This is a genomic window from Rhizobium sp. SL86 (genome assembly GCF_026672545.1).
In the GTDB taxonomy this organism is placed as follows: Bacteria; Pseudomonadota; Alphaproteobacteria; order Rhizobiales; family Rhizobiaceae; genus Neorhizobium.
In genome coordinates this window covers 1,011,675-1,067,794 of record NZ_JAPPRJ010000001.1, presented here as the reverse complement: position 1 = coordinate 1,067,794, position 56,120 = coordinate 1,011,675, and the positions used below count along the sequence as shown (strand labels likewise).

55 protein-coding genes and 1 pseudogene (2 of these 56 cut by a window edge) are annotated in these 56,120 nt (G+C 62.0%); 36 read left to right on the top strand and 20 right to left on the bottom strand.

Annotation, left to right across the window (positions count from 1 at the left end):
• On the top strand, positions 1-875 hold the 3' portion of the coding sequence (locus OU993_RS05380; protein WP_268155219.1) for a hybrid sensor histidine kinase/response regulator. Its footprint begins 1,270 nt before the window's first position; the window shows 875 of its 2,145 coding nt (coding positions 1,271-2,145); its start codon lies off the left edge, out of view; the stop codon is at positions 873-875.
• A 107-nt stretch (positions 876-982) separates the two neighbouring features.
• On the top strand, positions 983-1,855 hold the full coding sequence (locus OU993_RS05375) for a GNAT family N-acetyltransferase (RefSeq protein ID WP_268155217.1): 873 nt from the start codon (positions 983-985) through the stop codon (positions 1,853-1,855).
• A 13-nt stretch (positions 1,856-1,868) separates the two neighbouring features.
• Here the strand turns inward: OU993_RS05375 and OU993_RS05370 are convergent, their stop codons facing one another.
• The 3 genes from OU993_RS05370 to OU993_RS05360 form a co-directional block, all read right to left on the bottom strand.
• A complete protein-coding gene (locus OU993_RS05370; RefSeq protein ID WP_268155216.1) occupies positions 1,869-2,255 on the bottom strand; it encodes a type II toxin-antitoxin system VapC family toxin in 387 nt (128 codons plus the stop codon).
• The gene (locus tag OU993_RS05365; protein ID WP_268155215.1) at positions 2,252-2,503 is read right to left on the bottom strand and encodes a type II toxin-antitoxin system Phd/YefM family antitoxin; all 252 of its coding nucleotides are present in this window, start codon (positions 2,501-2,503) and stop codon (positions 2,252-2,254) included. Before OU993_RS05365 ends, OU993_RS05370 begins: the two co-directional genes overlap by 4 nt.
• A 63-nt stretch (positions 2,504-2,566) precedes the next feature.
• Complete coding sequence (locus OU993_RS05360; protein ID WP_268155213.1) at positions 2,567-4,864, bottom strand: NADP-dependent malic enzyme; 2,298 nt, start codon at positions 4,862-4,864, stop codon at positions 2,567-2,569.
• A 194-nt stretch (positions 4,865-5,058) separates the two neighbouring features.
• Here OU993_RS05360 and mutS point away from each other — a divergent pair, with 194 nt between their 5' ends.
• The 4 genes from mutS (at position 5,059) to murJ (ending at position 13,428) form a co-directional block, all read left to right on the top strand.
• Entirely contained in the window at positions 5,059-7,701 is a 2,643-nt protein-coding gene (gene mutS / locus OU993_RS05355; RefSeq protein WP_442792931.1) for a DNA mismatch repair protein MutS, read from the top strand.
• A gap of 124 nt (positions 7,702-7,825) precedes the next feature.
• On the top strand, positions 7,826-8,821 hold the full coding sequence (locus OU993_RS05350; RefSeq protein WP_268155211.1) for a helix-turn-helix domain-containing protein: 996 nt from the start codon (positions 7,826-7,828) through the stop codon (positions 8,819-8,821).
• Between the two features lie 201 nt (positions 8,822-9,022).
• Positions 9,023-11,863 (top strand): [protein-PII] uridylyltransferase, encoded by a 2,841-nt coding sequence (locus tag OU993_RS05345; protein ID WP_268155210.1) that lies wholly within the window; start codon positions 9,023-9,025, stop codon positions 11,861-11,863.
• Positions 11,860-13,428, top strand: coding sequence for a murein biosynthesis integral membrane protein MurJ (gene murJ / locus OU993_RS05340; protein ID WP_268155209.1), 1,569 nt, complete (start codon positions 11,860-11,862; stop codon positions 13,426-13,428). The genes OU993_RS05345 and murJ overlap by 4 nt, the downstream gene beginning before the upstream one ends.
• Positions 13,429-13,435: 7 nt before the next feature.
• On the opposite strand, the gene OU993_RS05335 is transcribed toward murJ, so the two are convergent.
• Positions 13,436-13,858, bottom strand: a complete 423-nt coding sequence (locus tag OU993_RS05335; RefSeq protein ID WP_268155208.1) for a YcbK family protein — start codon at positions 13,856-13,858, stop codon at positions 13,436-13,438.
• A gap of 354 nt (positions 13,859-14,212) precedes the next feature.
• Here OU993_RS05335 and OU993_RS05330 point away from each other — a divergent pair, with 354 nt between their 5' ends.
• The 20 genes from OU993_RS05330 to trmB all read left to right on the top strand — a co-directional run bounded on the left by OU993_RS05330 (position 14,213) and on the right by trmB (position 34,138).
• Positions 14,213-15,811, top strand: coding sequence for a peptide ABC transporter substrate-binding protein (locus OU993_RS05330; RefSeq protein ID WP_268155206.1), 1,599 nt, complete (start codon positions 14,213-14,215; stop codon positions 15,809-15,811).
• A gap of 66 nt (positions 15,812-15,877) precedes the next feature.
• Positions 15,878-16,801 carry an oligopeptide ABC transporter permease OppB gene (gene oppB / locus OU993_RS05325; RefSeq protein ID WP_268155205.1) on the top strand — a complete coding sequence of 308 codons (924 nt, stop codon included), beginning with the start codon at positions 15,878-15,880 and terminating at the stop codon, positions 16,799-16,801.
• Complete coding sequence (locus OU993_RS05320; protein ID WP_268155203.1) at positions 16,794-17,915, top strand: ABC transporter permease; 1,122 nt, start codon at positions 16,794-16,796, stop codon at positions 17,913-17,915. Before oppB ends, OU993_RS05320 begins: the two co-directional genes overlap by 8 nt.
• A 2-nt stretch (positions 17,916-17,917) precedes the next feature.
• A complete protein-coding gene (locus tag OU993_RS05315; RefSeq protein ID WP_268155202.1) occupies positions 17,918-19,525 on the top strand; it encodes an ABC transporter ATP-binding protein in 1,608 nt (535 codons plus the stop codon).
• A gap of 59 nt (positions 19,526-19,584) precedes the next feature.
• Positions 19,585-19,986, top strand: a complete 402-nt coding sequence (locus OU993_RS05310) for a VOC family protein (protein WP_268155200.1) — start codon at positions 19,585-19,587, stop codon at positions 19,984-19,986.
• Positions 19,987-20,419: 433 nt separating this feature from the next.
• On the top strand, positions 20,420-21,484 hold the full coding sequence (trpS, locus tag OU993_RS05305) for a tryptophan--tRNA ligase (RefSeq protein WP_268155199.1): 1,065 nt from the start codon (positions 20,420-20,422) through the stop codon (positions 21,482-21,484).
• Positions 21,485-21,595: 111 nt separating this feature from the next.
• Positions 21,596-22,087 (top strand): universal stress protein, encoded by a 492-nt coding sequence (locus OU993_RS05300; RefSeq protein WP_268155198.1) that lies wholly within the window; start codon positions 21,596-21,598, stop codon positions 22,085-22,087.
• 113 nt (positions 22,088-22,200) lie between these two features.
• Positions 22,201-22,767: a NifU family protein gene (locus tag OU993_RS05295; protein WP_268155197.1), complete on the top strand. Its 567-nt coding sequence runs from the start codon at positions 22,201-22,203 to the stop codon at positions 22,765-22,767.
• Positions 22,768-22,774: 7 nt separating this feature from the next.
• A complete protein-coding gene (tsaB, locus tag OU993_RS05290) occupies positions 22,775-23,434 on the top strand; it encodes a tRNA (adenosine(37)-N6)-threonylcarbamoyltransferase complex dimerization subunit type 1 TsaB (protein WP_268155195.1) in 660 nt (219 codons plus the stop codon).
• A 10-nt stretch (positions 23,435-23,444) separates the two neighbouring features.
• Positions 23,445-23,939, top strand: coding sequence for a GNAT family N-acetyltransferase (locus OU993_RS05285; RefSeq protein WP_268155193.1), 495 nt, complete (start codon positions 23,445-23,447; stop codon positions 23,937-23,939).
• Between the two features lie 40 nt (positions 23,940-23,979).
• The gene (locus OU993_RS05280) at positions 23,980-24,408 is read left to right on the top strand and encodes a Fur family transcriptional regulator (protein WP_268155192.1); all 429 of its coding nucleotides are present in this window, start codon (positions 23,980-23,982) and stop codon (positions 24,406-24,408) included.
• Positions 24,405-25,199 (top strand): lysophospholipid acyltransferase family protein, encoded by a 795-nt coding sequence (locus OU993_RS05275; RefSeq protein WP_268155191.1) that lies wholly within the window; start codon positions 24,405-24,407, stop codon positions 25,197-25,199. Before OU993_RS05280 ends, OU993_RS05275 begins: the two co-directional genes overlap by 4 nt.
• Before the next feature lie 44 nt (positions 25,200-25,243).
• Positions 25,244-26,671, top strand: coding sequence for a tRNA (N6-isopentenyl adenosine(37)-C2)-methylthiotransferase MiaB (miaB, locus tag OU993_RS05270; RefSeq protein ID WP_268155190.1), 1,428 nt, complete (start codon positions 25,244-25,246; stop codon positions 26,669-26,671).
• A 33-nt stretch (positions 26,672-26,704) separates the two neighbouring features.
• Positions 26,705-27,763, top strand: coding sequence for a PhoH family protein (locus tag OU993_RS05265; protein ID WP_268155189.1), 1,059 nt, complete (start codon positions 26,705-26,707; stop codon positions 27,761-27,763).
• Between the two features lie 12 nt (positions 27,764-27,775).
• The gene (ybeY, locus tag OU993_RS05260) at positions 27,776-28,285 is read left to right on the top strand and encodes an rRNA maturation RNase YbeY (protein WP_268155188.1); all 510 of its coding nucleotides are present in this window, start codon (positions 27,776-27,778) and stop codon (positions 28,283-28,285) included.
• Positions 28,286-28,294: 9 nt separating this feature from the next.
• Entirely contained in the window at positions 28,295-29,461 is a 1,167-nt protein-coding gene (locus OU993_RS05255) for a transporter associated domain-containing protein (protein WP_268155187.1), read from the top strand.
• Between the two features lie 222 nt (positions 29,462-29,683).
• Complete coding sequence (gene lnt / locus OU993_RS05250) at positions 29,684-31,282, top strand: apolipoprotein N-acyltransferase (RefSeq protein ID WP_268155186.1); 1,599 nt, start codon at positions 29,684-29,686, stop codon at positions 31,280-31,282.
• Between the two features lie 148 nt (positions 31,283-31,430).
• Positions 31,431-31,850 (top strand): helix-turn-helix domain-containing protein, encoded by a 420-nt coding sequence (locus tag OU993_RS05245; RefSeq protein WP_268155185.1) that lies wholly within the window; start codon positions 31,431-31,433, stop codon positions 31,848-31,850.
• 336 nt (positions 31,851-32,186) lie between these two features.
• Positions 32,187-33,428, top strand: a complete 1,242-nt coding sequence (gene metK, locus OU993_RS05240) for a methionine adenosyltransferase (protein WP_268155184.1) — start codon at positions 32,187-32,189, stop codon at positions 33,426-33,428.
• 2 nt (positions 33,429-33,430) lie between these two features.
• Complete coding sequence (gene trmB / locus OU993_RS05235; RefSeq protein ID WP_268155183.1) at positions 33,431-34,138, top strand: tRNA (guanosine(46)-N7)-methyltransferase TrmB; 708 nt, start codon at positions 33,431-33,433, stop codon at positions 34,136-34,138.
• A gap of 39 nt (positions 34,139-34,177) precedes the next feature.
• On the opposite strand, the gene OU993_RS05230 is transcribed toward trmB, so the two are convergent.
• The 4 genes from OU993_RS05230 to OU993_RS05215 all read right to left on the bottom strand — a co-directional run bounded on the left by OU993_RS05230 (position 34,178) and on the right by OU993_RS05215 (position 37,191).
• Entirely contained in the window at positions 34,178-34,435 is a 258-nt protein-coding gene (locus tag OU993_RS05230; protein WP_165215861.1) for a DUF1150 family protein, read from the bottom strand.
• Positions 34,436-34,478: 43 nt separating this feature from the next.
• Positions 34,479-34,907: an Hsp20 family protein gene (locus OU993_RS05225; protein WP_268155182.1), complete on the bottom strand. Its 429-nt coding sequence runs from the start codon at positions 34,905-34,907 to the stop codon at positions 34,479-34,481.
• A 153-nt stretch (positions 34,908-35,060) separates the two neighbouring features.
• Positions 35,061-35,960: a ribokinase gene (locus OU993_RS05220; protein WP_268155181.1), complete on the bottom strand. Its 900-nt coding sequence runs from the start codon at positions 35,958-35,960 to the stop codon at positions 35,061-35,063.
• 52 nt (positions 35,961-36,012) lie between these two features.
• Entirely contained in the window at positions 36,013-37,191 is a 1,179-nt protein-coding gene (locus OU993_RS05215; RefSeq protein WP_268155179.1) for a DNA recombination protein RmuC, read from the bottom strand.
• 124 nt (positions 37,192-37,315) lie between these two features.
• Here OU993_RS05215 and def point away from each other — a divergent pair, with 124 nt between their 5' ends.
• From def to truA, 5 genes and pseudogenes are all read left to right on the top strand, one after another.
• On the top strand, positions 37,316-37,831 hold the full coding sequence (gene def / locus OU993_RS05210) for a peptide deformylase (RefSeq protein ID WP_268155177.1): 516 nt from the start codon (positions 37,316-37,318) through the stop codon (positions 37,829-37,831).
• Between the two features lie 60 nt (positions 37,832-37,891).
• A complete protein-coding gene (locus OU993_RS05205; protein WP_268155175.1) occupies positions 37,892-38,164 on the top strand; it encodes a FitA-like ribbon-helix-helix domain-containing protein in 273 nt (90 codons plus the stop codon).
• A 38-nt stretch (positions 38,165-38,202) separates the two neighbouring features.
• Positions 38,203-38,322: pseudogene (locus OU993_RS05200) on the top strand (type II toxin-antitoxin system VapC family toxin); the annotation flags it as partial.
• 22 nt (positions 38,323-38,344) lie between these two features.
• The gene (gene fmt / locus OU993_RS05195; RefSeq protein WP_268155174.1) at positions 38,345-39,304 is read left to right on the top strand and encodes a methionyl-tRNA formyltransferase; all 960 of its coding nucleotides are present in this window, start codon (positions 38,345-38,347) and stop codon (positions 39,302-39,304) included.
• Positions 39,304-40,113 carry a tRNA pseudouridine(38-40) synthase TruA gene (gene truA / locus OU993_RS05190; RefSeq protein ID WP_268155173.1) on the top strand — a complete coding sequence of 270 codons (810 nt, stop codon included), beginning with the start codon at positions 39,304-39,306 and terminating at the stop codon, positions 40,111-40,113. The genes fmt and truA overlap by 1 nt, the downstream gene beginning before the upstream one ends.
• Here the strand turns inward: truA and OU993_RS05185 are convergent.
• The 4 genes from OU993_RS05185 to dapD are packed head-to-tail and all read right to left on the bottom strand — an operon-like array spanning position 40,060 to position 43,367.
• Positions 40,060-40,656: a hypothetical protein gene (locus tag OU993_RS05185; RefSeq protein WP_268155172.1), complete on the bottom strand. Its 597-nt coding sequence runs from the start codon at positions 40,654-40,656 to the stop codon at positions 40,060-40,062. The two genes, truA and OU993_RS05185, sit on opposite strands and share 54 nt — an antisense overlap.
• A gap of 29 nt (positions 40,657-40,685) precedes the next feature.
• Positions 40,686-41,303 carry a hypothetical protein gene (locus tag OU993_RS05180; RefSeq protein ID WP_268155171.1) on the bottom strand — a complete coding sequence of 206 codons (618 nt, stop codon included), beginning with the start codon at positions 41,301-41,303 and terminating at the stop codon, positions 40,686-40,688.
• A complete protein-coding gene (gene dapE / locus OU993_RS05175; RefSeq protein WP_268155169.1) occupies positions 41,290-42,483 on the bottom strand; it encodes a succinyl-diaminopimelate desuccinylase in 1,194 nt (397 codons plus the stop codon). Before dapE ends, OU993_RS05180 begins: the two co-directional genes overlap by 14 nt.
• 14 nt (positions 42,484-42,497) lie before the next feature.
• On the bottom strand, positions 42,498-43,367 hold the full coding sequence (dapD, locus tag OU993_RS05170) for a 2,3,4,5-tetrahydropyridine-2,6-dicarboxylate N-succinyltransferase (protein WP_268155168.1): 870 nt from the start codon (positions 43,365-43,367) through the stop codon (positions 42,498-42,500).
• A gap of 145 nt (positions 43,368-43,512) precedes the next feature.
• On the opposite strand from dapD, the gene OU993_RS05165 reads away from it, so the two are divergent.
• The gene (locus OU993_RS05165) at positions 43,513-44,388 is read left to right on the top strand and encodes an LOG family protein (protein ID WP_268155167.1); all 876 of its coding nucleotides are present in this window, start codon (positions 43,513-43,515) and stop codon (positions 44,386-44,388) included.
• A gap of 45 nt (positions 44,389-44,433) precedes the next feature.
• Here OU993_RS05165 and OU993_RS05160 read toward each other — a convergent pair whose 3' ends face one another.
• Entirely contained in the window at positions 44,434-45,135 is a 702-nt protein-coding gene (locus tag OU993_RS05160) for a hypothetical protein (RefSeq protein WP_268155166.1), read from the bottom strand.
• 105 nt (positions 45,136-45,240) lie between these two features.
• Positions 45,241-45,951, bottom strand: coding sequence for a pyrimidine 5'-nucleotidase (locus tag OU993_RS05155; RefSeq protein ID WP_268155165.1), 711 nt, complete (start codon positions 45,949-45,951; stop codon positions 45,241-45,243).
• Between the two features lie 100 nt (positions 45,952-46,051).
• Here OU993_RS05155 and OU993_RS05150 point away from each other — a divergent pair, with 100 nt between their 5' ends.
• On the top strand, positions 46,052-46,957 hold the full coding sequence (locus tag OU993_RS05150) for an EamA family transporter (protein WP_268155164.1): 906 nt from the start codon (positions 46,052-46,054) through the stop codon (positions 46,955-46,957).
• Between the two features lie 114 nt (positions 46,958-47,071).
• Positions 47,072-47,890, top strand: coding sequence for a sterol desaturase family protein (locus tag OU993_RS05145; protein WP_268155163.1), 819 nt, complete (start codon positions 47,072-47,074; stop codon positions 47,888-47,890).
• Positions 47,891-47,918: 28 nt separating this feature from the next.
• Here OU993_RS05145 and argB read toward each other — a convergent pair whose 3' ends face one another.
• Positions 47,919-48,806, bottom strand: coding sequence for an acetylglutamate kinase (gene argB, locus OU993_RS05140; RefSeq protein WP_268155161.1), 888 nt, complete (start codon positions 48,804-48,806; stop codon positions 47,919-47,921).
• Between the two features lie 274 nt (positions 48,807-49,080).
• Here argB and OU993_RS05135 point away from each other — a divergent pair, with 274 nt between their 5' ends.
• Positions 49,081-49,797, top strand: coding sequence for an anti-sigma factor (locus tag OU993_RS05135; RefSeq protein ID WP_268155160.1), 717 nt, complete (start codon positions 49,081-49,083; stop codon positions 49,795-49,797).
• A 46-nt stretch (positions 49,798-49,843) separates the two neighbouring features.
• Here the strand turns inward: OU993_RS05135 and yihA are convergent, their stop codons facing one another.
• From yihA to rpmH, 5 genes are read right to left on the bottom strand one after another with little or no spacing between them, the layout of a single operon-like run.
• Positions 49,844-50,503, bottom strand: coding sequence for a ribosome biogenesis GTP-binding protein YihA/YsxC (yihA, locus tag OU993_RS05130; RefSeq protein ID WP_268155159.1), 660 nt, complete (start codon positions 50,501-50,503; stop codon positions 49,844-49,846).
• A 48-nt stretch (positions 50,504-50,551) separates the two neighbouring features.
• Positions 50,552-51,475, bottom strand: a complete 924-nt coding sequence (locus OU993_RS05125) for a DMT family transporter (protein ID WP_268155158.1) — start codon at positions 51,473-51,475, stop codon at positions 50,552-50,554.
• Between the two features lie 58 nt (positions 51,476-51,533).
• On the bottom strand, positions 51,534-53,342 hold the full coding sequence (gene yidC / locus OU993_RS05120; protein WP_268155157.1) for a membrane protein insertase YidC: 1,809 nt from the start codon (positions 53,340-53,342) through the stop codon (positions 51,534-51,536).
• Positions 53,342-53,734, bottom strand: coding sequence for a ribonuclease P protein component (gene rnpA / locus OU993_RS05115; RefSeq protein WP_268155156.1), 393 nt, complete (start codon positions 53,732-53,734; stop codon positions 53,342-53,344). Before rnpA ends, yidC begins: the two co-directional genes overlap by 1 nt.
• A gap of 30 nt (positions 53,735-53,764) precedes the next feature.
• The gene (gene rpmH / locus OU993_RS05110; RefSeq protein WP_117195397.1) at positions 53,765-53,899 is read right to left on the bottom strand and encodes a 50S ribosomal protein L34; all 135 of its coding nucleotides are present in this window, start codon (positions 53,897-53,899) and stop codon (positions 53,765-53,767) included.
• A 336-nt stretch (positions 53,900-54,235) separates the two neighbouring features.
• Here rpmH and OU993_RS05105 point away from each other — a divergent pair, with 336 nt between their 5' ends.
• On the top strand, positions 54,236-56,120 hold the 5' portion of the coding sequence (locus OU993_RS05105) for a methyl-accepting chemotaxis protein (protein ID WP_268155155.1). It continues 179 nt past the right edge of the window; 1,885 of the gene's 2,064 nt are visible here — the first part of the coding sequence; the start codon lies at positions 54,236-54,238; the stop codon falls past the right edge of the window.

The window sequence follows — 56,120 nt, the reverse complement described above, 5'->3', positions numbered from 1 at the left end:
GCTTCCCGGCGCTTTCGGCCGAGGCCGGCAACGAAGGCAGCGATCGTATGCTGCTGCTTCGTTCCTCCCGCGTCCTGCTGCTTGCCCCGGCCGGCCCCGTGGCAACGGCCACGATCTCCACCATCGAAACGCTGGGCGGGCGTTGCCGCCATGTGCGCACGGTGGACGAGGCGAACCGGGCGATCGAACAGCTGTCGCGGCAGGGGATCACCTTCACCGACATGGTGGTCGATCATCGGGTGGACGGTCTGGAGCAGATCACCACGGAGGCAACGCTGTTGCGGCGTATCCTGCTGGTGAGCCCGGAAGACCGCAGCACCCAGCCCTGGGACGCCTATGACGCCTGGCTGATCCGTCCGCTGAGAGAACAATCGCTGGTCGATGTTCTGCGCGGAAGGCTCGGAGGATCGGCAAGCCAGGCCATGAGCCGCATTGCAGCCACCACGCCGCAGGAGCCGCTCGAGCGCCGCGGCGGCGGTCTCTCCGTGCTTCTGGCGGAAGACGATCCGGTCAGCGCCATGATGGTGGGCGCAATCCTGCGCAAGGCGGGTTGCACCGTTCATCATGTCTCGGATCTTGCTGCCCTGCAGCGTGCGGCAACCGCCGACGGTCATCCCGACCTGATCATTTCCGACATCCACATGCCGGACGGCGATCTCGCCGATGTTCTGCCGCTGATCTCGATGGCCGATGGCGGTGTCGACAGCCCCGGCGCACCACTGCTGGTGCTCAGCGGCGAGACCGATGTGACCGTGAGGGACCGTGTGCTGGCGGGCGGTGCCCGGCGTGTGTTGCAAAAGCCGGTCGATCCGCAGCAATTGCTCGAGGAAGTGCGCTCTCTTGTTGCCGCCGCGCGCGACCGGCAGGCGTCATAATCCTTGTCATAAAAGCTCCGCAGCACCTCTTCTCGTCTTCGGTTTGTCACTTTCCTGTCGCAGATTGGTGTTCTATGGGGTTGACTACTGGAGACGGGCGACTCGCCATGACAATCGATTTTCTGGAACGCGATCCCACTCTTGAGGTCGAAAAGGCTCAAGGTCTGCGCCCGCCGCAGACTGATGTTTTTGGCCGGATCGGCAGCCTGGAGACGCGTCTCGCGCGCAACGAACGCGAGGTCGATGCGGCCCAGGCCCTGCGTTACCGGGTCTTCGTTGAGGAAATGCATGCGCAACTGCCTCCGGACGCGATGCGCCGGAAGCGCGACGTGGACATGTTCGACGAGATCTGTGACCACCTTCTCGTTGTCGATACGGCACTCGAAGGCGATGCGGAAGACCAGATCGTCGGCACCTACCGGCTGCTGCGCCAGGATGTTGCCATGGCGCATGGCGGGTTCTATTCCGCCTGCGAATTCGACATCGCGCCGCTTCTGGCCCGTCATCCGGACAAGCGTTTTATGGAACTCGGCCGGTCCTGCGTTCTGCCGCATTACCGCACCAAGCGCACCGTTGAACTCTTGTGGCAGGGCAACTGGGCCTATGCGCTGAAACACAACATGCATGCCATGTTCGGCTGCGCGTCCTTCCCGGGCGTTCATCCGGAAGAACATGCGCTGGCGCTCTCCTTCCTGCACAAGTCCGCTCTCGCCAAGGCAGATTGGGCCGTGTCGGCGAAGCCGGATCTCTTCCGCGACATGGACCTGATGCCGGAGGAAGCCATCAACCCGAAACGGGCCCTGATGGCGCTTCCGCCGCTCATCAAGGGATATCTGCGGCTCGGCGCCATGGTCGGCAGCGGCGCCGTGGTGGATCAGGCCTTCAATACGACGGACGTTTTGATCGTGCTGCCGATCGAGTCGATCTCCGGCCGCTACATCAACTATTACGGCGCGGATGCCGGTCGTTTCGCAAGCTGACAGCTTCGCCGCATCAGACAAGCCGGATCGGACCATCATATCTGGCGATTGTTGCGTCCGAGGTCAGTAGAAGCATGTCTTCGCTGGTCGCTTGAGCAATCAGGATCCGGTCGAAGGGATCCTTGTGGATTGGCGGCAGGGTTTCCAGAACGAACGTGTGCTGACTTGTCAGCGGAAGCTCATAAAAATCCTGCTCCTGAAGCGCTTGGTAAAGGATACGCGGATGAACGGGTATGTCCCCTTTGCCAAGTGCGTGCTTTACCGAAAGTTCCCATAGACTGGCTGAGCTGAAGAAAAGGACGTTGTCCGGATCCTCAAGGAAGGCGCGGGTCTGTGCAGAAAGCTTGTTTGTCTGTGCTGCTGACCAGACAAGGATATGCGAATCAAGCAGAACCTTCATTTCGGCTCGCCGTAGAACATCTCCTCGATCTCCCTGGCAAACATGCGATCGAAATCGTCAGGTACCGGGAAACGCCCTTCAAGGAAGCCAAGCCGCCGCTTGGACTTAGAAACGGGTTTCTCCTCAACGGGAACCACCTTCACCACCGGCTTCCCGTCCTTTTCGATGACAAAAGCTTTGCCATTTGCCGCCTCGTCCACCAGGCGAGGCAGGTCTGAACGGGCTTCCTGCAGGCTGACCGTCTTCATGGCGTTCCCCATGTGGGCTTTGGAGAAAATCCTAGCCCACATGGGGTCAGTCAGCAAGAACGCTCACATGGAGGCATTATAGGCGGCAATCGCCGCCATGTTCAGGATGTCGCTGTCCTTCGCCCCCATTGAGGTGATCTGCACCGACTTGTCGAGGCCGACGAGCAGCGGGCCGATCAGCGTCGAGCCACCCAGCTCTTCCAGCATGCGGGTCGAAATCGCCGCCGAATGGATTGCCGGCATCACCAGCACATTGGCGGTGTTGGACAAGCGGCAGAACGGATACTGCTCCATCCGGGCAGCGCTCAGCGCGATATCGGCGCCCATTTCCCCGTCATATTCGAAATCCAGGCGGCGCTGGTCGAGGATCTTGACGGCCTCGCGGACGCGCTCCGAGCGTTCGCCGCGCGGCTGGCCGAAGGTGGAATAGGCAAGCAGTGCCACCCGCGGCTCGTAGCCCATGCGCCGCGCCATGCGTGCGGCCTCGCAGGCAATGTCCGCCAGATCTTCGGCGCTTGGCATGTCGTGCACGGCGGTATCCGTCACGAAGACCGTCCGTCCGCGCGAGACGACGATGGACACGCCGATCACCTTGTGGCCGGGCTTGGCATCGATGCAGCGGCGGACATCGGACAGTGCCGTTGCATAATTGCGGGTCGTGCCGGTCACCATGGCATCCGCATCACCCAAGGCCACCATGCAGGCGGCAAAGTGGTTACGGTCGTTGTGGATCAGGCGCTGCACGTCGCGTTGCAGGTAACCTTCCCGCTGAAGGCGGGCATAGAGGTAATCGATATAGGCCTCCACGCGGGTCGACAGGCGGGCATTGACGATCTCGATGCCGGGGCGATCGAGTTCGATGCCGGCGCGTTCCGCCGTGGTGCGGATCACGTCGTCGCGGCCGAGCAGGATGGCCGTGCCGAGCCCCTGCGTGATGAAGGAAACGGCGGCGCGCATAACCTGCTCTTCTTCCGCCTCGGCAAATACGACACGCTTCGGCCGGCGGCGCACCTGCTCGTAGATGCCTTGCGTGGTGGCGGCGATCGGATCGCGGCGGGCGGACAGCTCACGGCCATAGGCGCCGAGATCCTCGATCACCCGTCGCGCGACGCCGCTTTCGATGGCGGCCTTCGCGACGGCCACCGGAATGGCCGAAATGAGACGCGGGTCGAAGGGCACCGGAATGATGTATTGCGGTCCGAAGCGCGGGCGCACGCCCTGATAGGCGGCGGCCACATCGTCCGGCACGTCCTCGCGCGCAAGGTTCGCCAGCGCCTCGGCCGCCGCGATCTTCATCGCATCATTGATCTGCCGCGCCCGTACGTCGAGCGCGCCGCGGAAGATGTAGGGAAAACCGAGGACGTTGTTGACCTGATTCGGATAGTCCGACCGGCCGGTCGCCATGATCGCGTCGTCGCGGATGCGCGCCACTTCCTCCGGCGTGATTTCCGGATCCGGATTGGCCATGGCGAAGATGATCGGCCGGTCCGCCATGGAGCGGATCATCTCTTCCGAGAAGGCGCCCTTCTGCGACAGGCCGAACACCACGTCGGCACCTTTCATCGCCTCTTCGAGCGTGCGCCGGTCGGTCTTTACCGCATGTGCGCTCTTCCACTGGTTCATGCCTTCGGTGCGGCCCTGGTAGATCACGCCCTTGGTATCGCAGAGAATGATGTTCTCCGGGTTGAAACCCATCGCCTTGATGAGCTCGATACAGGCGATGGCGGCGGCACCCGCGCCGTTGCAAACGAGCTTCGTCGTCTTCAGGTCGCGACCCGTCAGTTCCAGCGCGTTGATGAGGCCTGCGGCGGCGATGATCGCGGTGCCGTGCTGGTCGTCATGAAAGACCGGGATGTCCATCAGCTGGCGCAGGCGGCTTTCGATGATGAAGCATTCCGGCGCCTTGATGTCTTCGAGATTAATGCCGCCGAAGGAGGGGCCGAGATAGCGCACGCAGTTGATGAACTCGTCGACATTTTCCGTGTCGACCTCGAGATCGATGGAATCGACGTCAGCGAAGCGCTTGAAGAGGACGGATTTGCCCTCCATCACCGGCTTGGAAGCGAGCGCGCCCAAATTGCCGAGGCCGAGAATAGCGGTGCCGTTGGAGATCACGGCCACCATGTTGCCGCGCGTCGTGTAGTCATAGGCGGTCGCCGGATCGGCGGCGATGGCCTTCACCGGGACGGCCACGCCCGGCGAATAGGCGAGCGACAGGTCGCGCTGCGTCGCCATCGGTTTCGTCGGCATGATTTCGAGTTTGCCGGGGCGGCCGGTGCTGTGGAAATCAAGCGCCTCCTGCTCCGTCACCGATGCACGCTTGCGCGTTGCCCCCTCGGGGGTGCGGCTGTCCTTCACCATGTCTCCTCCAGCATGTTGTGGGCATCCGGCCAAGGGCGGACACGCTCTGTTGTATTGTCGGGGGAATAATCGATAGAGTCGCCGACCTGACCGTGCAACAGAAAATGGCCGGAACGCTCTTGGAACGCCTTACATCAGAAGCCTTGAATACGGCAGAACTCATCTCGCCGGAGAGCCGCGCGACGGCGACCCCGATGATGGAGCAGTATATCGAGATCAAGGCGAACAATCCGGATTCGCTGCTCTTTTATCGCATGGGCGATTTCTACGAGCTCTTCTTCGAAGATGCCGTGGAGGCCGCCCGTGCGCTCGGCATCACGCTCACCAAGCGCGGCCAGCATATGGGCTTCGATATCCCCATGTGCGGCGTGCCGATCCATGCGGCGGACGATTATCTGCAGAAGCTGATTTCGCTCGGCTTCCGGGTCGCCGTCTGCGAGCAGGTGGAAGATCCGGCTGAGGCGAAGAAGCGCGGTTCGAAATCCGTCGTCAAGCGCGATGTCGTGCGGCTCGTCACGCCTGGCACGCTGACGGAAGAAAAGCTGCTGTCACCGTCTGAATCCAACTATCTCATGGCGCTCGCCCGCATTCGCGGCGGCGCCGAGGCACAGATGGCGCTGGCCTGGATCGACATTTCCACCGGCGTCTTCCGGCTGGCGGAAACGACGCCGCTGCGTCTCCTGGCCGATATCCTGCGCATCGAACCGCGCGAACTGATCGTGCCGGACACCGTTTTTCACGATCCCGACCTGAAGGCGACCTTCGACATTCTCGGCCGTATCGCCGTGCCGCAGCCGGGCGTGCTGTTTGACAGTGCGACAGCCGAAAGCCGGATCACCCGCTATTTCGGTGTCGGAACGCTCGATGGCTTCGGCACGTTTTCTCGCGCGGAACTTGCGGCCGCGGCGGCCGCCGTCGCCTATGTGGAAAAGACGCAGATCGCCGAGCGCCCGCCGCTCAGCGCCCCGGAGCGTGAAAGCGGTGCTTCCACCCTCTTCATCGATCCGGCGACACGCGCCAATCTGGAGCTCACCCGCACGCTGTCGGGGGATCGTGACGGTTCGCTGCTGAAGGCGATCGACCGCACCGTCACCGGCGGTGGGGCGCGCCTGCTCTCCGAGCGGCTGATGTCGCCGCTCACCGATCCGGACAACATCAACCGCCGTCTCGACAGCGTCGCCTTCCTGATCGACGAGCCTTCGCTGTGCGGCGACCTGCGCGCAGCCCTGAAGCATGTGCCCGACATGCCGCGGGCTCTGTCGCGTCTCGCGCTCGACCGGGGCGGTCCGCGCGATCTCGATTGCATCCGCCAGGGGTTGTCTGCCGCCCGACGGGTTTCGGACCTTCTGGCGCCGGCGCTGCTGCCGGAGGAACTGGCGGCGGCGCTGACCGATCTTCGGGCACTGCCGCTGTCAGTGGAGCAGTTACTGGCCGAAACACTGTCGGACGAGATGCCGCTTCTGAAGCGCGATGGCGGTTTCGTGCGCGACGGCGCCTTCCCGGAACTCGATGAGGTGCGGGCGCTGCGCGACCAGTCACGCCGGGTGATTGCCGGCCTGCAGCTGCAATATGCCGACGAGACGGGCATCAAGTCGCTGAAGATCAAGCACAACAATGTGCTGGGTTATTTCATCGAGGTGACGGCCGGCAATGCCGGGCCGATGACCGACACGCCGGACGCCAAGGCGCGCTTCATCCATCGCCAGACCATGGCGAATGCCATGCGGTTTACCACGACGGAGCTGGCCGATCTCGAAAGCCGCATTGCCAATGCCGCCGACCAGGCGCTGACCATCGAACTCGATGCCTTCGACAAGATGACGCAAGCCGTGCTGGCCGCTGCCGATGCGATCAAGGCCGGCGCCCGGGCGCTTGCGGTGATCGATGTCGCGGCGGGCCTCGCCCTTCTCGCCGAGGAATGGAACTACTGCCGACCGGATGTGGACGGTTCCCGCCAGTTCTCGATTGAGGGCGGGCGGCATCCGGTGGTGGAACAGGCGCTGCGCCGCCAGTCCTCCGGCACCTTCATCGCCAATGACTGCGACCTCTCGCCGAAGGTCGATGGCGGGTTCGGCGCGCTGTGGCTGCTGACCGGTCCGAACATGGGCGGTAAATCGACCTTCCTGCGCCAGAATGCGCTGATCGCCATCCTGGCGCAGATGGGCTCTTTCGTTCCGGCAAGCCGCGCGCAGATCGGCGTGGTCGACCGGCTGTTTTCCCGCGTCGGTGCCTCCGACGATCTGGCGCGCGGGCGTTCGACCTTCATGGTGGAAATGGTCGAGACGGCGGCGATCCTCAACCAGGCAACCGACCGCTCGCTGGTCATCCTCGACGAGATCGGGCGCGGCACCGCCACATTTGATGGCCTGTCCATTGCCTGGGCGGCGGTGGAACATCTGCACGAGGCAAACCGCTGCCGCGGCCTCTTTGCCACCCATTTCCATGAGCTGACGGCGCTGTCTGAGAAGCTGAACCGGCTTTCGAACGCGACGATGCGGGTGAAGGAATGGGATGGCGACGTCATCTTCCTGCACGAGGTGGGGCCGGGGGCGGCAGATCGTTCCTACGGTATTCAGGTGGCGAAACTTGCCGGCCTGCCGGAGGCCGTCGTTTCGCGCGCGCGCGACGTTTTGAACAAGCTGGAAGACGCCGACCGCAAGAACCCGGCGAGCCAGCTGATCGACGACCTGCCGTTGTTTCAGGTGGCGGTGCGCAAGGAGCAGGAAAAGCGTGGTCCTTCCAAGGTGGAGGAGGCGCTGAAGGCGATCAATCCGGATGACATGACCCCGCGCGAGGCGCTGGATGCGCTCTATGCGCTGAAGAAGCAATTGGGGTAGGTGCGAAGACCCCTTCGAAGGGTCACAAGGGAGATGCTTTTCACCCCTGCGCATCGGCCTGGAACATGGTAATGGCGACCTCGATCATGTTTCAGATCTCATTTCAGATCTCAAGGCGGCGCATTTGCTTTCCGTTCCTCTGCCATTCATCGCCGGCCTCGTCGTCGCGCTGATCCTGTACCGCAATCTCAAAGGTGTGGAAGCGCCGGGATCGCGGCGTTACCTCATGGCCTTCCTCTGCCTTTATGCCCTGCAGGGCATGATCATCGGCCTGCGTTTCGGTTATGGCGTGGCGCCCCTGATGCTGGTGCAGCCGGTGACGGCTGCGATCATGCCGCCGCTCGCCTATCTCACCTTCCGTGCGCTGTCATCGACGCCGGTCGCACGGCCCTGGCCGCATATCCTCCCGCCGCTGTTGCTGGCGACCGGGGTTGCCTTTGCGCCCTGGTTTGTCGATCCGCTGCTGCTTGTAACTTTCCTGGGTTATGCGGTAGCGATCTGGCGTTTGACGGTGCAGGACGAGATCACCGAGCCGGCGCTGCAGAAAATATCGGCCGTCGTTCGGGCAGCACGGGTGACCGCCATCCTGCTGGTCTTTTTTGCGTTCACCGATGCACTTTTGTCGGTCTTCACCTTTTTCTACGGCAATGATTATGTGCCGATGGCAGTGACGGGCATGAACATCGGCGCCATTGTCATTACCGGCATCTATTACCTCTGGCCGGAGCGGGAGGTTGTCTCGCCGTCTGAGGCACAAAAGACGGCCCGCCACACCTCGCCGGAGGATGAAGCGGCCCTCCAGCACATCCGCGAGGCGCTGGAAGCCAATGCGCTATACGCGCAGGAAAATCTCAGCCTGGCCCGGCTGGCGCGAAAGGCGGGAATGCCCGCCCGCGATGTCTCCTCCGTCATCAATCGCGCGACCGGCCTCAACGTGTCGCAATTCGTGAATGATCGTCGGATCGCCGAGGCCTGCCGCCTGCTGGAGGAGAGCGACAAACCGCTGACCACGGTGATGTTCGATTGCGGCTTTTCCACCAAATCCAACTTTAATCGCGAGTTTCGCCGGGTGACCGGCACCAGCCCGTCGCAGTGGCGGGCGCTGCGGCGGCAGGCATGACCGGTAACAGCTCGGAAACCACGGGCAGCAAAAGTTGACTTGCAGACCCGATGCGGATCATACCATCAACCGCATTGAAAGGGATCGGGCTGAACTGTGCCACAGTGATCCGATCCGAATGAGTTTTGTTCCAACCTGAAACCTCCGTGCAAGGTGGCGGTGCAATGGCTGGAGCGACCGGGGGCGCAGCGGCAGGAAGACATGGCAAGACAAGAAATCGATTTTACCGAACTGCTGGACGTCGACGGCCTGCGCCGGGATTGCGAGGCCATCCTGAAGCGCGGTTCGATGAAGCTGCTGGAAATGCGCGCCGCCCTTTTGCCGCTCTTCCGTCGCGCCAGCAATGATGGACGCGAAAAAGCCCGCGAACTGTTGGCCAGGGATGGCAGCGGCCTGAACTGCGCCGAACGCATTTCCTGGGTGCAGGACCAGCTGATTGCCGCGATCTATGAGACGGTGACGAAACACCTCTACAAGGCCGCCGCCGAAAAAGTGTCTGTCACCGCCGTTGGTGGTTATGGCCGCGGCACGCTGGCACCGGGATCCGATATCGATCTTCTGTTCGTTCTGCCGTCCAAGAATACCGAGGACATGCGCAAGGCGGTCGAGTTCCTGCTGTATGTTCTGTGGGACCTGGGCTTCAAGGTCGGTCACGCCACGCGCACGGTGGATGAATGCATCGCGCTTTCCAAACAGGATATGACGATCCGTACGGCCATCCTGGAGATGCGCCCGATCTGCGGCAATGCAGCGCTGGCCGACGAATTGCAGAAGCGGTTCGATGCGGAAATCGTCAGCAATGGCGGGCAGGATTTCATTCTGGCGAAACTGGCAGAGCGCGATCAGCGCCACCAGAAGGCCGGTGATACCCGTTATCTGGTCGAGCCCAACGTGAAGGAAGGCAAGGGTGGCCTGCGCGACATCCAGACGCTGTTCTGGATCGCCAAATATCATTACCGCGTGCGTGATACCGCGCAGCTGGTCAAGCTCGGCGTTCTTTCCCGCCAGGAATTGCGCCTGTTCCAGAAGGCGGAGGATTTTCTCTGGGCCGTTCGCTGCCAGATGCACTTCCTGACGGGCAAGGCCGAGGAGCGCCTGTCGTTCGACATTCAGCGCGAGATCGCCGAAAGCCTTGGTTACCATAACCGCGCGACGCTCTCTTCGGTCGAGCGTTTCATGAAACATTATTTCCTGGTGACGAAGGATGTCGGGGACCTGACCCGCATCCTGTGTTCGGCGCTCGAGGAGGAGCAGGCAAAACCGGCACCGGGGCTGACGGGTGTCATCTCCCGCTTCCGCCGCCGTGTCCGCAAGATCCCAGGCAGCTCCGAATTCGTCGAGGATCAGGGGCGCATCGCACTGGCCGATCCGGAGGTCTTCAAACGGGATCCGGTCAGCATCATCCGCCTTTTCCATGTGGCGGACCTGCACGGCCTGGAATACCACCCGGATGCGCTGAAGGCGGTCACCCGCGGGCTTTCCCTCATCAACGACGACCTGCGCGAGGATGCGGAGGCGAACCGGCTTTTCCTGTCGATCCTGACATCGCGGCTTGAACCGGCGCTCACGCTGCGCCGCATGAACGAGGCTGGTGTTCTCGGCCGTTTCATCCCGGAATTCGGCAAGATCGTCGCGATGATGCAGTTCAGCATGTATCATCACTACACCGTCGACGAGCACCTGATCCGCGCGGTCGAGGCACTGTCCGATGTCGACAAGGGTCGTTTCGCCGACGAACATCCGCTGGCCAACAAGCTGATGCCGAATATCGAAGAGCGCGAGGCGCTTTATGTCGCGGTTCTGCTGCACGATATCGCCAAGGGTCGCCCGGAGGATCATTCGGTGGCCGGCGCCCGCGTGGCCCGCAAGCTCGGGCCCCGTTTCGGCCTGAAACCGAAGCAGGTGGAGCTCGTCGCCTGGCTGATCGACCAGCATCTCCTGATGTCGATGGTGGCGCAGACCCGCGATCTGCACGACCGAAAGACGATCACTGATTTTGCCGAGAAGGTGCAGTCGCTCGACCGCTTGAAGATGCTGCTGATCCTGACGATCTGCGACATCCGGGCTGTCGGCCCCGGCGTCTGGAACGGCTGGAAGGGCCAGCTGCTGCGCACGCTCTATTACGAGACGGAACTTTTGCTCTCCGGCGGTTTTTCCGAAGTCTCGCGCAAGGAACGCGCCAAGGCGGCGGAAGAGACCCTGGCGAATGCGCTTGTCGAATGGAGCCAGAAGGACCGCAAGACCTATTCGCGGCTGCATTACCAGCCTTATCTCCTGTCCGTTGCGCTGGAAGATCAGGTGCGGCATGTGCATTTCATCCGCGAGGCGGACAAGGCCGGCAAGGCGCTCGCCACCATGGTGCGCACCGACAGTTTCCGCGCGATCACCGAAATCACGGTGCTGGCGCCCGACCATCCGCGTCTCCTCTCCATCATCGCCGGCGCCTGCGCGGCGGCAGGCGCAAACATTGCCGATGCGCAGATCTACACCACGACGGATGGGCGGGCGCTGGATACCATCCTGATCAATCGCGAGTTCCAGAACGATGAGGACGAACTCCGCCGCGCCGCCACCGTCTGCCGCATGATCGAGGACGTGCTGGCCGGCAAAAAGCGTCTGCCGGAAGTGATTGCCACCCGCGCCAAGGCGAAAAAGCGCAACAAGACCTTCACCGTGCACCCGTCCGCGACGATCTCCAACACGCTGTCGAACAAGTTCACCGTGATCGAGGTCGAAGGTCTCGACCGTCCGGGCCTGCTCGCCGACATGACGGTGGTGCTGGCGGATCTGTCGCTCGACATCCATTCGGCGCGCATCACCACCTTTGGTGAAAAGGTGATTGATACCTTCTACGTGACGGATCTCGTCGGCCAGAAGGTGACCAACGAAAACCGCCAGGGCACGATCGTCCAGCGGCTGAAGACGGTGATCTCCGAGCAGGAGGACGAATTGCGCCGCGGCATGCCCTCCGGCATCATCGCGCCGGATCCGGCCGCCGTCGCGGCCGACAATGCGCCGCGCAAGAGCCGGGCCGAAGCATGAGCCTCGTCAAGAAGTTCGCGACCGTCGGCGGCGCCACGCTCGGCAGCCGAATCTTCGGTTTTGCCCGCGAAACGCTGATGGCGGCGGCTCTCGGCACCGGGCCGATGGCAGACGTGTTCTACGCCGCCTTCCGGTTTCCGAACCTCTTCCGCCGCCTGTTTGCCGAGGGCGCCTTCAACGCCGCCTTCGTGCCGCTGTTTTCCAAGGAGATCGAGGCAAATGGTGTCGATGGCGCCAAGCGTTTCTCCGAAGAGGTGTTCGGCGTCCTGTTTTCCGCGCTGCTGGTCATCACCATCGCCATGCAGCTCTCCATGCCTTTGCTGGTGCGCTACATCATCGCGCCGGGTTTCGCCGATGATGCGGAAAAGACGGCGCTGACGATCCGCATGGCGATCGTTATGTTCCCCTATCTCATGTGCATGTCGCTGACGGCCATGATGAGCGGCATGTTGAATTCGCTGCACCATTTTTTTGCTGCCGCCATCGCGCCGATCTTCCTGAACCTCGTGATGATCAGCGTGCTGTTCTACGCGCTCTGGAATGGCGCCGATCCGCTGCAGACCGCCTGGTATCTCTCCTGGAGCGTGCTGGTGGCCGGTGTGTTGCAGCTTGCCGTCGTCTATGTCGGCGTCATCCGTGCCGGCATCAGCATCCGCTTCCGCATGCCGAAGATGACGCCGAACGTCAAACGCCTGCTGATCCTCGCGGTCCCGGCGGCGATCACCGGCGGCATTACCCAGATCAACCAGATCATCGGCCAGGCGATTGCATCCGGCAAGGAAGGCGCGATTGCTGCCCTTCAATATGCGGACCGGATTTACCAGTTGCCGCTTGGTGTGGTGGGTGTCGCCGTCGGCGTCGTACTGTTGCCGGAACTCGCCCGTGCGCTGAAAGCCGGCCATATGAAGGAGGCCGAGGGCATCCAGAACCGTTCGCTGGAATTCGTGCTGTTCCTGACACTTCCCGCCGCCGGGGGACTGTGGGTTCTTTCCGAAGCCATTATTCGCGTCCTTTACGAACGTGGTGCGTTCAGCGCCGATAACACTGCCGTTGTTGCCTCCATCCTCGCCATCTATGGTCTGGGCCTCCCCGGTTTCGTGATGATCAAGGCGCTGCAGCCGGGATTTTATGCCCGCGAGGACACCAGAACGCCGATGCGCTTCACCATCGTCTCGGTGGTGGTCAATTCGGCACTCGCCATCTCGCTTTTCCCGCTGATCGCCGAACGCGGCATTGCCACTGCCGAGGCGGCGGCCGGCTGGATCAACACGGTCCTCCTCTTCTCGACGCTGCTCTGGCGCGGCCATCTGAAATGGGAATGGGCGCTCGCGAGGCGCACCATCCTGCTGCTCGTCTCGACCGGCGTGATGTGTGCGGCGCTGACCTATGCGCTTGGGCTTGCCAGTCCGTGGCTGACGCCGGAGACCGGTCTCCTGCATCAGGTGATGGCGCTGTTTGCCCTGATCGGTGTCGCGATGGTCGTCTACTTCGCCACGGCCTTTCTCATCGGCGGTGCCAATCTCGGCATGATCCGCCGCAACCTGAAACGTCGGCCGAAAGTCTGAAAAGGCTTTAGCAATAGACCCAGCGGCGTTTTGGCCCCACGTCCACATGGATGATGCCGTTGCAGTACCGGCCGATGCCGCCGATGCCCGGCGCGGTGGAGGCGGCTGCGACGACTGCCCGGTCGGAGACGCCCGGCACCCGGATGTCGGCCGCCAGGCAGTGGCTGTGCTGCGAGGTGCCCGATCGCGGGCGGTGCCCGGAGGTAACGACCGGCTTGCGTCCGGTCTTCACCGCAATATGGGCCAGGATGGCTTCCAGCTTCTCCGGAAAACACGCCGTCTTCACGCTGACGCGCTGGACGGTATAGGCCGCGCTGTAATCATGGGTGAACAGGTTGCCGCGGCGTTTTTTCGCAACGGTGGTTTCTGCCGCGACCGCAGAAGAGAGAGTCATCACGCTCGCAAGCGCGACGCAAAACAGTCTACGCATGGATGCTCCGTTTATCGTAGGCCCGCCCGGATGGGCGCCCTTGGGTGGCGGAGCATTTCGTTTCAGAAAGTGGCCTGAATAAGAGTAATTTTGCTCAAATTAGTGGCAATTGCATCTTTGTTGCTAAGATCCGTTAATACTCACCTTTTGCGTGTTATTTCGGAACAACAATACACCTCCTGATGGTTTTGGTATTCCCAAAATTTGGACTTCACCCGGCGCTTCATGGCATCCGCACTACAAATCTGCGTATGAAGCCCCTGTTGCGGCGTTTTGGCTATTGTTTTTCCGATCGAGTTTCGCATTTGGTGCGCAGCCATACCTATAAGAAACCGGGGAAAAAAGGAGAAACCGATGCTCTTCCTCAAGCGGACCTTGGCGACCACCATGCTCGCCAGCGCACTCGTCTTCGGCGCGTCCAGCGCGTCTGCCGAAGCGGTCCTTCATCGCGGCAACGGCGGCGAGCCGCAGACGCTCGACTATGCCCATATCTCGATCGACATCGAAGGTTTCGTCGTCAAGGACCTGTTCGAAGGCCTGACCATCTATGACAGCGAAGGCAAGATCGTGCCGGGTGCTGCCGAAAGCTGGACCATCTCGGATGATGGCACCGTCTACACCTTCAAGATCCGCGATAACGCCAAATGGTCTGACGGCACCCCGGTGACGGCTGGCGATTTCGAGTTCGCCATGCGCCGTGTCGAAGATCCGAAGACGGCGGCCGGTTACGCCAACATTCTTTACCCGATCAAGAATGCCGAGAAGGTCAACAAGGGCGAACTGCCGCTCGAGCAGCTGGGCGTGAAGGCCGTGGACGACAAGACCTTCCAGATCACCCTGGAGCGTCCGACCCCCTTCTTCCTCCAGCTTCTCGCCCACTATACGGCGCTCCCGATCAGCAAGGCGAATTTCGAGAAGTTCGGCGATCAGTTCGTCAAGCCGGGCAACATGGTCTCCAACGGCGCCTTCAAGCTGCAGGCCCACGTGCCGAACGACACGCTGACGGTGGTCAAGAACGACCAGTACTGGGATGCGGCCAATGTGAAGCTCGACAAGGTCATCTTCTATCCGATCGATGACGATGCGGCCTCCGTGCGCCGTTTCGAGGCGAAGGAAATGGACCTCGTCTACAACTTCTCCGCCGACCAGATTAAGCGTCTGCGCGAAGGGTACGGCGACCAGGTCCACGTCAACCCGTCGCTGGCCACCTACTACTACACCTTCGATACCCGCGAAGCCCCGTACAGCGATGTGCGCGTGCGCACCGCCCTTTCGATGGCCGTCGACCGTGACTTCCTCGCGAGCGAAATCTATTCGGGTGCGCAGCTTCCCGCTTACCACCTCGTGCCGCCGGGCATGGAAGGCTATGGCGAAGGTTCGGTTCCGGAATGGGCTTCGCTGTCGCAGATCGACCGTGAAGACAAGGCCGTGGCCCTGATGAAGGAAGCCGGTTACGGCGAAGGCGCAAAGCCGCTGTCGATCGAGATCCGCTACAACACCAACGCCAACCATGAGCGTGTGGCGACCGCCGTTGCCGACATGTGGAAGAACACGTTTGGCGCCACCGTGTCGCTGGTCAACCTCGACGTCGCCTCGCACTACGCCTACCTGCAGGAAGGCGGCAAGTTCAACGTCGCCCGTGCCGGCTGGTCGGCCGACTATGCCGATCCGGAGAACTTCCTGGCGCTGAACATCAGCACCAACAAGACCTTCAACTACGCCAAGTACAACAGCCCCGAGTTCGACAAGCTGATGCAGCAGTCCTACGCGGAGCAGGATCCGGCCAAGCGCATGGACCTCATGAAGCAGGCGGAAGCGCTGATCAGCCGCGACCAGCCGATCGCGCCACTGATGAACACGGCCAATCTCTGGCTGGTGTCGTCGCGCGTCTCCGGTTGGGGTGACAATGCCGTCAACGAGCATCTGTCGAAGTTCCTGAGCGTCTCCGAATAATCCGAACAAGGGAGAATGACGCGCGGTGGCCTTAAAAGGCTGCCGCGCGTCCGTTCTTTTCAGCCCATGATCAGTTTTGTCCTGCGACGACTGATGAGCGCCGTGCCCACGGTCTTCATCGTCGTGACAATCTCGTTCTTCCTGATGCGCTTTGCGCCAGGCGGACCCTTCAACCTGGAGCGCCCTTTGCCGCCCCAGACCATGGCGAACATCCTCGCCACCTACCAGCTCGACCAGCCGCTGTGGAAACAGTACATCCACTATGTCGGCAATGCCGTGACCGGCGATTTCGGCCCGAGTTTCATCTACAAGGATAACACCGTTGCCGAACTGATCGGCAAGGCGCTGCCTTACTCCATGCAACTCGGCTCGATGGCGATCCTGATCGCTCTCATCGGCGGTGTCCTGCTCGGCACCATCGCGGCGCTGCGTCAGAACAGCGTGCTGGATTTTTCCCTGATGGCCTTTGCGACCGTCGGTGTCACGGTGCCGAATTTCGTCGTCGGTCCGGTGCTGACGCTGGTCTTCGCCGTGATCCTGTCCTGGTTGCCGGCCGGTGGCTGGGGCGACGGTTCCCTGCAATATCTCATCCTGCCGATGATCGCGCTGGCCTTGCCGCAGCTGGCTGTCTTTGCACGTCTCACCCGCGGCGCGATGATCGAGGCGCTGCATACGGACCATATCCGCACCGCCAAGGCTTACGGCCTTCCGTCGCGGGTCGTCGTCATCACCCACGCGCTGCGCGGCGCCATGCTGCCGGTCGTCTCTTACCTCGCGCCCTGCGCCGCAGCGCTTCTGACCGGCTCCGCCGTGGTGGAAAGCATCTTCACCATTCCCGGTGTCGGCCGTTATTTCGTGCTCGGCGCGCTGAACCGCGATTATCCGCTGGTGATGGGCACCGTCATTCTCGTCGCGATCTTCGTGATCGTCTTCAACCTGCTGGTCGACATTGCCTACGGGCTCCTCGACCCGAGGGTCCGCCATGACTGATATCTCCGCAACATCCCCGACCATCGAAGGCCGCAGCCTCGGCCAGCTGGCCTGGCTGCGCTTCCGCCGCAACAGGGCGGCCATGGGCGGCTGCTTCATGCTGCTTCTGATCGGCCTTTTTTCCTTTGCCGGTCCGCTGTTCGTGCCGCATGCCTATGACGAGGTTTTCCCGTCCTACGTCACCATTCCGCCGAGCCTCGACCCGAGGCCGGATCCGAAGACCTTGGAGGACGTGGCGGCAACGGCTGCCAAGCGTGCCCGCCTGACGCTCGAAAAGTTCGAGCTGGAAAATGGCGTCTTTACTGCGACCGTCACCTCGGCAAGCCCGATCGATCCGCGCGCCGTGCGTTATTTCGACCGGGTGAACGAGTTCAAGAATACGCAAGTCAAGGAAACCGCTGCCGACCAGAAAAGCCTGGTGCTCACCGGCACGGTGGACCAGAAATATTTCTTCTTCGGCACCGACAGCAATGGCCGTGACCTGATGGTGCGCGTCATGCTCGGCGGGCAGATCTCGATCGCGGTGGGGCTCGCCGCCTCGCTCGTCTCGCTTGGCATCGGCGTCGTCTATGGCGCGACGTCGGGTTATCTCGGCGGGCGTGTCGACAACATCATGATGCGTCTCGTCGAAATCCTATATTCGCTGCCCTTCGTTTTCCTTGTCGTGGTGCTCGTCGTCTTCTTCGGCCGCTCGGTCATGCTGATCTTCATCGTGATCGGTGCCGTGCAATGGCTGGAAATGGCGCGCATCGTGCGGGGCCAGACCCTGTCCTTGAAACGCCGCGAATTCGTCGGTGCTGCCCAGGCACTGGGGCTGACTGATTGGCAGATCATCCGCCGCCACATCATCCCGAACACCATCGGCCCCGTCATCGTTTTTGTGACCGTCGTCGTGCCGCAGGTGATCCTGACGGAAAGCTTCCTCTCCTTCCTCGGCCTCGGCGTTCAGGCGCCGCTCGCAAGCTGGGGAACGCTGATCTCGGAAGGGGCAAAAAACATGCAGAACGCCCCCTGGCTGCTGATCTTCCCGTCGATCTTCTTCGTGCTCACGCTGTTTTCGCTGAATTTCGTCGGCGATGGCCTGCGTGATGCCCTCGATCCGAAGGACCGCTGATCATGGCAAATGAGAACAACAATAAGCCCGTGCTGACGGTTGAGAACCTGAAGGTCACCTTCACCACGCCGGATGGCGAGGTTGAGGCGGTCAAGGGCACAAGCTTCTCCGTCGCCAAGGGCGAAACGCTCGCCATCGTCGGCGAAAGCGGCTCCGGCAAGAGCCAGACCATGATGGGCATCATGGGGCTGCTCGCCGCCAACGGCCGGGTCTCGGGTTCCGCCCGTTACGGCGACAAGGAACTGGTCGGCGCCAGCCTCTCCGAGCTCAACCGGGTGCGCGGCTCCAAGATCACCATGATCTTCCAGGAGCCGATGACCTCGCTCGATCCTCTCTACACGATCGGCAAGCAGATCGCCGAACCGCTGATCCATCACCGGGGCATGGGCAAACGCGAGGCCCGCGCCCGCGTGCTGGAGCTTTTGAAGCTCGTCGGCATCCCGGAACCGGAACGGCGCATCGACAGCTACCCGCATGAAATGTCGGGCGGCCAGCGCCAGCGCGTGATGATCGCCATGGCGCTTGCCAACGAGCCGGACCTATTGATCGCCGACGAGCCGACGACCGCGCTCGACGTGACGATCCAGGCGCAGATCCTCGATCTTCTCGCCGATCTGCAGAAGCGGTTCGGCATGGCGATCGTGCTGATCACCCATGATCTCGGCGTCGTCAAACACATGGCCGACCGGGTGATCGTTATGCGGCGCGGCGATATCGTCGAACAGGGCACGCGCGACGAGATTTTTGGCAATGCGCAGCATGACTATACCAAGATGCTGCTCGCTGCCGAACCCTCCGGAACCAAGGCTCCCCCGGCGGACAAGGCGCCCATCATTCTTGAAGGCCGCAATGTCACCGTCGATTTCGAGATCGGTTCAGGCTTCCTGTTCAGGAGCAGCCGCAAGTTCCGCGCGGTCGATACGGTCAACGTGACGCTCCGCCAGGGCCAGACGATCGGCATCGTCGGCGAATCCGGTTCCGGCAAATCGACGCTCGGCCGGGCGCTGTTGCGTCTTCTGGAATCGGATGGGCGTTACCGTTTCGAGACGAACGACATCTCGTTGCTCGACCGCAAGGCCATGCGGCCCTTCCGCCGCCAGATGCAGCTTGTCTTCCAGGATCCCTATGGTTCGCTGTCGCCCCGCCAGACGGTGGGCGAAATCATCACCGAAGGGCTTTACGTGCACGAGCCGAACCTCACCAAGGCCGACCGTGACAAGCGGGCGATCGAGGCGCTGAAGGAGGTCGGGCTCGACCCGGCGGCCCGCAACCGTTATCCGCACGAGTTTTCCGGCGGCCAGCGCCAGCGCATCGCGATTGCCCGCTCGATGATCCTGAAGCCGAAGGTGGTGATCCTTGACGAACCCACCTCGGCGCTCGACCGCTCGGTGCAGCGGCAGGTGATCGAACTCCTGCGCGACCTGCAGCAGAAGCATGATCTCTCCTATGTCTTCATCAGCCATGACCTGTCGGTGGTCCGGGCGATCTCCGACCACGTGGTCGTCATGAAGAACGGCAGGATCGTGGAGGAGGGGCCGACGGAGGACATCTTCGAAAGCCCGGCCCAGGATTATACCAAGGCCCTGATCGCCGCCGCCTTTACGCACTGATCGCAAACCCGATACAAACGCCCGGCCCCGCCGGGCGTTTTGCATGACAGGAGAACCCCATGTCGCAGAATTCGCTCTTCCTCGTGACGCTGGTGGTGGATGATTATGACCGCGCCAAGGACTTCTATTGCGAAACGCTCGGTTTTGATTGTGTCTTCGACACGCCCCTTCCGGACGAGGGCAAGCGCTGGCTGGTGGTAAAGCCAAAGGGAGGAGAAGGGGCAGGGCTGCTGCTTGCGCGTGCCGATGGCGAGGTGGAGCAGGCAGCGATCGGCAACCAGACCGCCGGCCGGGTCAGCTTTTTCCTGAAAACCGACGATTTTGCCCGCGACCATGTGGCGTTCCTGGCTAAGGGCGTCCGCTTTATCGAGGACCCGCGTCATGAGGCTTACGGCACGGTTGCGGTGTTTGCGGATCTCTACGGCAATCTGTGGGATCTCATAGAGCACGCTGAGGGCTGATCGAGGTCTGCCCCTCACCCTAACCCTGTGTGCGGCTGCTATTGCATTTGAAACAAGACCCCTCCCCAACCCCTCCCCACAAGGGGGAGGGGCTTGTCGTGCCCCATCGCACGTCGTGACGAGGCAGAACGGAGCCGCGCGGGGTCTCCCCCCTTGTGGGGGAGATGGCCGGCAGGCCAGAGGGGGTTTTCCTTAGCTGCGATAGTGGTCCGTCTTTAGGGTGAGGGGCTCTCTGGGCACGTCCGATTCATACGGCGCAAGATTAAACCTGCCCTTTGGTCCTGAAGCCACTTGATCGAACGCCCGCTGCTATGCTTGATGCGCGGCGTAAAAACCCTGGCCCTTAGGGGCGGGACGCGGAGAGATCTTCACCCTCTTCGATGGCCCGTTTCCCGAAAGCCTGTGGCCCTCCACCAGCCTTATCGAGGACGATATGAACAGCTTCAAGCCGCTTGTCTTTTCCGGCGTCCAGCCGACCGGCAATCTCCATCTCGGCAACTATCTCGGCGCAATCCGCAAATTCGTGGCGCTGCAGGAAAACAACGACTGCATCTATTGCGTGGTCGACCTGCATGCCATCACCGCCCAGCTCGTGCATGATGACCTGAAGGGTCAGATCCGCTCGATTGCGGCGGCCTTCATTGCGTCCGGCATCGACCCGGTCAAACATATCGTCTTCAACCAGTCCGCGGTGCCGCAGCATGCGGAACTTGCCTGGATCTTCAACTGCGTCGCCCGCATCGGCTGGATGAACCGCATGACGCAGTTCAAGGACAAGGCCGGCAAGGACCGCGAGAATGCCTCGCTCGGCCTGCTTGCCTATCCGAGCCTGATGGCCGCGGACATCCTGGTCTACCGCGCAACCCACGTTCCGGTCGGCGACGACCAGAAGCAGCATCTGGAATTGGCCCGCGACATTGCCCAGAAGTTCAACATCGACTTCCAGGACAAGATCCGCGCCACCGGCCAGGGCGTCGACATGGTGGTGGGCGAAGAACCGATCCATGGTTATTTCCCGCTGGTCGAGCCGTTGATCGATGGTCCGGCCCCGCGCGTGATGAGCCTGCGCGACGGCACGAAAAAGATGTCGAAGTCGGATCCGTCGGATCTGTCGCGTATCAACCTGATGGACGATGCCGACGAGATCCTGAAGAAGATCCGCAAGGCCAAGACCGATCCGGATGGTCTGCCGTCAGAGGTCGAGGGCCTGAAGGGCCGCCCGGAGGCCGACAATCTCGTCGGCATCTACGCGGCGCTTGCCGACAAGACGAAGGAACAGGTGCTTGCCGAATTCGGTGGCCAGCAGTTCTCGGTCTTCAAGCCGGCGCTCGCCGATCTCGCCGTCGAGGTTCTGGCGCCGATCAGCACCGAGATGCAGCGTCTGCTGGGCGATACGACCCATATCGACGCGATCCTGAAGGATGGCGGCGAGCGCGCCCGCGCCCGGGCTGAAGCGGTGATGAACGACGTCTACGACATCGTCGGTTTCCTGCGCTGATTGTAGCGCCCCACGCATCTTTGCCCGCCGGTCCCCGCAAGGATCGGCGGGTTTTCATTTTCCGGCTTTCGTATAAGTTCGCGCGAAGGCGTTTGAGACAGGGGAGCGATCATGGTTTCAAAACGGCTTTCACGGTTGGAGGGACACCGGCGCAAGTTCATGGCCGTCATCGACGGCACGCCGGAATGCGAAAAGGCCGTGCATTATGCCGGCCGCCGCGCCCAGAATTCGAATGGCGGCCTGGTGCTGCTCTATGTGATCCCCGAGGGTGATTTCCAGCAATGGCTGGGGGTGGAGCAGATCATGCGCGCCGAAGCCCGCGAAGAGGCGGAGGCCGTGATGGCAAAGGCCGCCCAGAAGGTGCGCGAGACGATCGGCATCGATCCGGAAGTGGTCATTCGCGAAGGCAGCGCCACCGACGAGATCAATGCGGCCATTGAGGAAGACCGCGATATCGCGATCCTGGTGCTTGCCGCCGGCAATACCAAGGAAGGCCCGGGCCCGCTGGTTGCCTCGCTGGCCGGCAGGGGAAGCGCCTTCCCGATCCCCGTCACGGTGCTGCCGGATACGCTGAGCAATGACGAAATCGACGCGCTCTGCTGAGCCGCTCTTGACCTCGTTTGCGCAAGAGCGCACTTGAATGCAAACCTGATCCGGACTATCTTCTTTGGAAGAATTCTAAACTGGCGCCGTCATGGCCGCCCGGGAGCTTGAAAATGTTCATTCAGACAGAAGCCACGCCGAACCCGGCAACCCTGAAGTTCCTGCCCGGCAAGGTGGTGATGGAAAAGGGCACGGCGGATTTCCGTTCCGCCGATGAGGCACAGGCCTCGCCGCTCGCCGCTCGCCTGTTCGCCATTCCGGGCGTCACCGCCGTCTATTTCGGCTATGACTTCGTCACCGTCACCAAGGAAGCTCAGGAGTGGCAGCACCTGAAGCCCGCCATTCTCGGATCGATCATGGAACATTTCATGTCCGGCCAGCCGGTGATGGGCGGGGCGGCAAACCTGGCCGAAATGACCGACGAAGAGGGCGAGTTCTTCGATGATGGCGACGAGACGATCGTCGCGACCATCAAGGAGCTTCTCGAGACGCGTGTCCGCCCGGCAGTGGCACAGGATGGTGGCGACATTACCTTCAAGGGTTTCCGCGACGGCACGGTCTATCTCAACATGAAGGGCGCCTGCTCCGGCTGCCCGTCCTCCACGGCCACGCTGAAGCATGGCGTGCAGAACCTGCTGCGCCATTTTGTGCCGGAAGTGCAGGCTGTCGAGGCGCTCTGAGTTCACGATGAAACTTCTCGCCATCGATACGGCCGGGGTGGATTGTTCCGCCGCGGTCCTTGACGCATCAACCGACGTGGTGCTGGCCAGCACCACGGACCGGATCGGCAAGGGCCATGCCGAACGACTGATGGCGATGATCGAGGACGTGCTTTCGTCCGCCGGCCTGGTTCTGTCGGATCTCGATCGTGTGGCCGTAACCGTTGGTCCCGGCTCGTTCACCGGCATTCGTGTCGGTGTGGCGGCGGCGCGTGGTCTTGCACTGGCGCTGAAGGTTCCCTCGGTCGGGGTGTCGACGCTGGAAGTATCGGCAAAATCGGCTTTGCGGGATCATCCTGGACAGGCCGTGATCGCAGCGATGGATGCGAAGCGGGACGAAATCTATGCCCAGGCTTTCGGGGCCGACGGATCTCAGCTGACGCCGCCTGCGATCGTGTCGCTGGAAGACCTGCGGCAGCTTGCCGAGAGGCACGCTGCCCGTGTCACGGGAACCGCCGCAGCTCTGCTTGCCGGCGGTCTTCCGGCCGGCGAACCGGACCGCTTCGACATCGCCACCGTGGCGAGAATCGGTGCACAAGCGAATCCTGATGTAGCGCGCCCGAAACCGCTTTACCTGCGCGGACCGGATGCTAAACCGCAAGACGGTTTTGCTCTTGCTCGTGCCTGACGATTCGGAAATGTTCGAAGACTATCTGACCTGGAAGCCCTTTTTCGACATCGTGCCGATGCAGGAGACGGATTGTTCGGCTGCTTCCGAGCTGCACGGCCAGCGTTTCTCTCGCCAGTGGAGCGCAGACGAAGTGTCGAGCCTTTTGCTGCAATCCGGGGTCTTCGGTTTTTCCGCTCTGCAGACCAACGCCTTTTTCAGCCGGCCGCTCGGTGGTTTCGTTCTTTCGCGCGAGGCAGCCGGCGAGGCGGAAATCCTGACGATCGCGGTATCGGAGAAACTCGCGCGTTCGGGGCTCGGCTGGCGCCTGATGCAGGCGGCGCTGCGCGAGGCACTGGATCGCGGCGCCGAATCGATGTTCCTTGAGGTGGATGAGATGAATGCGTCGGCCGTCGGCCTCTACCGTCGCCTTGGCTTCCAGCAGGTGGCCCGGCGACCGGCCTATTATGCGGCTGCCGATGGAACGAAAACCGCCGCGCTTGTCATGCGCCGCGATCTTCGTTAGTCGGTTCTCTTTATAGACTGCAATGCAAGGCCGGGACGATATGACAGACCTTTCCAAATCCCTGGAGGAGCTGTGCGCCGCGCGAGGCATGCGAATGACCGAGCAGCGCCGCGTCATCGCCCGGATTCTGCAGGATTCGGATGACCATCCGGATGTCGAGGAACTCTATCGCCGCTCGACCAAAATCGATTCGCGCATCTCCATTTCCACCGTCTACCGGACGGTCAAACTGTTCGAAGATGCCGGCATCATCGAGAAGCATGATTTCCGCGATGGCCGCTCCCGTTATGAGACGGTTCCGGAAGAACACCACGATCACATGATCGACGTGAAGACAGGCGAGGTTATCGAGTTTCATTCCGCCGAGATCGAGGCGCTGCAGGAGCGGATTGCCCGCGAGCACGGTTTCCGCCTCGTCGGCCACCGGCTGGAACTTTACGGGATTCCGCTGGACAAGGACGACACGTGATCACCTGGTTCAGGATCGGCCTCATCCTTGCCATCCTGACGGTGGTGACGCTTGTGCTTCTGCCATTCCAACTGCTGGCACTGCGCTTCGACTGGCCGCTGCGGCGCCGCCTGCCGCGCTGGTGGCACCGTACCGCCTGTTATCTTCTCGGCATTCGCATCCGCACGCATGGCAAACTCGAAAGCCGAAGGCCGCTGATGCTGGCGGCCAATCATGCCTCCTGGAAGGATATTCTCGTGCTCGGCGCGATTGCCGACGTCGCCTTTATCGCGAAAGCAGAGGTGGCCGGATGGCCGATCTTCGGCCTGCTCGCCAAATGGCAGAAATCCGTCTTCGTGGTGCGCGAACAGAAACGCAAGGCCGGCGAGCAGGTGAACGAGGTGGCCGAACGGCTGGCGGCGCGCGAAATCATCGTTCTCTTCCCGGAAGGCACGACGTCTGACGGCAACCGGCTGCTTGATGTCAAAACCTCGCTGTTCGGAGCCGCAGCCGCTGCGGTTCCCGCCTCGCCGGAAGGCGTCGTTTATGTGCAGCCGGTGTCCATTGCCTATACCGGCATCTACGGCATGCCGATGGGGCGTTACCACAGGCCGATCGCCGCCTGGCCGGGCGACGTGGAACTGGTGCCGCATCTGATGGGCATCCTGAAGGCGGAAGCGCTCGAAGTGGACGTCGATTTCGGCGAGGCGGTGGAGTTTCGTGCCGAGACCAACCGCAAGGTGGCGGGCGCCACCGTGATCCAGAGGCTGCGCACCCAGCTGCAACAGCGCCTCTACCCGCGCGCCGGCTGAAAGAACCCTTCTATTTCCGGGCATCTTGCAGTAAAGAAGCCGCCATGACCGACCAGACCGCCATTCTCCCGGCGCCCGCAGAGGCGGCCGCACCCGTGATCGATCCGCGCGCCGAGACGCGCCCGAACGCGCGAAAAGTGTTCATCAAGACCTATGGGTGTCAGATGAACGTCTATGATTCCGTGCGCATGGGCGATGCGCTGGCAAGCGAAGGTTATGTCACGACGGAGACGATGGAGGAGGCGGACCTCGTGCTCCTCAACACCTGTCATATCCGCGAGAAGGCGGCGGAGAAGGTGTATTCCGCGCTTGGCCGCCTGCGTGAGATGAAAAAGGAGCGCAATGCCAACGGCCGCGAGATGATGATCGGCGTGGCGGGTTGCGTCGCCCAGGCGGAAGGCGAGGAAATCCTCCGCCGTGCGCCGGCGGTCGATGTGGTCATCGGCCCGCAGACCTATCACCGCCTGCCGCAGGCCTTGAAGCGTGCGCGTCAGGGCGAGCGGGTCATCGAGACGGACTATGCCGTCGAGGACAAGTTCGAGCACCTGCCGAAGACGGAAAAGGCGGTCATCCGGTCGCGCGGCGTCACCTCCTTCCTCACGGTCCAGGAAGGCTGCGACAAGTTCTGCACCTTCTGCGTGGTTCCTTATACACGCGGCTCGGAAGTCTCGCGGCCCCTGTCGCAGATCCTCGACGAGGCGCAGCGTCTCGTTGATGGCGGCGTGCGCGAGATCACGCTGCTCGGCCAGAACGTCAATGCCTGGCACGGCGAGGGGCCGAAGGGCGAGGCCTGGGGGCTCGGTGACCTTCTCTATCGCCTTGCCGACATTCCAGGCCTGGCACGACTGCGTTATACGACGAGCCATCCGCGCGACATGGACGACCGCCTGATCGAGGCGCATCGTGACCTCAGGATGCTGATGCCCTATCTGCACCTGCCGGTACAGGCCGGCTCAGACCGGGTGCTGAAGGCGATGAACCGCCGGCATACGGCGGAGGATTACATCCGCCTGATCGATCGTATCCGTTCCGGCCGCCCGGACATCGCGCTGTCCGGCGATTTTATCGTCGGTTTCCCCGGGGAGACGGACGCGGAATTCGAGGATACGCTCAAGCTGGTGGAAACCGTCCGTTACGCGCAGGCCTATTCGTTCAAATATTCGACGCGCCCCGGAACTCCGGGGGCAGAGCTTGGTTCTCAGGTCGACGAAGAGGTGAAGGCCGAACGGCTGGAAAGGCTGCAGGCCCTGCTTTTGAAACAGCAGCACGAGTTTGCGGAAGACTGCGTGGGCAAGGTGATCGACATCCTGCTGGAAAAGCCCGGCCGTAATGCCGGCCAGCTGATTGGACGCTCTCCGTGGCTCCAGTCTGTGAATGTTGATGCAAAATCATCGCAAATCGGTGACATTATCTCTGTACGAATCATAGGCACGGGACCGAACAGCTTGTTTGCCGAGCGAATCGAGCGTTAAATGGCCCGACCAACCTGATGGGAGTCTGCCTACTTGAACGGACGTGAATTGGTTTCTTCATCCTCGCGCCACCCCAGATCCCCCGCGATTGACGCCAATCATTTCGTCTTGACGTTTGAGAACAATAGGCTGGCGAGCGAACTCTTCGGACAATTCGACCAGCATCTGAAGCTCCTGGAAGAGCGGCTGCACATCGATGCCCGCGCCCGCGGCAATTCGGTCAGCATCACCGGCGAGCTTCTGGCAACCAACCAGGCGCGCCGTGCGCTGGATTTTCTCTACGAGCGCCTGCAGAAGGGTGGCTCGGTCGAAACCTCCGATGTGGAAGGCGCGATCCGGATGGCCGTTGCGGCAGATGACCAGTTGACGCTTCCGACGCTTGAGCGAAAGGCCAAGCTTTCCATGGCGCAGATTTCCACCCGCAAGAAGACGGTCCAGGCTCGCACGCCGACGCAGGACGCCTATATGCGGGCGCTGGAGCGCTCTGAACTGGTCTTCGGTGTCGGCCCGGCCGGGACCGGCAAGACCTATCTCGCCGTTGCGCATGCCGCCCAGCTTCTGGAGCGCGGTGCCGTCGACAAGATCATCCTGTCCCGTCCGGCCGTCGAAGCCGGCGAACGCCTGGGCTTCCTGCCCGGCGACATGAAGGAAAAGGTCGATCCGTATCTCAGGCCGCTGTATGACGCGCTCTACGACATGATCGCCGGCGACAAGGTGGAACGGGCAATCACCGCTGGCGTCATCGAGATCGCCCCGCTCGCCTTCATGCGCGGCCGCACGCTGGCCAATGCCGCCGTCATTCTCGACGAGGCGCAGAACACCACATCCATGCAGATGAAGATGTTTCTGACGCGTCTTGGCGAAAACTCCCGCATGATCATCACCGGCGACCCGAGCCAGGTGGATTTGCCGCGCGGCGTCAAGTCCGGCCTGGTCGAGGCGCTGCAGGTCCTGAAGGGCGTGGAAGAGATTTCGGTCGTGCGCTTCAAGGACAGCGATGTCGTGCGCCATCCGCTGGTCGGCCGTATCGTCAAGGCCTATGACGCCCAATATGCCGTTCATGAGGAAAGTGAGGACGCAGGCCACGATTGAGCCTGGAACCCCATGCCAAACCTGGATTTACAGATCAGCGTCGAAGACGACCGCTGGCCGGATGAAGAGCAGTTGACCACGCTGTGTGCGCGTGTTCTGGGCGCTGCCGCCCAAGTGCTCGCAGCCGATGAAAAACAACCTTTTCCCAAGCAACCTTGCGAAGTTTCGCTGGTTTTCACCGATGACGCGGCGATCCGCGAGATCAATGCCGAGTGGCGTGGCAAGGACAAGGCCACCAATGTCCTGTCCTTCCCGGCCTTTCCGGTCACCCCGGGTAAGATGCCGGGCCCGATGCTTGGTGATATTGTGATTGCGCGCGAGACCCTCGAGCGTGAGGCCGAGGACCTCGAAAAGCCCTTCGAAGACCATCTGACCCATCTGATGGTCCACGGTTTCCTGCACCTTTTCGGTTACGACCATATCGAAAAGGACGAGGCCGAAAAAATGGAAGCGCTCGAGACTCGTATTTTGGCAGGCCTTGGCCTATCTGATCCCTATGCGGGACAAGACCCGATAGTGTAAACTGGAACCATGAACGACATTTCGACAAGCGCCGTCCAGGACGGCAACGGTTCGGAACAGCCATCCTCGGAAGAGGCTGGCAGTTCGCCGAAACGCGAGACCGCCAACCGATCGCAGAATTCCTTCTGGGCCCGGGCCATCAGGCTGCTCAGGCCGTCGCAGGGCGAAAGACTTCGCGAGGATCTGGCCGACGCTCTTTTGACAGACACCGCCGTCAGCAGCGCGTTTTCGCCGGACGAGCGGGCGATGCTCCACAATATCCTCCGTTTCCGCGAGGTGCGCGTCGAGGACATCATGGTGCCGCGCGCCGATATCGAAGCGGTCGAGATGGGCATGACGCTCGGCGAACTGCTCATCTATTTCGAAGAAACCGGCCGGTCGCGCATGCCCGTCTATTTCGAGACGCTGGATGACCCGCGCGGTTTCGTTCATATCCGCGACCTTTTGAGCTATCTGGCCAAGCAGGCGCGCAACAAACGCCGCGCCACGTCGGCCAAGGCCGTGCAGGTCGCCGCAGCTCCGGATGCCGTCCTCAAGGAAAAGCCGGTGCGCACCCCGCGTCCTGCCTTCGATCTCGGACGGGTGGATCTCAGCAAGACGGTGGCCGATGCCGGCCTGATCCGCAAGATCCTCTTTGTGCCGCCTTCCATGCTTGCCTCCGACCTTCTGAAGAGCATGCAGGCTGCCCGCACCCAGATGGCGCTGGTGATCGACGAATATGGCGGGACCGACGGCCTTGTCAGCCACGAGGACATCGTCGAAATGGTGATCGGTGATGTCGAGGACGAACACGACGATGACGAGGTCATGTTCTCCCGCACCAGCGACGACGTGTTCATCGCGGATGCGCGTGTCGAACTGGAGGATATTGCCGAAGCGCTCGGTCCAGACTTCGACGTGCGTGATCAGCTTGAGGATGTCGATACACTCGGCGGCCTGATCTTCTCGGCGCTCGGCCGCATTCCGGTCCGCGGCGAACTGGTGCAGGCGGTTCCCGGTTTCGAATTCCAGATTCTCGAAGCCGATCCGCGCCGCATCAAGCGGGTGAGGATTGTGCGCAAGCGCCAGCTTGCCGCGCGTCGACGCGCGCCGAAGGGGGAAGGAGACCCCCTGGCCGCCGAGGATCACGTACCGGCGGGCCTTGCGCCTGCGGACGGCGAGGGCGATCGCACCTGACAGGGTGCGGTTCTTCCTGGCAACCGAAGAGCAGGGCGACACGCCACCTTGCGGTAGTATGGCTAGTTCCTGCATCGGCGAACCGATGACATGCTGCCGAAGCAACATCCTGCGTTCTTGGCGAGATAGCCGGTTGGCCTCTTCCCCCTGTCTGAGCTAACAAGACGGTGTCGGTTCTGCCGGCTGCGTGATTCTTGGTTCGGGTACGGGGGACGACCGCCAATGGAACGACTGGCAAACCGGGTCATGCTTCTGTGGGGCGTCCGCCGGGCAGCTTTGGCGATCCTGGCGGGCGCTTTTGGCGCCCTGGCACTGCCGCCCTTCTCCTTTGTGGCTGCGCTGTTTGTCTCCTTCACGCTGCTGGTCTGGCTGATGGATGGATCGGCGACGGAACCCGGAGCCGGTTTTCTCGCCCGGTCCCGGTCGACCTTCGGTCTCGGTTGGCTGTTCGGTTTCGGCTATTTTGTTGCGGGCCTCTGGTGGCTGGGCAATGCGCTGTTGGTGGAAGCGGATGATTTCGCCTGGGCATTGCCGCTTGCGATTTTCGGCCTGCCGGCCTTCCTCGCTTTGCATTACGGCCTCGCCACATGGATTGCCGGGCTTGTCTGGTCCGATGGATTTGGCCGCCTTGCGGCGCTGGCCCTGGGCTTTGGCCTTGCGGAATGGCTGCGCAGCTTTCTTCTGACCGGGTTTCCGTGGAACGCCATCGGTTACGGCGTCATGCCGATCCCGCTGATGATGCAATCCGACCGGGTCATCGGCCTGTTCGGGATCAGTGCGCTCGCGGTCTTCGTGGCGGCCGCACCGGCGCTTCTCGGAACCCGTCGCGGCCTGTTCGGCGGGATGACGATCGCGGTTCTCCTGGCCTTGGCCCATCTGGGTTATGGTGCCTACAGCCTGTCAAATGCCCCGCCCCTGGGCCAGTCCGATGAGCAGGCTGTGACCTTCCGGATCGTGCAGCCGGTCATCGACCAGGCGCGCAAGATGGACATCAATGATCGGGTCGCGGTCTTCGAGGAGCACCTGGCATTGTCGGCCCTGCCGCCGAAACCCGGAGCACGCCGGCCCGACATCATCATCTGGCCGGAAACATCCGTTCCATTCATCCTGACCCAGTACCGCGATGCGCTGGTCAGGATCGCCGACGTGTTGCAGGACGGGCAGATCCTGATCGCGGGCGTGGTGCGGATCGAGGACGCCGTGCCCGGACAGCCACCGCGCTATTACAATTCGATCTATGCCATCGACAGCCAGGGGCAGATCCTGTCGGCGGCCGACAAGGTGCACCTGACTCCCTTCGGCGAATATCTGCCCTACGAGACGTTCTGGAACGCGCTCGGCATCAGTAATATCGTCGACATGCCGGGCGGTTTCTCGGCCGGCACCGACCATTCGCTGCTGACCCTGCCGAGTGGGCAGATCTTCTATCCGCTGATCTGCTACGAGGCGATTTTTCCGGACGAGATCACGTCTGCCGTAACGCGGGCATCAGCACTTCTGAACATCACCAACGACGCCTGGTTTGGAGATACGCCAGGTCCCTACCAGCACTTTCAGCAGGCTAGACTACGTGCTGTCGAAACGGGCATGTCGCTGATTCGTGGTGCAAACAGCGGCATCTCGGCCCAGGTCGACCCCTATGGCCGGGTGGTGAAACAAATCACGTTCAATCGAAAAGACGTGATTGATTCCACTGTGGGTCGTTCCTCCGTCTCCAAATGGAACAACTACAGCCGTCAGAATAACTTCTGGTTGATAATTCTGTCTCTGGCATTGATTGCAGTGATTTCGCGTCTGGGTTTAAAATTCAGGTTCAATTGACCAGAAACCCCCAAAATTGCATAGTGATCGTGACGCTCGCGTGCGCGTATGCTGTCTGTTGCTGTGTGGGCAGCGGCAACATCTAAGATGGCATGAAGTTGCATGTGAAGCGTGTATGGGGACCAAAGAGCAACTTAGGACGCGTCTAATGATTGAGAACAAGAAGAAGCCAAACCCGATAGACATTCATGTCGGGAGCCGAATCCGGCTTCGCCGCACAATGCTCGGCATGAGCCAGGAAAAGCTTGGCGAGAGCCTCGGCATTACATTCCAGCAGATCCAGAAATATGAGAAGGGGACCAACCGCGTTGGTGCCAGCCGTCTCCAGAACATCTCCAGCATTCTGAACGTGCCGGTGTCCTTCTTCTTCGAAGACGCGCCGGGCGAACAGGCGAGCAATCCGGCTGGAATGGCGGAAGCGTCCAGTTCGAACTACGTTGTGGACTTCTTGTCGTCGTCCGAAGGGCTGCAGCTCAACCGGGCCTTCGTCAAGATCACGGATCCAAAGGTTCGCCGCAAACTGGTAGACCTCGTGAAGGCATTGGCAGCCGAAGCGGACGTTGAATAGAGTTTCTCTTCAGATACTGCCCGCAATCGGTTCTAGAGGTTGCCTCGACTGTCAGCACGGAACAGTCGGGTCGCTTCAGCAGAAGCCTCAACGGTAACTGCTCGTGCGTCTCCTGGGACGCTTCGCCCATCACCTTCCTCCCATGGTGGGATGAACACAGTCCCGAAAAGCGGTCCTCTGGGCCGCTTTTTTCGTTTCGGGCACCATTTTTGCGGTCTGCGCGCTGTCGTAACCAATCGTTGTCGTATAAAGATATATTTATGTCATTGTGTCCTTGTCACGAAGGGCCAAACTGACTACCACATTCAGCGGTTTGTTCTTGAGGGGAATCCCAGCATGCGCGCCAATTACCTGTTCACCAGCGAGTCCGTTGCCGAAGGCCATCCGGACAAGGTCTGCGATCGTATTTCCGATGAGATCGTCGATCTCGTCTACCGTGAAGCCACCAAGACCGGCGTCGACCCCTGGAAGGTGCGCATCGCCTGCGAAACACTGGCCACGACCAATCGCGTCGTGATCGCCGGCGAAGTCCGTCTTCCGCCCAGCCTGATGAAGACGGACAAGAATGGCAACGAAGTCATCAATCCGGCCAAGTTCAAGGCCGCGGCCCGCCGCGCGATCAAGGATATCGGCTACGAGCAGGATGGCTTCCACTGGAAAAATGCTAGGATTGACGTTCTCCTGCATTCGCAGTCCGCCGATATTGCCCAGGGCGTCGACAACGCTGCCGACCAGCAGGGCAATGAAGGGGCAGGCGACCAGGGCATCATGTTCGGTTACGCCTGCAACGAGACGCCGGACCTGATGCCGGCGCCGATCTACTATTCGCATCGCATTCTTCAGCTTCTGGCCGCCGCCCGCAAGAAGGGCGAAGGTGATGTCGGCAAGCTCGGGCCCGATGCCAAGAGCCAGGTCACCGTTCGTTACGTCGACGGAAAGCCCTTCGAGGCGGTCTCGATCGTTCTCTCCACCCAGCATCTCGACGAAAGCTGGGATTCGGCCAAGGTTCGCCAGGTTGTTGAACCCTATATCCGCGAAGCCCTGGGTGATCTGAAGATCGCCGATGACTGCGCCTGGTACATCAACCCGACCGGCAAGTTCGTGATCGGCGGTCCGGATGGCGATGCCGGCCTCACCGGCCGCAAGATCATCGTGGACACCTATGGCGGCGCAGCTCCGCATGGCGGCGGCGCCTTCTCCGGCAAGGACACGACGAAGGTCGACCGTTCGGCGGCTTACGCGGCCCGTTACCTTGCCAAGAACGTCGTTGCCGCCGGTCTTGCCGACAAGTGCACGATCCAGATCTCCTACGCCATCGGTATTGCCCAGCCGCTGTCGATCTATGTCGACCTGCACGGCACCGGCAAGAACGTCACCGAGGACCAGATCGAGGCTGCGATCCGCAAGGTGATCGATCTTTCCCCAACCGGCATTCGAAAGCATCTTGACCTGAACAAGCCGATCTATGCAAAGACGGCATCCTACGGCCATTTCGGCCGCAAGGCTGGCCGCGACGGTTCCTTCTCCTGGGAGAAGCTCGATCTCGTCAAGCCGCTGAAGGAAGCACTGAAAGGCTGATCATGTCGTCTGAGGATACCGAGCGCCGGTCGCGGTCCACCGAGGCCTTTTTTGGCCGGCGCAAGGGTAAGCCATTGCGGGAGCGTCAGGTCGATCTGATGTCGGCGCTCCTGCCCGAACTCAAGCTTGACCTTGGCGCAGCACCGCCACAGGATCTGAAGACCCTGTTTCCGGTTCCGGTCGAGACGCTGAGGCTGGAAATCGGTTTCGGCGGGGGCGAGCACCTTGTCCACCGGGCCGTCGAAAACCCGGCGACGGGTTTCATCGGCGTGGAACCCTTTGTCAATTCCATGGCAAAGCTGCTGGCCAAGGTCGAAGAGCTCGAGCTCCGCAATATCCGGGTGCATGATGACGATGCGACGCAGTTGCTCGACTGGCTGCCGGATGCGTCGATCGACCGGATCGATCTGCTTTATCCGGATCCGTGGCCGAAGAAGAAACACTGGAAGCGACGCTTCGTCTCACAGGTCAACCTGTCGCGTTTCCACCGTGTGCTGAAACCGGGCGGCCTGTTCTGTTTTGCCTCCGATATCGACACTTATGTCAACTGGACGCTGCAACATTGCCGCGACCACAAAGGCTTTGCCTGGACGGCTAAAGAGCCTTCCGATTGGTTGACGCCATTCCCGACCTGGCCAGGAACGCGTTACGAGGCAAAAGCGCGCCGTGAAGGCCGTTCGTCTGCCTATCTGACGTTCGTGAAAGTTTGACGTGAAGGTTTGTGCATGAGGCGCAGGCGCGCCGGACCGTCAGTGAAGGCTGACGGTCTTCAGGTCGTCTTCGGCAGCCTTGAAGAAGGTGCTGGAGCGGTTGTCCGTCAGAAGGATCGGCGTGCCATCGGCGCCGAACAGGGCCCAGAGATCAAGGGCGGGATCGATATCCGGCGCCTCAGGGAAGCAGCGCGAAACCTCTTCCGACCGCATCTTGCGAATATAACCGACTTCACCAGAACCCAGATGGGCAAGTTCCGACTGGGTGAGACGCGACGTCGCGTTCTTGAGGAGCATGAAAGCCTCCGACTTCTCTACATCCGGCATTGCTGCCACGAGATCAGTCTGAGACGGAAATGTTAATTTTTCGCACCATGCGCTCCGGTTCCGGGCGAATGAGATCGACCGACAGAAGGCCATTGCGCAGTCTTGCGCCGGAAACCTGCATTCCGTCAGCCAGAACGAACACGCGCTGGAATTGGCGGGCAGCGATGCCGCGATAGAGGAAATCCCGTTCCTCGGTCTCCACCTGACGGCCGCGAATGATCAGCTGATTTTCCTCGAGGCTGACATCCAGCTCCTCCTCGGAGAAACCGGCGACCGCAAGAGTGATTCGCAACCGTTCGGGTTCGCCCGAAACCTCGGCCCGCATCCGCTCGATGTTATAAGGGGGGTAACCATCATTGGCCTTGGCGAGACGCTCCAGCGTCTTTTCCATGCTGTCGAAGCCCAGAAGGAGTGGGCTGGTAAACGGTGTCATCCGGCTCATCTCTCAGTCCTTGAATACAAGCGACCGCTCGCGCATCCAGATATGGCCTGCGCCTGCGCGCCCTATATGGGGGGACCGGGGAGGCTTCGCAAGCGCCTGTTTCGCAAGCGCCTGTGAAGAGAGATCCCCGGGGCAGGCCGGCCTGTTTTGGAGTCAGATCTTCGCATCCACCTCCGCGGCCAGCGGAATGGCCGGCTGCGCGCCAGGCTTGAGGCAGGCAAGCGAGCCAGCAACGGCGGCGCGCCGCAGGGAGGCGGCAAAGGGCAGGCCCTGGTCGAGGCTGGCGGCCAGATATCCGCAGAACGTGTCGCCGGCACCCACTGTGTCCACGGGCTCGATCTTCAGGCCTGCGCTTGTCAGAAGCGTACCGTCGTGGAGAGCCACGACACCATCCGCGCCAAGCGTCACCACAAGTGTCTGACCTGTCTCGGCATGCAGGTTCCGCATGGCCTCGATCCGCGCTTCGGCGGACAGATCCTTGCGGCCGATCAGCAGTTCGAACTCGGTTTCGTTGGAGACGAGGATCGAGGCGAAGGGGGCGAGGCGAATGGCATCATCGGTCAAGGGGGCCGTGTTGAACAGCGTCCGGATGCCACGCGCCTTTGCCGCGTTGAACGCCTGTGCGACAGCGTCGGCAGGCACTTCCATCTGCAGCAGCAGAATGTCATCGGCAGCCATCGCGGCAACCGCTGCATCGGCATCCTGTGCCGTCACCGTGCCATTGGCGCCCGGCACCACGGCGATCATGTTCTCGCCGTCGCCACCCACCAGGATGAGGGCCGTGCCAGTCGGTTCATCCACCGACTTTACGCCGGAAAGGTCGGCACCTGCCTCCCTGAGGAGCGCCAGCGCCGGTTCTGCAAAGCCGTCCTTGCCGACGGCGGAAACCATCCGCACGGCAGAACCTGCGCGCTGTGCTGCCAGCGCCTGGTTGGCGCCCTTGCCGCCGGCGGCGGTGGCAAAACCGGTGCCGGCAACCGTCTCGCCCGGCTGCGGGAGGCGAACTGTCGTGGCGATGAGATCCATGTTGACGGAGCCGAAGACGGTGATCATGAGCGAGAAACCTGATTGAAGTCGAATGTGGCGCGGACACTGCCCGAGAGCATCAATCCTCGTCAACCACCCTGAGCTTGAGAAGGCCCGTGCGGCTTTCGACACTGCGTTCCGGAACCGGAGGCTCCGCTTGTATCTGCTCAAGCTCCAGAGCGCCGATGCGGGCGCCGCGGCGCGACAGTTTGTCGGAGGAGGTGAGGATCTGCTCGATATCCTTCTGCGCCATCAGGAAATGGCCCTGTAGTTTGCGGGTGCGTTCATCGAGCCGGGCAAGATCGTCCATCAAAAGCGCCACCTCGCCCTGGATCAGATGGGCCTGCTCGCGCATGCGCTGGTCCTTCAGCAGTGCCTGCAGCACCTGGATCGACAGCATCAGCAGCGAGGGGGAGACGATGACGATCCGCAGGCGCTGCGCTTTCTGGATCACGCCCTCGAAATGCTCGTGGATCTCGGCAAACACCGATTCGGAGGGGACGAACAGGAAGGCAGTATCCTGCGTTTCGCCTGCAATCAGGTATTTCTCGGCGATGTCCTTGATATGGGTCTCGAGGTCGCGGCGGAACTGCTGGCTGGCCAGCTTGCGCTGGTCCGGATTGGCCGCGTCGCGAAAGGCATGCCAGGCTTCGAGCGGAAACTTCGCATCGATCACCAAAGGCGGTGCGCCGTTCGGCATGGTGATGGTGCAGTCGGGTCGCAAGCCGTTCGAGAGGGTGGCCTGAAAACTGTAGGCACCCTGCGGCAGACCATCGGCCACGATCGCCTCCATGCGTCCCTGGCCGAAGGCGCCGCGGGTCTGCTTGTTGGAAAGAATGGCCTGCAGTCCGACGACATCCTTGGCGAGCGTCTGGATGTTGTTCTGCGCTGCATCGATGACCGCTAGCCGTTCCTGCAGCTTGCGCAGATTGTCATGCGTGGATTTGGTTTGTTCGGCAATGGTGGAACCCAGCCTGTGCGTCATGCCGTCGAGCCGCTGGTTGACGGCGCGGTTGAGCTCCGCCTGCCGGCTGCTGAGCGCCTCGGTCATGGCAGAGACGCGCCCCTGCATTTCCGCCTGCGCCCTCAAAAGCGCATCGAGACGGTTCTCCATCTCCTCGCGGCGCAGCGCGGCGGATCTGCGCAGGACAAGGCTGACCAGCGCGATGATGGCGATGGCTGCCAGCAGCACAAGCCCATTCTGTCCTTCTGTGAGGAGGGCCAGGGCATCGGTGAGGGAGGGAGAGGATGGCTGCATGGCAAAACCCTAGCCGAGAAGCATCGATGCGAAAAGATCAAAACAGGAACAAAATGCCAAATTCCGTCAATTCCGGCCTCTCGGCCAGTTTCATCCGCAAAAAAGATGGGTTATGGGGAAACTCATGACGATCAAGCCGCTTATCATTCTCCCCGATCCCCTGCTGCGCCAGGTGTCCAAGCCGATCGAGCAGGTCGATGCCGACGTGCTGAAGCTTGCCGATGACATGCTGGAAACCATGTATGATGCGCCCGGCATCGGGCTCGCTGGCATCCAGATCGGCGTGCCGCGCCGTATCCTGGTCGTGGATGTCTCGCGCGAGGGCGAGGAAAAGCAGCCGCTGGTGGTGATCAATCCGCAGATCCTTGCCTCTTCCGATGAACGTTCGGTCTACGAAGAGGGCTGCCTGTCGATCCCGGAATATTACGCCGAGGTGGAGCGCCCGGCTGCCGTGACGATGGAGTATGTCGGTCGCGACGGCAAGCAGCACCGGATGGAGGCCGACGGCCTTCTCGCCACCTGCCTTCAGCACGAGATCGACCACCTGAACGGCGTGCTGTTCATCGATCATATCTCGCGGCTGAAGCGCGACATGGTGATCAAGAAGTTCACCAAGGCCGCCAAAGCCAAGGCCATCTGACGGCTTGAAGCGGCATCCATGCGCTCCTATGATATCGGATGATATCCAGGAGGACTGCCCATGGGTGACCTTTTGATCCGCAACATTCCCGATGCCATCCGTCAGAGTCTGGACGAACGCGCCGAGCGCTCGGGCCGCAGTGTTTCCAATGAAGTGACGGAGATTTTGGTGCGGGAGCTTCAGCGGTCTGATACCGCATCGACGGAAACGGCCGGGCATCGCCTCCGATCAATCCTTACGAACGACGTGACCTGGTCGGAAGAGGAACTCGCAGCAATGGACGCGCTGCGGCACGCGAAAGATCGCCCGTCGCCGCTCATATCTACGGAATGATTTCCGCGCGCCGTCATTTCGCTGGTCACGAGATCGAGACCAAAGATGCCATGATCGCCGCCATCTGCCTTGGCCAAGGCGCGACGCTGGCCATCCGCAATACAAAAGACTTCGAAGGGCTTGATCTTCGGCTTGTAAACCCGTTTGAAGGCGCCTGATCGAAACGAGGACACCGCACGCATGGCTCTGCGCATCATCTTCATGGGCACTCCCGATTTTTCCGTGCCGACGCTTCGCGCGCTGAAGGAGGCGGGCCATGAGATCGTCGCGGTCTATACCCAGCCGCCGCGTCCGGGCGGGCGGCGTGGCCTCGATTTGCAGAAGTCGCCGGTGCATCAGGCCGCGGAACTGCTCGGCATCCCGGTGCTGACGCCGCTGAATTTCAAGGACCCGGAGGAGCGTGCCCGTTTCCGCGCCCATGCGGCGGATGTGGCGGTGGTGGTGGCCTATGGCCTCCTGCTGCCGGTCGAGGTGCTCGAAGGAACGCGGCTTGGCTGTTACAACGGCCATGCCTCGCTTCTGCCGCGCTGGCGGGGTGCGGCTCCCATCCAGCGGGCGATCATGGCCGGCGACGACAAGACCGGCATGATGGTGATGAAGATGGAAAAGGGGCTGGATACCGGTCCCGTGGCCCTGACGGCAGAACTCGCGATCGGCCCCGAGATGACGGCGGGCGAGTTGCATGATGCGCTGATGCAGGTCGGTGCCCGGGCCATGGTCGAGGCCATGGCAAAGCTGGAGGCGGGCGATCTGCCGCTGACGCCCCAGCCGGAGGAGGGGGTGCTCTACGCCGCCAAGATCGACAAGGGCGAAACACGTATTGACTTTTCGCGTCCGGCCCAGGCCGTCCACAATCACATTCGTGGCCTGTCGCCCTTTCCGGGTGCCTGGTTCGAAGCGGAGATCAACGGCAAACCGGAACGCATCAAGGTTCTGGCAAGCACGCTTGGGCAAGGGCAGGGGGAGCCCGGCGAGGTTCTGGAGGAGCCTGTTGTGGCAGCTCTTTCCGGTCGATTGCTGGTGGCCTGCGGGAGCAGCAGCGTTGCTTTAACACGGATGCAAAGAGCAGGCGGAAAGACGCTGGATGCCCCGGAGTTTTTGCGGGGAACGGTCATTGCCAAGGGCACGAGGCTCGCCTGATGCCGCGCTTCAAGATGACCGTCGAATATGACGGCACGCCTTATGTCGGCTGGCAGCGGCAGGAGAATGGTCATTCCGTCCAGTCGGCCATCGAAAACGCCATCCTGTCCCTGACGACCGAAACCGTGTCCATTCGCGCGGCAGGCCGCACGGATTCCGGCGTGCATGCGCGCGGTCAGGTCGTTCATGCCGATCTGACACGAGCCTGGGTGCCCTACAAGCTGCGCAACGCGCTGAACGCGCATCTCGCAATGGCGGGAGAGAGCGTGTCGATCCTCTCTGTCGAGGCCGTCGGCGACGGGTTCGATGCGCGTTTTTCGGCGCTGCGGCGTCATTATCTCTACCGCATCATCTCGCGTTTTTCGCCGCTCGCCATCGAGGCAAAACGGGCCTGGTGGGTCTCAAAGCCGCTCGACCACGAGGCCATGCATGCGGCCGCCCAGACGCTGATCGGCCATCATGACTTCACCACCTTCCGCTCTGCACATTGCCAGGCAAACAGCCCCATGCGCACGCTCGACCGGCTGGATGTGACGCGAGAGGGCGACCTGATCGAGATCCGTGCCTCGGCGCAGAGTTTTCTCCACAACCAGATCCGTTCCTTTGCCGGCACGCTGAAGCTCGCGGGCGAAGGCAAGATGACGCCCGCGGATGTGCGCGCGGCGCTCGACGCAAAGGATCGCGCTGCCTGCGGCCCCGTGGCGCCGCCGGAGGGCCTCTATTTCATGCAGGTCGATTATCCGGAAGATGCCGGATCAGCCGGGATAGACGCCGAGAAACTGCTCCAGCACGTCGGAGAGGATGAGTGACGGGACGATCAGAACCATCGTCATGGTCGCGATCATCAGTTTCTGATCGCCGAGGAACATTCTGAGAATGCGGCTGAGGGCGACGACCAGCCCGATGATCGCCGCAAGCCAGACAAGCGCGATCAGACCGGTAAGACCTGGCACGAGGATCAAAAGCAGGCTCAGAACGCTGTAGACATAGGCAAACGGCACCGACAGCCAGTTCGTGGTGAGCACGACGGCCGGATAATGTTTGCCGATGCCGAGCAGCCCCGCCAGCACACCGGCAAGTACGATCGGGATCAGCCAGTTTGCCGCCTCCAGCATCGCCATGCGCAGGAAAAACAGCCCACCCAGGCTCTGGCCGGGCGGCAGGCCGTCAATGAAGGCAAGCCGCCACCAGATCCAGGACAGGCCGATCGCCGGCAGGCACCAGACGATGGCCCAGAAGGAGCGCATCATGCCGCGGTCGCTGATGTCGAGATACTGGAACCCGGCGCGGTTGCCCTTCACCAGCAACCAGAGGCCAAAGAGGTAAAGCTTCACTTCAGAAAGGGCAGGCAAGCAGCAGGCCTCCGGGCGGGACAGCGATTTCAGCCATGGGCGACGGTCAGCCCCATGGCGTGTTCGAGAGTACGGATCATCCAAAGCGGCGGCACCACCGTCAGGAGCAGGAACGTCGTCCGCCTCCATTTGGGACCGCCGATCACGGTATGCAATATCCGCCAGGTGAGCACCAGCGCCCCGATGAAGACTGCGAGCAGCAGCAGTGTCGCAGCCATCCACTGCAGCGTCGAGCGATCGTCAAGCAGCATCAGAACCGGATAAAGGACAACGCCGACCGCATAGACAAAGGGCACGGAAGCCCAGTTCAGCATCACGATCAGGGGACGGATCAGCGGCCGAAGGCCGAGCACGAAGCCGGCCAGGGTCAGGAAGATGATGGTGAAACACCAGGTGCTCGCCTCGATCACCAGGACCTGGAAGATGAAGACCAGGTGCGGGCGACCGAGATCGGGCAGAATCTGCAGGAATTCGATCCGCCGCAGGATGGCGTAGACCAGGAAAGCCGGCAGGCAGAACAGCGCCGCCCGGAAGGAGCGGATCACGCCGTCATCGGAAATGTCGAAACTGGAGAGACCGCGCGCATCCCCCCTGGCGAGAAGCCTGAGACCCGCCAGAGGATGAAGAAGCTCGCTAGGCAGCTGCATGGGAGAACCAGCGCTCCAGGAAGGTCTCGTAGATCCGTGTCAGGATCTCGAGGTCGGAGAGCACCACCCGCTCGTCCACCATGTGCATGGTCTGGCCCACAAGGCCGAATTCCACGACGGGGCAATAATCCTTGATGAAACGTGCGTCCGATGTTCCACCGGTGGTGGACAGCGACGGCACACGGCCGGTCACGGCTTCCACCGCGCCGGAGAGCGATGAGATCAGCGCCTCGTTGCGGGTCAGGAACACATGGCTCGGGCGCTCCGACCATCTGATTTCGTAGCGGATCGGATCGCGGCCGGGCCTGAGGTCCGCATCGGCAGCCGCGGTGTCCAGCCGGCGCAGAAGTTCGGCCTGAAGGCTTTCGACGTTCCAGAGATCATTAAAACGGACGTTGAAATCAAGCCGCGTCTTGGCGGGAATGACATTCGTCGCCGTGTTGCCCGTATCGATATTGGTGACTTCGAGATTGGTCGGCGGGAAATTCTCGGTGCCGGCATCGAGCGGCGGAAACATCAGTGCCTGCGCCATGGCAGTGGCGGCCCGCAGCGGATTGTCGGCGAGATGCGGATAGGCCACATGGCCTTGCACGCCTTGGATAGTGACGAAACCGGAGATCGAGCCGCGCCGGCCGATCTTGATCATGTCACCCAGCTGCGCGGGATTGGTCGGTTCGCCCACCAGCGAGGCATCCCAGCGCTCGCCCTTGGCCGCAGCCCATTCGAGAAGCTTGACCGTGCCGTTGATCGCCGGGCCTTCCTCGTCGCCGGTGATGAGGAAGGAAATGGAGCCTTTCGGCGCCCCATGTTTTTCGACGTGGCGGGCCACCGCCGCGACGAAGCAGGCAATGCCACCCTTCATGTCGACGGCGCCGCGGCCGAACATCTCGCCATTCGCAATCTCGGCCGCGAACGGCGGATGGCTCCAGGCCGCCTCGTCGCCCACCGGCACCACGTCCGTGTGGCCGGCAAACATCAGATGCGGTCCCTCAGAACCCAGTCGTGCATAGAGGTTTTCGATGTCCGGCGTGCCGTTTTCCTGCGCCGTCACCCGCTCGACGGCAAATCCGAGCGGCGTGAGCATGGCCTGAAGAACCGAGAGCGCGCCGCCTTCTGCAGGCGTCACGGAGGGGCAGCGGATGAGGGCGCCGAGGTTCTCGACCGGATCGGTGGCGGACATGTAGGGGCCTCTGATCAGTCGCGCAGCAGCTCGTTGATGCCGGTCTTGGAGCGGGTCTTTTCATCGACGCGCTTGACGATGACGGCGCAATAGAGGTGCGGTGCCGGCAGGCCGTTGCCCATGGTGGCATTGCCCGACGGCATGGAGCCGGCCACCACGACGGAATAGGGCGGTACCTCGCCATACATGACTTCGCCGGTGGCGCGATCGACGATCTTGGTCGACTTGCCGATATAGACACCCATGCCGAGCACCGAACCTTCGCGGATGATGCAGCCTTCGACGACTTCCGAACGAGCGCCGATGAAGCAGTTGTCCTCGATGATCGTCGGGCCGGCCTGCAGCGGCTCCAGCACGCCGCCGATGCCGACGCCGCCGGAGAGGTGAACATTGGCGCCGATCTGGGCGCAGGAGCCGACGGTCGCCCAGGTGTCGACCATGGTGTTTTCGCCGACATAGGCGCCGAGGTTGACGAAGGACGGCATCAGCACGACGCCCTTGGAGACATAGGCCGAGCGGCGCACGACAGCGTTCGGAACAGCGCGGAAGCCTGCGGCGCGGAACTCACTCTCGCCCCAGCCTTCGAACTTGGAGGGTACCTTGTCCCACCAGGTGGACGCGCCCGGACCGCCCTTGACGACCTCCATGTCGTTGAGGCGGAAGGACAAGAGAACCGCCTTCTTCAGCCACTGGTGAACGGTCCACTGGCCGTCTGACCCACGCGATGCAACCCGCAGCGTACCGGCATCCAGAAGGTTCAGCGCTTCCTCGACGGCATCGCGGATCTCGCCCTTGGTGCCGATGTTGACGCTGTCGCGATTGTCGAACGCCTGTTCGATCGTCGCTTCGAGGGAGGAGAAATCCTTGCTCACGGGGCTGGTCATGGGAATTCCTTGGCTGTCACATGGATCGTGATGAGGGGAAGCTCTCTGCCGGCTGGCAAAATCGTGCCAATTGCTCTAAGCGACCGCCACTCAGGCGTCAATGTGCTTTGGCGCGCAAGCGATTCGAGCCTCGAAGGAAATAGCCATGGCAGCAGGCAAAGAGGAGAAGATGCGGCGCAAGGGCGGGGTCTTCGATCCGCTGAAAGACAGCTCCGTCGATAAGCTGCGGGCACGCGCGATCCCCAGGACCCCGCAGTCGGAATCGCCCTCCTATCGCCTGGCCTATACGGATGAAGATTTCCTCTGCCGGGACGAGTTGCGTCCCGTGCGCCTGCAGCTGGAACTGCTGAAGCCGGAAATGATGCTGACCGAGATGGGCATCAAATCGACGGTGGTCCTGTTTGGCGGCGCCCGCATTCCCGAACCCGGCACGGAACCCTGGGCAGCCCGCAACGAGGTGCAGAGCCGCAATCTGAAGGAAGCCTCGGTCTATTACGAGGAAGCCCGCAGGTTCGCGGCGCATTGTGCCGACCATTCGGCAACCCTCGACCATCAGGAATTCGTCGTCGTGACCGGCGGCGGGCCGGGTGTAATGGAGGCCGGCAATCGCGGCGCGGCGGAAGCCGGAGCGCCAACCATCGGCCTCAATATCCTGCTGCCGCATGAACAGGCACCGAACCGTTATGTCACGCCGGCGCTCAGCTTCAACTTCCACTATTTCGCCATCCGCAAGATGCATTTCCTCATGCGGGCACGGGCCGTCGTCGTGTTTCCGGGCGGTTTCGGCACGCTGGACGAACTCTTTGAGGCGCTGACACTGATCCAGACCCGGCGCATGGAGCGCATTCCGCTTATTTTGTTCGCCGAGAAGTTCTGGCGCACGATCGTCAATTTCGAGGCGCTGGCCGATTTCGGCACGATCGCGCCGGAAGACATGGATCTCATCAACTTCGTCGAGACGGCAGACGAAGCCTGGCAGGTTCTGGCGGACTTCTACGACATCAAAAAAGCCCGCTCCTGAGGCGTCAGGAACGGGCTCTTGCGGCTCAGACAGTTGACTGGCTGATCAGAACGGCGCGTCCGGGAGGTCATCCACGGTGATGAAACCGTCCTTGTTGCGATCCATCCGGGTGAACATCTTGTCGACGGCAGCCGTGGCTTCCGCCTTGCTGATCTGGCCGTTTTCATCCGTGTCGACCATGCGCACCAGAGCGATGCCCGGCATCATACCGCGCGGGCCCATTCCTGGACCCATGCCCATGCCGTGGCGGTCGCCGTGATGACGGCCGGGACCGCGATCGCCATCGGCCATCTCGCGGGGGCCGGGACGACCACCAGGGCCGGCATCCGGGCCTGCACCGGGACCCGGGGGCGGCGGCGGGTTGTCACCGTCTGCCATCTCCGGTCCCTTCGGACCCCTGCCATCTTCGGCGCGTTCAGCCTGACGTTTCTCGCGCCATTCATCCATGCGGGCTTCGCGGTAGTTGCGCATCTCGCCCGGCGTCAGGATGCCATCCTTGTTGGCATCAATCGCGGCGAAGGTGGTTTCCTGCCAGGCGGCAACCTCGTCCTTGGAAATCTTGCCGTCCTTGTTGGCGTCAGCCGTCTTCAGCAGCCGGACGAACATCATGTCCTGCATCATGGCGCGTTCCGGTCCGCGGCCTGGGCCGTGGTCGGGACGGCCGGGAGCGGCAAAGCTTGCGGGTGCTGCTGCGCCAACCAGGAAGGTTGCGCCGAGTGCGGCCAGTACATAGCGGTTGATTGTCATGAGGCTGCTTCCTTTGCTGTCTCTATGACTGGAAGCCTAGCCACACCGCTTGCCACCCACCACTTAAACATCGGTAAGGCAGGATGAAACTTTGGTAAGGTGGTCTCAGTCCGAAGTCAGGCGCTGCAGGAAACCCGTCAGGTCGTCGGTCATGTAATCGACGTTCGGATCGGCATCGTCCGCCTGTTCCCACCGCTCGATGACGAAATCGCCGAGGTTGCGCGGCACCAGCAGCACCGTCGTCATGCCAAGCGCCCGCGGCACGGCGAGATTGCGCGGCAGATCCTCAAACATCGCCGCATGGCGGGCATCGATCCGATTGAGATGGGCAAACTTGTTGTAGGTTTCACCCGCCGGCTTCGGCACGTAATCGGCTGCGACGATGTCGAAAATGTCGTCGAAATGGTCGAGAATGCCGAGCGCGCGTGCCGCGGCCTCAGCATGCGCCACTGTGCCGTTGGTGAAGATGAACTTGCGGCCAGGCAGCGCCTTGATGGCCTCGCCGAGTTCCGGATGCGGCAAAAGCGCCGAATAATCGATCGCATGCGCCTTTTCCAGGAAGGCATCCGGGCTGATGCCGTGATGCACCATCAGGCCTTTCAGCGTCGTGCCATGTTCGTGGTAATAACGCTTTTGCAGCGCGCGTGCCTCCTCCCGCTCCATCTGCAGGAGTTCCGCCACGAAATCCGTCATGTTGCGGTCGATCTGCGAGAACAGATTGACGTGATGCGGATAAAGCGTGTTGTCGAGATCGAACACCCAGTCGCGGACATGGGCAAAGGCGGCGGGATCGGGAGACGTGGTCAGCTGTGGCATGGCCGCTTTATGCACGTTCACGGCTGGAAAGAAAAGCGGCGAACGGATCCGGCCTCCGTCCGGCTTGGCGACGCCGGAAGGCCGTGTTAGCGGCTGTCCCATGGAAGCCTGGATCCCGATCACGATAGCCGCCGCCTTTTTGCAGAACCTGCGTTCGACCCTGCAGAAACACCTGCAGGGACAACTCGGCACACGGGGCGCAAGCTTCGTGCGTTTCGGTTACGGGTTTCCGGTGGCGCTGCTCTACGTCTTTGCCCTTCACCAGTTCGGCGGCTACCGGCTGCCGGCGCTGAACCTGTCCTTTGTTCTCCGGGCGGTGATCGGCGGCCTGGCGCAGATCTATGCCACCATCATGCTGGTGCATCTCTTCACGCTACGCAATTTCGCCGTTGGTACGGCCTATTCCAAGACCGAACCGGTGCAGGCGGCGATCTTCGGTCTCCTGATCCTCGGCGAGCACCTGACATTTGGTGCAATGATCGCCATCATCGTCGGCGTGATAGGCGTGATGTGCATTTCGGTGGCGCGTTCGCCGCTGACGCTTGGCAGCCTCATCTCCTCCATGATGAGCCGCACGGCGCTGATCGGCATTGCCTCCGGTGCCGTGTTCGGTATTTCGGCGGTCGCCTATCGCAGTGCCTCGCTGTCGCTCGGCGGCCCGAATGCGGTGATGCAGGCCGCCGTGACGCTCGCCTGCGTGACGGGTTTCCAGACGCTGTTCATGCTGGGTTGGATGCTGGCAACCGACCGCAGCGAGATCGGCCGCGTGGTACGTTCCTGGAAAACCTCGTCGCTGGTCGGCCTTGCCGGTGTTGTCGGATCGGCCGGCTGGTTCACGGCCATGACCCTCCAGCAGGTGGCTTATGTGCGGGCGCTTGGCCAGATCGAGCTGGTCTTCACCTTCATCTCGTCGGTGGTTCTCTTCAAAGAGAAAATCAACCGCCTGGAGGTGGCCGGATGCCTGCTGATCGTCGCCGGCATCCTGGCTTTGCTGGGCTGGACGTGACGGGGCAAAGGAGCCCGAAAGCCCGGAAGCCGAAACATCGACTTCGACGCAATCTGTGTTAGGGTGCTGCTCACTTCGGGTGCATCAGCACTGCCGTTTGCCTTGGGTCCAGCCATGAATGCGTTCTTCGACGGGTTGACCGTTTTTCTGATCATGCTTGCCGCGATCTATGCGGTCACGGTCGCGATCTATTTCGTGCTCGGCTTCGGCATCACGTGGCTGAACGACCGCAATCCCGAGCGGCGCATTCAGAAGAACCGGCGCGGCGAAAAGCGCATGCGCGAGGAGATCCGGCACAGTCTCTCCTCCATCCTGATTACCTGCCTGTCGGTCACCATCGGGCTGTTCGCTCAGTACCAGGGCTGGGCGCTGACGCCCTGGGCCTTCTCCTGGTGGACGGCGGTGCCGCTGTTCCTGCTGACCATGGTGCTGTTTGACGCCTGGTTCTACTTCGCGCACCGCGCGCTGCACACCAAGCTGCTCTACAAATACCATGCACTTCACCACAAAAGCGTTGCACCAACGGCCTGGAGCAATGATTCGATCGGGCTGGTCGATACTGCCTTGTCGCAGGGCTTTTATGCGGTGGTCGTCTTCGTCGTGCCGATCTCGCCGTATATCCTTTTGGCGCACCGGCTGTTCGACCAGATCAACGGCACCTTCGGCCACGCGGGGTTCGAATATTTTGCGTCCAAGACCTCGCGCTACCCGTCGCCTATGTTGTGCACGACCTATCATGATCAGCACCACGCCGAGTTCCGCTTCAACTACGCCAACTATTTTTCGTTCTGGGACCGGGTGATGGGCACGATCTCACCCGTCTATGACGCCCGAGTCGAGGCGTTCGAGGCCAGCGCACCGGCGCTCAACCTCAAGCGGCCCTCCAAGCAATCCGTTGAAACGGATGCGACGGGCGAGAAGGCGGCGGGCTGAGCCGCCGCCCTGAATGGTCAGAGGATGATCAGGGAACGATCAGCGTGCCCGCACCACCTTCGGTGAAGATCTCGAGCAGCACCGAATGCGACGTCTTGCCGTTGAGGATGACGACGCCCTGAACGCCCGCCTTGATCGCGTCGATGCAGGTCTCGACCTTGGGGATCATGCCGCCGGAGATCGTGCCGTCCTTGATCAGCGCCTGCGCCTGGGCAACCGAAAGTTCCTTGATCAGGTTCTTGTCCTTGTCGAGCACACCCGGAACGTCGGTGAGGAACAGCAGGCGGTCGGCGCGCAGTGCACCGGCGATCGCGCCAGCAAAGGTGTCGGCATTGATGTTGTAGGTCGCGCCGTCACGGCCGGGCGCCACCGGCGCGATGACCGGGATCATCTCCGACTTGGCCAGCAGGTCGAGCAGCGTGCGGTCGACTTCCACCACTTCGCCGACAAAACCGAGATCGAGCACGCGCTCGATATTGCTGTCGGGATCGACAACGGTCTTCTTGGCCTTTTCGGCAAACACCATGTTGCCGTCCTTGCCGCAGAGCCCGATCGCCCATTCGCCGGTCTGGTTGATCAGCGCGACGATCTCCTTGTTGATCGAGCCGGCCAGAACCATCTCGACGATCTCGACCGTCTTCTGGTCGGTGACGCGCAGGCCGCCTTCGAATTTCGATTCGATGCCCATCTTCGTCAGCATGGCGCCGATCTGCGGGCCGCCACCGTGAACGACGATCGGGTTGACGCCGGACTGTTTCAGGAGCGCGATATCCTCGGCAAAGGCGCGGCCGAGCGCGCTGTCACCCATGGCATGGCCGCCATACTTCACGACGATGGTCTTGTTTTCATAACGCTGCATGAACGGCAGGGCCTGCGCTAGAAGCCGGGCCTGCATTTCGCTTTCGGAAGGGGACATCGACACACCTCTGGAACCTCAGGTGCGGCCTTTTAGCCTATGTTTTTGACGGAGGAAATAATGGCACGCAACATTCGTGCATCCGCATACTGCGCCGTTGGTGCGCCCTGTCGCATTGACAGGCGGGGATAAGCGTTGGATTCTGCCTCGGCACGCCGCACGGGAGGACGTTGGTCGGGCTGTCGCGCTCGAGCGGATCTCGAGCGGCACGGTGTTGCCGAAGGCCACCGACGCCCCCGCAATGAGGCCTCTAACCGAGAGATTGCACGCTTCGATGACAAAACCGGACCAGAGCGAAGGGGACCGCTCCCGCGATGAGGTGCTGGCAGGCGAATACGTGCTTGGCGTCTTGTCGCTTGAGGCGCGCGAGCGGGTGGAAGCCCGGCTGCGGCACGACCGCGCATTTGCGGCGATCGTCGCTCGCTGGCAGGAAAATCTCGCGACGCTGGAAGACGAGGAACAGGCTTTCCTTTCGTCTCCGCTCGCGCTGCCGGTCATGGCAGGCGAGGCCGGCCGGCGCTCGGTGAGCCAGGATCGTCTGTCGTTGCAAGTCTGGCGATCCGCAAGCCTCTGGCGTGGGGTCTCATTCGCACTTTTTTTCCTTCTCGTCGGGACGATCCTTTTTGCCGAGCGGCCACCGGTCTCTCCTCAAGGCCTGCCACCTGTTCTTGCCAGCATGCAGGCGCAAGCGCCGGAGAATATCGGCCTGCTTGCCCGTTACGATGCGGCGGCTGGCCGCCTGCAGATCACGCCGGTGGCGACCGAGAGCGGCGGCGCGCATTCGCTTGAGGTGTGGTTGAGCCAGGGCACGGACCCGGCGGTCTCGCTCGGTACGCTTCCGGAAACGGGAGAGGTAATCGTGCCCCAGGCACTGCGAGGGCAACTCGCCGCCGGCGGAACGCTGTCCGTCAGCCTGGAGCCGCCGGGGGGATCAACGACCGGCAAACCGTCCGGGCCGGTTTTGGCGATCGGCCACACGTTGAAACCCTAGAAATCTGCCAGCCGACCATTGCACGGCCGCCCGATAGGCATGCGGTTCAGAGCGGCCGCCCGACCGTCTCGCAGATTGCGCCGCGAAGCTCATCCAGGCCGTCGCCCTTTTCCGAAGACGTCGACAGGATGACGGGATAGGCGGCGGGGCGTTTGCGGATCTTCTCCGCGGTCTCCGCGATCAGTTGCGGTACAGCGGACGTCTTGATCTTGTCGATCTTGGTCAGCACGATCTGGTAGGAGACGGCGGCCTTGTCGAGCAGCGCCAGCGCTTCCTCGTCGTTCTTCTTGATGCCGTGCCGGCTGTCGATCAGGACATAGACGCGCTTCAGTGTCGCACGTCCGCGCAGATAGTCGAAGACGAGCTTGGTCCAGGCATCCACCTGGTCCTTCGGTGCCTGGGCGTATCCGTAACCCGGCATGTCGACGAGCGCCATCGGCGGCAGGTCGTCGCCTTCCCCGGAAAATCCGTCCGGCACAAAGAAGTTCAGTTCCTGCGTGCGGCCAGGCGTGTTCGATGTGCGGGCAAGCCCCCTGTGGCCGACGAGCGCGTTGATCAGCGACGATTTGCCGACATTCGAGCGTCCGGCAAACGCCACTTCCGGCGGTCCTTCCGGCGGCAGGAACTTCATCGCCGGAACGCCGCGGATGAAGATCCACGGGCGGCCGAAGAGCGGCAGGTCTGGCTTTGCGGTATCGGTGGTCATGACGGGGCCTTTCTCAAGGCTCGTGAATTCAGGGTTTCGGGCAGCAAGTCAAGTCACAGCGGCCGTCTTTGCGTCTTTCGAGGACCTGTAGGCCTGATGAAGCAGGTAGGTGAAGAGGGCGGCAAGCACCAGTGTTCCACCGCCGACCGTGCGCAAGGAGGGGATTTCGCCGTGGAACAGCACCATCCACAGCGGTGCAAGGATCATCTCCAGGGTTCCGAGAAGGGCGGCAAGCGCCGCAGGGATCATCCGCGCACCGGTCACGTAAAGCGCCATGCCGAGGCCGAGATTGAGTGCGCCGAAGGCAAAGAGCAATGCCAGATCGCCCGAAGACACCGAGAGGTAACCGGCTTGCGTAGCGGCAACCAGAGCGGCGATTAGCGAACCCGCGCAGGCGGCGGGCGTCATCCGAATGCCGGGGTGGCTGCGGGTGATCACGGTCATGCCGGCGAAGATGAGGGCGATCGCCCCAGCGAGAAGGAGGCCAAGCCGTGAGGCACCTGGCCCGAGCGAGCCGGACACCATGATGGCGATGCCGATCAGCACGGCAAGGATCGCGCCCCAGGTGATGCCCGTGATCGGCTCGCCGATGAAGATGCGGGCAAACAGTGCGGCAAACAACGGGATCGCCGCCATGAACAGCACGACATTGGCAACCGGCGTCATGCTGACGGCCATCACGAAGCAGGTTGAGATGCAGGCAAAACCAAGCGCAATCGCAAGACCCGGACGCCCCATGTCGGCAAACAGCCGCCGCGTTCCGGCCGGGCCGTCGCGCAGCAGCATGAAACACAGGAGAAAAACACCGGCAAACAGGCAGCGCCAGAAGACGAGCGTCCAGCCGTCATCGACGCCGATGAAACGCTGGATGGCGCCGCCATAACTCCAGGCAATCGCCGATCCCACGACAAGCATCACGCCGAGGAGCGATGTGGCGCGAGTGGGCGTGCCTCCCGTTGAGACCGATGTCATGCGTGCTCCTCCACGTCATCAAAAAAGAAGCCCCGGCAAGCGGGGCTTCGATGGTCGGTTATTTTGTTTCCGCCGGTTTTCGCCGGAACAGGCCCTTCAGATTGTCGAAGAGCTCGATCTTGGCGCCGTGGCGCTTCATGATCAGCGCCTGCTGGGTGATCGACAGCGTGTTGTTCCAGGCCCAGTAGATCACGAGGCCCGCCGGGAAGGAGGCCAGCATGAAGGTGAAGACCAGCGGCATCCAGGTGAAGATCATCGCCTGCGTCGGGTCCGGCGGCGTCGGGTTCATGCGCATCTGCAGGAACATCGTGATGCCCATGATGATCGGCCAGACGCCGATCAAGAGCGCATGCGGTACGTCGTAGGGCAGAAGACCGAACAGGTTGAAGAGCGAGGTCGGGTCCGGCGCGGAAAGGTCCTGGATCCAGCCAAAGAACGGCGCGTGGCGCATTTCGATGGTGACGTAGATGACCTTGTAGAGCGCAAAGAAGACCGGGATCTGCAGGAGCACCGGCCAGCAGCCGGCGATCGGGTTGATCTTCTCTTCCTTGTAGAGCTGCATCATCGCCTGCTGCAGCGCCATGCGGTCGTCGCCGTGTTTGGCCTTCAGCTCTTCCATCTTCGGCTGTACGCGCTTCATGCCGGCCATCGAGGCATACTGCTTGCTGGCGAGCGGGAAGAAGATCGCCTTGACGACGATCGTCGTGCACAGGATGGCGACGCCGAAATTGCCGAAGTAGCGGAAGAAGAAGTCCATCAGCTTAAACATCGGCTTGGTGATGAAATAGAACCATCCCCAGTCGATCAGCAGGTCGAAGCGCGGAATGCCGAGCGACTGCTCGTAACCATCGACCAGCGGCACTTCCTTGGCGCCGGCAAACACGAGGTTCTTCAGTTCCGTCGACTGGCCCGGCTGGATCGTCACGGCATCGGTCTTGAAGTCGGCCTGATAACGCGGCTGGCCATCGGTGAAATGCGTGAAACGGCTTTCATAAGGCAGCGTCTGCGGCGGAATGAGCGTGGTTGCCCAGTATTTGTCGGTAATGCCGAGCCAACCGCCCGTTGCCTTCGGGAAGGTGTAGGGCTCCTTCTCGACATTGCTGTAGCTTTCTTCCGTCAGGCCGCCCTGTGCGCCGAGCACACCGAGGAAACCTTCGTGGATGACGTAGACGGAGGCATGTTCCGGCTTGTTGTAGCGCGTGACGCGGCCGTAGGTCGCAAGCGAAACCGGCGTTGCGGTGACGTTGTCGATCTTGTCGGTCACGGTCAGCATGTAGTGGTCGTCCACCGCGAAGGTGCGGGAGAACACGACACCCTTGTCGTTGGTAAACGTCAGCGTCACCGGCGTCTGCGGCGTCAGCTTATCGCCGCTCGCAACCGTCCACACCGTGGAGGGGCCTGGAACGGAGCCGGCATTTTCGCCGGGAATGAAGCCGAGTTCGGTGAAGTAGCCGTCGCGCGTATCGGCCGGCGACAGAAGCGTGATGGTCGGGCTCTTCGGATCGACCGTCTCGCGGTATTCGCGCAGGTGCAGGTCGTCGAGGCGTGCGCCGGTCAGGTTGATCGAGCCGGAAAGGGCCGGTGTGTCGATCGCGACACGCGGCGACTTGGCGATCGCCTGCTCGCGGCTGGCGGCGGCCTGGGCCTGGGTGGAGCCCGGCAGGGTCCCGGCCACTTCACCGGAGGCCGTCGGACCGGCAGGGTTTGCCTGCGGATTGGCCGCCTGCATCTGCTCCTGCTGGGCGCGGCGGGCCTCGTCGGCAAGACGCTGCGCTTCCATCCTCGGGTTCATGTAGAGGAATTGCCAGGCAAGAACGATCAGCACCGAAAGCGCAATCGCGATGTAATAGTTACGGTTCTTTTCCATCATGCTTTCCTGGAACGGGTCTCCTCGGACCGCTTCTGTTTCGGTCTGCTCTCCACGCGTTCGGAAAGCGCTGCCGCAAGTTCGGCAAAGGGTGTATTCAGCATCTCCCGCCGGGCGACAATGACATAGTCATGACCGTCTTTCATTGCAAACCGGGCGGATTGTCTGACCAACTCGCGCAGCCGCCGCTTCATCCGGTTCCGTTCGACAGCATTGCCCTGCTTTTTCGTGACGGTAAAACCGACGCGGGGTGCAGTGTCGGGTTCCTTGCGATCGAGCACCTCGACCAGGAAGTACGGCCCGCGGCGTTTTTCTCCGTCCCGGACAGCAAGAAACTGCGGCCGGCTTTTCAGCCGCCCGACAGTCTTTTCGTTTTCGTCTTCAGACGTCATCGCCCGCAGCTTCCCCGGGCAGTGCCGGCCTTACGCCGACAGACGAGCGCGGCCACGTGCGCGACGGGCGGACAGAACCTTGCGGCCACCCTTCGTTGCCATGCGGGCGCGGAAACCGTGACGGCGCTTGCGAACAAGCTTGGACGGTTGATAGGTACGCTTCATTTTTTTAACACCGCGGTGTGCGGCCCTTCTTGAATTTGCCCTCGTTTCGAGGAGCAAGAGCGTTGCTTGAAAACGTTACGGCAAAAAGAGATCGCACGGAGGCAATCCCGGCAAGCCGGACGTGGGGCGGCTTATAAGGGCAATGGCTGGCGAAAGTCAATCGAGCCCGGCTTTGCAAGGCGTGCAGGAGGTCATCACACCTGCGACAACGGCCACCGGAGTCTCCCTCCGACCTATGAGCGTGATTTTAGTCTTCCTTAATTAGTGCCTGACATCAATGGGACATTTGAAGTGGGCAGCCGCACCAGGTCATATGGGGCGGGGAAGGAAAGCCAGATGAGAATACGCGGCAAGATTACAGTGTTGGTCGGAGTCCTGAGTTTTGTCGCTCTGGTCGTGGGTGGCCTCTCTCTTTATGCAATCTCGGAATATACGCACCGACTGCAGATCCTGAACGCGGCGGCTGAACGCGCCTACAAGGGAGAAAGCCTCAACCGTCTGGTGACGGCGGTGGTGATGGACTCACGCGGCATCTATGCTGCCAAGGATGCCGCCGACACCCAGAAATTCGGCCAGGGTCTGATGAAGAGTCTGGACGATATGGATGCACTGATGGCAAGCTGGCGACCGCTCGTTGAGCCGGAACAGCGTGGCGCCTTTGACGCCATGCTGGCCCGCGCGAAGGACTTCCGGGCTTTCCGCACCGAAACGGCCCGTCTTGGCAAGGAAGAGGGTCCGCAGGCTGCCAACAAGCAGGGCAACAACGAGGAGAACCGGAACAATCGCAAAGCCTTCCAGGCCGAGATCGATGCCGTCGTTGCCGCGGATCTCGAAAAGCTGAAGACGGTGAAGGCCGGCATTGAAGAGCTGGGCCAGACCCTGTTCTGGCTGATTGCCATCATCACGCTCGCCGGCGTGGCGGCTGGTGCGATCGTCGGAACCGCCGTTGCCCGCCGTTCGCTCAGTAATCCGATCATCGATTTGACGAACGCCATGAAGCGGCTTGCCGCGGGCGATTACACGACCGACATCCCGGCGCGCGGTCGCCCGGACGAAATCGGTGACATGGCTGCGGCCGTGGAAGTCTTCAAGCGCAACGGCGAGGAGGTCAATCGCATGAATGCGCAGGAGAGCATCCTTCGCGCCAAGAGCGACGAGCTGCAGAGCCGCATGGCCAGCGTCATGGCCGCGGCAGCCAACGGCGATTTCTCCTCACGTATCAACAAGCAGTTCGACGAACCGGGCCTCGACCATTTCGCCCGCGACGTGGATCAGCTGCTGGAGGCGGTCGACGGCGGGTTGAAGCAGACCGGGGCGATCCTGCAGCGCCTGGCGATTGGTGATCTCACCGAAACCATGGCGGGCGATTTCCGCGGTGCATTCGCCCAGTTGCAGCAAAACGTCAACGCGGCGATCACCGGCCTGCGCCAGACGATGCAGGAGGTGACCAATGCCACCAACTCGATCAATGGCAATTCGAATGAACTGCGCCTGGCCGCAGACGATCTGTCGCGCCGCACCGAGCAGCAGGCGGCGGCCCTGGAAGAAACATCCGCCGCGCTCGACCAGATCACCGCGGTGGTGAAGACGTCCACCTCGAGAGCGCAGGAAGCGCGCGAGATGGTGGGTGAAGCCAAGCAGAGCGCGGCACAATCCGGCGTCGTCGTGCGGGATGCCATCGCGGCCATGGGCCGCATCGAACAGGCATCGCGCGAAATCTCCCAGATTATCAACGTGATCGACGAAATCGCCTTCCAGACCAACCTGCTGGCGCTGAACGCGGGCGTTGAAGCCGCCCGCGCCGGCGAGGCCGGGAAGGGCTTTGCCGTCGTCGCCCAGGAGGTGCGCGAACTCGCGCAGCGGTCCGCCAACGCGGCCAAGGACATCAAGGCGCTGATCACGAAATCCGGTGAAGAGGTGGCCGGGGGCGTGCAGCTCGTCCAGAGAACGGGCGCCTCGCTGAACGAGATCGAAACCCGCGTTCTCAGCATCAATGATCACATCCATTCGATCGCCATCGCCGCGAAGGAACAGGCGACCGGCCTGCAGGAAGTGAACACGGCGATCAACCAGATGGACCAGGTGACGCAGCGGAATGCCGCCATGGTGGAGGAAACCTCGGCTGCAACCCACAAGTTGTCGCAGGAAACCACCACCCTGTTCTCGCTGCTGTCGCACTTCAAGATCGGCGAGGCGGCTCCGGCACCCCAGGCCGCGACCC

What these genes read in the sequence shown, in the direction of transcription:
- OU993_RS05375 (WP_268155217.1), top strand. Translation starts at nt 983, where the DNA reads ATGACAATCGATTTTCTGGAACGCGATCCCACTCTTGAGGTCGAAAAG.
- OU993_RS05370 (WP_268155216.1), bottom strand. Translation starts at nt 2,255, where the DNA reads ATGAAGGTTCTGCTTGATTCGCATATCCTTGTCTGGTCAGCAGCACAG.
- OU993_RS05365 (WP_268155215.1), bottom strand. Translation starts at nt 2,503, where the DNA reads ATGAAGACGGTCAGCCTGCAGGAAGCCCGTTCAGACCTGCCTCGCCTG.
- OU993_RS05360 (WP_268155213.1), bottom strand. Translation starts at nt 4,864, where the DNA reads ATGGTGAAGGACAGCCGCACCCCCGAGGGGGCAACGCGCAAGCGTGCA.
- mutS (WP_442792931.1), top strand. Translation starts at nt 5,059, where the DNA reads ATGATGGAGCAGTATATCGAGATCAAGGCGAACAATCCGGATTCGCTG.
- OU993_RS05345 (WP_268155210.1), top strand. Translation starts at nt 9,023, where the DNA reads ATGGCAAGACAAGAAATCGATTTTACCGAACTGCTGGACGTCGACGGC.
- murJ (WP_268155209.1), top strand. Translation starts at nt 11,860, where the DNA reads ATGAGCCTCGTCAAGAAGTTCGCGACCGTCGGCGGCGCCACGCTCGGC.
- OU993_RS05335 (WP_268155208.1), bottom strand. Translation starts at nt 13,858, where the DNA reads ATGCGTAGACTGTTTTGCGTCGCGCTTGCGAGCGTGATGACTCTCTCT.
- OU993_RS05330 (WP_268155206.1), top strand. Translation starts at nt 14,213, where the DNA reads ATGCTCTTCCTCAAGCGGACCTTGGCGACCACCATGCTCGCCAGCGCA.
- oppB (WP_268155205.1), top strand. Translation starts at nt 15,878, where the DNA reads ATGATCAGTTTTGTCCTGCGACGACTGATGAGCGCCGTGCCCACGGTC.
- OU993_RS05320 (WP_268155203.1), top strand. Translation starts at nt 16,794, where the DNA reads ATGACTGATATCTCCGCAACATCCCCGACCATCGAAGGCCGCAGCCTC.
- OU993_RS05315 (WP_268155202.1), top strand. Translation starts at nt 17,918, where the DNA reads ATGGCAAATGAGAACAACAATAAGCCCGTGCTGACGGTTGAGAACCTG.
- OU993_RS05310 (WP_268155200.1), top strand. Translation starts at nt 19,585, where the DNA reads ATGTCGCAGAATTCGCTCTTCCTCGTGACGCTGGTGGTGGATGATTAT.
- trpS (WP_268155199.1), top strand. Translation starts at nt 20,420, where the DNA reads ATGAACAGCTTCAAGCCGCTTGTCTTTTCCGGCGTCCAGCCGACCGGC.
- OU993_RS05300 (WP_268155198.1), top strand. Translation starts at nt 21,596, where the DNA reads ATGGTTTCAAAACGGCTTTCACGGTTGGAGGGACACCGGCGCAAGTTC.
- OU993_RS05295 (WP_268155197.1), top strand. Translation starts at nt 22,201, where the DNA reads ATGTTCATTCAGACAGAAGCCACGCCGAACCCGGCAACCCTGAAGTTC.
- tsaB (WP_268155195.1), top strand. Translation starts at nt 22,775, where the DNA reads ATGAAACTTCTCGCCATCGATACGGCCGGGGTGGATTGTTCCGCCGCG.
- OU993_RS05285 (WP_268155193.1), top strand. Translation starts at nt 23,445, where the DNA reads ATGTTCGAAGACTATCTGACCTGGAAGCCCTTTTTCGACATCGTGCCG.
- OU993_RS05280 (WP_268155192.1), top strand. Translation starts at nt 23,980, where the DNA reads ATGACAGACCTTTCCAAATCCCTGGAGGAGCTGTGCGCCGCGCGAGGC.
- miaB (WP_268155190.1), top strand. Translation starts at nt 25,244, where the DNA reads ATGACCGACCAGACCGCCATTCTCCCGGCGCCCGCAGAGGCGGCCGCA.
- ybeY (WP_268155188.1), top strand. Translation starts at nt 27,776, where the DNA reads ATGCCAAACCTGGATTTACAGATCAGCGTCGAAGACGACCGCTGGCCG.
- OU993_RS05255 (WP_268155187.1), top strand. Translation starts at nt 28,295, where the DNA reads ATGAACGACATTTCGACAAGCGCCGTCCAGGACGGCAACGGTTCGGAA.
- lnt (WP_268155186.1), top strand. Translation starts at nt 29,684, where the DNA reads ATGGAACGACTGGCAAACCGGGTCATGCTTCTGTGGGGCGTCCGCCGG.
- OU993_RS05245 (WP_268155185.1), top strand. Translation starts at nt 31,431, where the DNA reads ATGATTGAGAACAAGAAGAAGCCAAACCCGATAGACATTCATGTCGGG.
- metK (WP_268155184.1), top strand. Translation starts at nt 32,187, where the DNA reads ATGCGCGCCAATTACCTGTTCACCAGCGAGTCCGTTGCCGAAGGCCAT.
- trmB (WP_268155183.1), top strand. Translation starts at nt 33,431, where the DNA reads ATGTCGTCTGAGGATACCGAGCGCCGGTCGCGGTCCACCGAGGCCTTT.
- OU993_RS05230 (WP_165215861.1), bottom strand. Translation starts at nt 34,435, where the DNA reads ATGCTCCTCAAGAACGCGACGTCGCGTCTCACCCAGTCGGAACTTGCC.
- OU993_RS05225 (WP_268155182.1), bottom strand. Translation starts at nt 34,907, where the DNA reads ATGAGCCGGATGACACCGTTTACCAGCCCACTCCTTCTGGGCTTCGAC.
- OU993_RS05220 (WP_268155181.1), bottom strand. Translation starts at nt 35,960, where the DNA reads ATGATCACCGTCTTCGGCTCCGTCAACATGGATCTCATCGCCACGACA.
- OU993_RS05215 (WP_268155179.1), bottom strand. Translation starts at nt 37,191, where the DNA reads ATGCAGCCATCCTCTCCCTCCCTCACCGATGCCCTGGCCCTCCTCACA.
- def (WP_268155177.1), top strand. Translation starts at nt 37,316, where the DNA reads ATGACGATCAAGCCGCTTATCATTCTCCCCGATCCCCTGCTGCGCCAG.
- OU993_RS05205 (WP_268155175.1), top strand. Translation starts at nt 37,892, where the DNA reads ATGGGTGACCTTTTGATCCGCAACATTCCCGATGCCATCCGTCAGAGT.
- fmt (WP_268155174.1), top strand. Translation starts at nt 38,345, where the DNA reads ATGGCTCTGCGCATCATCTTCATGGGCACTCCCGATTTTTCCGTGCCG.
- truA (WP_268155173.1), top strand. Translation starts at nt 39,304, where the DNA reads ATGCCGCGCTTCAAGATGACCGTCGAATATGACGGCACGCCTTATGTC.
- OU993_RS05180 (WP_268155171.1), bottom strand. Translation starts at nt 41,303, where the DNA reads ATGCAGCTGCCTAGCGAGCTTCTTCATCCTCTGGCGGGTCTCAGGCTT.
- dapE (WP_268155169.1), bottom strand. Translation starts at nt 42,483, where the DNA reads ATGTCCGCCACCGATCCGGTCGAGAACCTCGGCGCCCTCATCCGCTGC.
- dapD (WP_268155168.1), bottom strand. Translation starts at nt 43,367, where the DNA reads ATGACCAGCCCCGTGAGCAAGGATTTCTCCTCCCTCGAAGCGACGATC.
- OU993_RS05165 (WP_268155167.1), top strand. Translation starts at nt 43,513, where the DNA reads ATGGCAGCAGGCAAAGAGGAGAAGATGCGGCGCAAGGGCGGGGTCTTC.
- OU993_RS05160 (WP_268155166.1), bottom strand. Translation starts at nt 45,135, where the DNA reads ATGACAATCAACCGCTATGTACTGGCCGCACTCGGCGCAACCTTCCTG.
- OU993_RS05155 (WP_268155165.1), bottom strand. Translation starts at nt 45,951, where the DNA reads ATGCCACAGCTGACCACGTCTCCCGATCCCGCCGCCTTTGCCCATGTC.
- OU993_RS05150 (WP_268155164.1), top strand. Translation starts at nt 46,052, where the DNA reads ATGGAAGCCTGGATCCCGATCACGATAGCCGCCGCCTTTTTGCAGAAC.
- OU993_RS05145 (WP_268155163.1), top strand. Translation starts at nt 47,072, where the DNA reads ATGAATGCGTTCTTCGACGGGTTGACCGTTTTTCTGATCATGCTTGCC.
- argB (WP_268155161.1), bottom strand. Translation starts at nt 48,806, where the DNA reads ATGTCCCCTTCCGAAAGCGAAATGCAGGCCCGGCTTCTAGCGCAGGCC.
- OU993_RS05135 (WP_268155160.1), top strand. Translation starts at nt 49,081, where the DNA reads ATGACAAAACCGGACCAGAGCGAAGGGGACCGCTCCCGCGATGAGGTG.
- yihA (WP_268155159.1), bottom strand. Translation starts at nt 50,503, where the DNA reads ATGACCACCGATACCGCAAAGCCAGACCTGCCGCTCTTCGGCCGCCCG.
- OU993_RS05125 (WP_268155158.1), bottom strand. Translation starts at nt 51,475, where the DNA reads ATGACATCGGTCTCAACGGGAGGCACGCCCACTCGCGCCACATCGCTC.
- yidC (WP_268155157.1), bottom strand. Translation starts at nt 53,342, where the DNA reads ATGGAAAAGAACCGTAACTATTACATCGCGATTGCGCTTTCGGTGCTG.
- rnpA (WP_268155156.1), bottom strand. Translation starts at nt 53,734, where the DNA reads ATGACGTCTGAAGACGAAAACGAAAAGACTGTCGGGCGGCTGAAAAGC.
- rpmH (WP_117195397.1), bottom strand. Translation starts at nt 53,899, where the DNA reads ATGAAGCGTACCTATCAACCGTCCAAGCTTGTTCGCAAGCGCCGTCAC.